Source organism: Hydrotalea sp. GW822-HT8A01 (assembly GCF_058798575.1).
Genome location: NZ_CM179506.1, coordinates 2002843 through 2060513 on the forward strand (window position 1 = coordinate 2002843; position 57671 = coordinate 2060513).

Below are 57671 nucleotides of genomic sequence, written 5' to 3' on the forward strand. Positions count from 1 at the left end.
TCGGTAGCAATTACTTTTCTCCATGCATCTTTCCTTTTGTCGTCATTTGCAATGCCAATTATTTCTAAACCTGCTTCATGGTATTGTTGATAAATATTTTTTAGAAATGGCGTTAATTCTCTGCATGGCGCACAATAACTTGCCCAAAAATCAAGTAATATAATTTTTTTATTTTTGTATTGATTTAAAGTGATTTTTTCCCCACTGATATCATATCCTTCAAAATTTGGCGCTATTGTACCGGGTTGTTGTAAAAGATAGGTGTATATAATTTTTCCATTTACTGAGTGCTGAACAATAGGATTTAATTTGACATAATATTTTTGAATGGTATCAACAGGTAAGCTGTTAATTTTATACATTAATAAATAAGCGCTAATGAATGATTGTGGGTGTTGTAAAACATACTTCAAATCACTTTGTGTTTGTTGTAGCCTTATTTTTTTTCTTTCGGCCAATAATTCATTTTCTAAAATTGTATTGTGTGTTTTTAAATTTTTTTCATTGGTATATAATTTGTTCAATGCCTTATAAATACTATCCGATTTTTGATTGAGCATATCTGTTTGAATTAAATATTGATCATATTCCATTTGTATAGGTGAACCTTTTACAATTGCTTTTTTTAATTCATTATATGTTGCCTTCACTTTCATTTTTCCCGGCTGAATAAAAAATTCTGTAACATTAATGTCGTCTACAGACTTGTAATTTTTATTTAAATACAGTGTTGCCATACATGGCGATGAAAGTGTTCCTTTAAAATAAAAATTACCATTTTTTAATGAACTGCTTTTATTAGTATATCCTTCAACAGCATCATAGTAGCTCAAATAAATATTTCCTGTATCTATGGCTGTTAATTTTCCTTCTAATTCAAAACTCCCTGAAGTGATATTCGCCTTTTGTGCGAAAAGCATTATTGGAAAATAAAATAGGCAATAGCTAATGATTGATTTCATTTTTTATATTTTAAAAGGTGCATTATTCATGATAATGCACCTATATTTAAAAAATTATAAGCCCTGACAAATTAGTCCACCGGCATTCCCACCATCCTTACAGTAAGGACAAGGTTGACCTGCCGGATCACAATCTTTATCTGATTTACAATAAACATTGCATCTATTGTAATAACCAGATCCCGCTTTAATTTGTTTCATTTCTGCCCTGCTCAATTGCTGTTGTAAGTCGGCAAGGCTCATTTTTTTTTGCATTTTTTTAGATTCAAAAGTGATTGAATGTTTGCCGTGAGCTTAAAGCATCACCCGGCGTTGGCTTATCCGGTATGCTGCTTGTACTTCGCAGCAGGCGTTCCACCGGATATTTTCTTTTAGGGAACGTTACTAAAAGAAGATTTCTGTTTATGCATTTTTTCTGCTAAAAAACTATTTAAAGCTTCCGGCGTCATATCTTTCTGAATAATAACATGATTATTATCTAAAAGAAAATTTCTGGGATAAGTATCTATGGCTAACTGGTTGGCCTGCACGCCGTTTTTATCCAATAATTGTTTCCAGGGTAGTTGATGTTCATCAATCACCTTTTGCCAGTTTACTATATTTTGGTTGTCATCAATGGATATACCAATCATATCAAAATTAACATTTTTGTATTGTTGATATATTTGTTTGAATTGTGGAAACTGCCCAATACAGGGGTTACAATGACTGAACCAAAAATCAATGAGGGTATAGTGGTTCGATTTTTCATGAGTAAAAAGTTTTGTAGGATAATTAGACCTGTCTAATAATGTGAAATTTGGGAAAACATGATGCAGGCTTAAAACACTGGCAGCTTTTAATTTTTCAAATAAACGGGCACCTGTATAACTCATTTTAACGGCATCAGACAAATAAGCGTATGCTGTATCTAAATTGGGATTGTAATTGAAAGAAAGCATTCTTGCCAGTTGCCACATAGCCATGTAAGAATCCGGATGCTTTTTAGTATATGCTTGAATAGTTTGGGGTGTATAATGATGTTGCTTAAATTGGTACAATTCCTGCATCGTTGCATTATTCATGTCAGGAATTTCACGCATGGAATCAACATGGCATCTGATGGTTTGTGCGCCGACATCAATATAAAACAGGTCTGAAACATACTCCTTATTTCCCAGAAATAAAAGGCGGAATGATAATGGGTATGATAAGACACCACTGAATGAAAATTGGCCATTTTTTACCTTGCCAATGGTTAAATAATGAATTGGAGGATAATTGGAACTATCGCCGGTCAATATTAACCGAACAGTCCCGGTATCACTATTTATGTAACCATTCAATGTGAAGGGCTGTTCAACGCTTTGTGCATGTAAAATGCCAACAGTTATAAATCCTAAAAAACAAATTAATTTTTTCATATTGCGCAGTTTAAGAATAAGCATTAAGTATTATTCAATACCTATTCTATGCATTTAAGAAATATTAATGATATCAATAGTTTTTATCACAAACATTACTGCCATTTGTGTCACATTTGCAATAGGGGGCATTGCAATTACTGTTGCAGGTAGCCGGACATTTGTCATTGAATCCGACTGTACTCCCCGCTTTAATTTTTTTCATTTCTGCCCTGCTCAATTGCTGTTGTAAATCTGCAAGGCTCATTTTTTTTGTTTGCATTTTTTTAGATTTAAAAGTGATTAATTATTCCTATTTATTCCGGTAAGGAGAAGATTACAACTATTCAATCGCCATTGAAAGCATCAATATTTATTTTCCGGATGATAACCGGCAAATGCAGCATAAAAATATATGTTTTATTTTGAAAACTATAGTAGGGGAATCCCTACAATTTTCTCAATTAGTGAAAATTAACATGGGATCCAATGTCTGTATTTACCTTTTCGATGGAATTGAAATTAGAATACCGGTTTTACCTAAATTTTTTACAACAATTCGTTTTTTAAAAAAGTAGCTAAACGTTCAGGTGTAATATCTATTGCTACAATTTTTCCCTGTTGGTTAATTAAAAAGTTACTGGGATAACTCTGAATATAAATGGATTGTGCCTGTTTGCCGGCTGTATCTATACATTGCTTCCAGGAATATTGTTGTTGTGCTAAAACTGCTTTATATTGTTGTAATGTAGAAGCTGCATCGGTTGTAATAGCTATTATTTCAAATCCTTGGGCATGGTATTGATTGTAAATAGGTTTCAATAATTTAAATTGCCCAATACACGGGCTGCAACTGCTATACCAAAAATCAACAAGTGTAAAGGCCGGTGCTGCTTGCTTCCATTCCGGCACTTTTGCCTGAATAAAATGCAATAAGGGAAATGGCTCTCCAATTGTTTTTGTGCGTAATTGAGCTAAGAAGGTGGTTAATACTTGATAAATTGGTTCAGAAAATATACTACTTTGTTCTTGCAATAGTTTGGCAAACGCAGAACGATAACCCATTTTTTTCATGTTCCAATACAAAATCCAGGGATTAATGGTTGCATTTTGATGGGCTTTTATATAATCTATTAAAATGCTATCCCGTTGGTTTCTGTAAATGTCTCTTTGCCATTCAAAATGCGTATTACATGCTTGTTTATCTGATATATTTTTTATGTCGTTGCAATTAGTAGTATCATAAAGTGTTAAAATCTTTTTATTTACAATATCAAACAAACTCAAATAATGTATGAAAGTATCTTGAATTGAATTATTACTTATCTCAACACCCCAACCTACATCAAAAGGATTGTGGTTGGCGGCTTGTTGAAAAGTAATATTTTGGTATCCTGTGTCAATAAAAAACGGTTCAGTAATAAAATCATTTTCAAGATTGATTAATCTGTACAAAGCCGGTTGCAGAATATACCCGCTAATGGTAAAAAGATGTTTGTTTACTTGTATGGTATCGGGAAACTGATTACCCTGATATAGTACAGATGTAGCCAACTCATTATTTTCTATATTTTTCACTAATTTTAAATATCCTTTTTCTATTTTATTGATGGTTCCACTAATGTGGCAATTGGTTTGAGCGGATGCTATGCTTAAAGAACAAATCAATAGGAGCTGAAAAATTAATCTTATCATAAATAGATCGTTTTAAAAGTCAGCATACAACTTCTTATTGTATGCTGACAAACTGTAAATTCAGCAAATGTTTATTTTAGGTAAGATTTGCTGCTTGTGATGTACAAAAAAGACCACCAGAATGATTTTCGCAGATACAAGACTTGGTGCCGCATGGATCACCTGACGCTTTTCCGGCACAAGAAATACCGGTTCCACAGCCAAAATCTTCTCCTGCTTTAATTTGTTTCATTTCAACCCTGCTCAATTGCTGTACTATGACTATAAGTCTTCAGTCTTTTTTCTTTTTAAAAAATCTAATAACATAACTGGCTCAATATTTTTAGCAATTATTTTCCCGCTTGAATTTATTAGTACATTAGATGGGAATGTATTTCCAATTATTTTTAAAATATTTAATCCATTTACATCGAAAAAAATTGGCCACTTTATTTTTTGATTTGAAACTATCTGTTTAGCTAAAGGAATATTTTTTTCATTATCAATTGAAATACTGTAAATGGTAAAATATTTTCTGCTAAATTGTTGATAAATGTCTTTTAAGAAAGGGAATTGCCTTATACATGCACCGCAATGTGCAAACCAAAAATCAATTAATATATATTTGCTACTATTTTTTGTGTAACTTATTTTAAGTGGTTGATGATTCATATCAATTAACTTTAACGTAGGTAGTGTTTCTCCGATGGCTGTTTTGCTTAAATCTTTACAATTTTCTTTAACGAGTTTCCCAATATTTGATTGTAGATATTTATCAGGAATGAGATTTAAGATGGTTTTATAAATTTCACTGTATCCATTTGCTTTAATATATTCATTTAACAACCAAAGACTGATAAATGGATCAGTTTCTTTTAAGGTAAAATGTAATAATGCGCTGTCTTTTAATGGTCGTATATTATTTATATATTCTGTTCTTAATATTCCTCTTTTCTTTTCAAGTGTTAAACCTTCATTCTGGTCATATAATTTTTGCATTTGTTTTTCCCAATTATAATGTAGGCTGTCATATTCTTTCAACAATGGCAAGAAATCATTTAAATAATGCTGATTAACAGCTGAACCATTAATAAAATATGAATTAAATTTTAAATTTTTTTTGTCAATTGAAATTTTTTGTTCACCTGTATCTAAAAACATATAATTCGTAATTACATCAAATTCACTATTTGAAAATTCTAATTGAAATAGTTGAGGTGTTTTAATTAATCCCGTAAAATGAAAAGTATTATTATGAATATTTAAAACATTTGTATCTAAAACGAAATCGTCTAAATTCGGATAAGTAAATATCACTTTAGTATCATTTGGAAATCCATTTAATGTACCTGTTAATTTAAAATTGTTTTCTTGTGCTGTAAGTTCTATAGAAAACAGTAAACAAAAAATTAGTATCGGTGAATGAATTATTTTTTTCAATTTCATATTTGTGATTTTATATTAGCAACATTGTCGTGATATAATTCATTATATCACGACAATGTTTAACAATTAGGAACAGTAGTTTTTACCACTGGGATTGTAAGTCATATCACAAGTGCCACAACAGCCATCATATTTTGCACCTGGGGCAGGACAGAGTTGTCCTGCAGTAGCGCAACCTAATCCCATTTCTCCTGAACCTGCTTTTATCAATTTCATTTCCTGTTTTGATAATTTTTCTAATTGTGTTATCATATTTAATAATTTAATTATTAGTAACATAATTTTATTCCCGTAGAATTTGGTTTACAGCTTCCGCAGCAACCATCTGGAGTTCCATCATGATTAGGGCATTTTTCTCCGGCTGGTGCACAGGTATTTAACCCTGCATAGCTACCTGCTTTAATTTGTTTCATTTCTGCCCTGCTCAATTGCTGTTGTAAGTCGGCAAGGCTCATTTTTTTGTTTGCATTTTTTTAAATTTTAAAGTAATTGAATGTTTGCCGTGAGCTTAAAGCATCACCCGGCGTTGGCTTATCCGGTATGCTGCTTGTATTGTGCAGCAGGCGTTCCACCGGATATTTTCTTTTAGGGAACGTAACCAAAAGAAAATAATATTATTAAGATAATTTGTATTGATACCATCTTAATTATTTATAACTTTTTTACATGCAACTTTTATTTTATTAATATTATCATTATATGCTACATTTTTTTTTGGCTTTTAAATTTTTTACTAGATCCCAAATAGTTATCTTATATCTTTTTTCACCATCGTTACCTTCAATTATTCAATATTATGACATACAATAATTAGTGTTATGCTAATAACCAAAACTGTACCTTAATTTATTTTTAAGCTCTAATAAAAAGTCTTGTTTTGACTGATAAAAATTACCATACCAACCAACAACCTTTAAATCATCATTAATTAAAATCAACGATGGAAACGTTTGTATTCCATACATTTTTGTGATGCTTTGGCCAATGGGAGATAGGATTGGATTTTCATCATTCTCCAATATGCAGGGCCAGCTTATCTTATCTTCTTGAATTGCTTTTATCCAATCTTTTTTATCTGTTTGATTTGATATGCTCAGTATTACCAGTTTGTCATTATATTTTTCATACAATTTTTTGAGTTTAGGTATTATTTGCCTGCAGGGGATACACCATGAGGCATTGAAGTCTAACAATATATATTTATATTTAAAATCTGATAAATGTATAGTATCTCCATTTCTCTGAATGGCCGTAAATAATTTAGCAGGGATAAGTTGGTCATTCAATGCCATTGTGATTTTTTTTTCAATTTTTTTACCAACTGATGTTAATTTAATTTTATTAGAAAGCTGGTTGAATAAATGCCTGATTTCTGTTAATGAAATCCATTCATTTTTAAAATTATATAATAAAATAGCTGATAGTATTGAATTTTTGTGAAAGGTTATAAATGTCTTATCTATATTAATGCCATTATTAAATTCAAGATTTCTCTTTGCTTCTAATTGATTTATTTTTTTATGCATACTATCAAAAATATTTTCACTGATCTTACTTTTTTCTGCTGAACGTATTTTTTCACGATAGGAAATAATGCTATCTGTTATTAAATTCAATAATTTAAAATTATCACTTTTTAATCTTATGTAATCTCTATAATCTTTATCTGTAAACGAACCCGAAACTAAAATTTTTTTAAAATGATTATATTCAACTTGAATCTGCATTTTGGAGGCTTCCAGATAGAACTGTGCAATATTTAATGGGTCAACTTTTTCCTGAAAGTTAAATGTGGTTAGGTTTGATAACATTGGTTCTTGTATTTTACCCTTGAATTGAAAGTGTCCATTTTTAATTTTGCAACTGTCTAAAATCCCTTTTTCATTGGGTATGGGTATGTAGTTTAAATACAACCATCCACTGTCTAATCCTTTTATATAACCCGATATAGAAAAATTATTGTGGATGTTTTGTTGCCCTTCAGCGTTATGTACACATACTATAAACCCTAATAGGAGTAGCCATTTCATCGGTAGTGTTATTAATGGGTTAGTATTTTAATCATCGTCATTTAAATAAATGGAATCTTAATTCGTGCATTGATAGTAAGAATACCCACACCCGGTACACGCAGCGTACACACATTTGCCAGGTGTGCCATATATTGTGCAACTATCGCTAGAACCTTTTCCCGGGCCACAGTCACTATTATCGCAATTGCAACCATCTCCATTCAATAATGTTTGTCCGTCACCCGCTTTAATTTGTTTCATTTCTGCCCTGCTCAATTGCTGTTGTAAGCCGGCAAGGCTTAATTTTTTTGTTTGCATTTTTTTTAAATTTTAAAGTGATTGAATGTTTGCGGGGAGCTTAGCGCATCACCCGGCGTTAGCTTATCCGGTATGCTGCTTGTATTGCGCAGCAGGTGTTCCACCGGATATTTTCTTTTAGAGAACGTAACCAAACGAAGATAGTATGTATGCCTACTCATAAAATTTCAATTTTATACATTTTAATAGCCTACAAATGTTTTAGTGCCGCTTTCATTTCATTTAAATTAGAATATACATTCATGATATGGCCTGTACTATCTACTATTAACTGCGTTGGAAAACCAATAATTTGTAAGGTATCCATTAAATATTTTTCTTTATTGGGGATGATGGTGTATTTAAACGTATGATTGGGTAAAAATGCTTTGATGCTATCTGTACTATCAAATGCCAGACCTAAAAAACCAATATCAGGTCTGTTCTTGTATGCATCTACCAATTCATTCAATTGAGAAAATTCAGCAACACAGGATTTACAATGAATAAACCAGCAATTTAATACATAGGTTTTCCGTGGTGTACTATTGTTACCAACGATGGCTCCGTTTATCGTTTTGAAATTAAAGTTAGGTAGTGGCATACCGCGCATAGAATCGTAATGTGATTCAACAATAGCTTTGTTGCGAATCAGATTCCCCACTTCCGCATTATGGGCTATGGATAATTGATATTGAATTATACTGTCTTTACTTTGTAATCTCACAGGTATATATTTTCCGGTTGTTAATTGTTTTAAAAAATCTTTTTTAGTAATTAGAATGTCTTGCTCATTGTAGGCTATACAATCTGCTGACCAATTCATGTAATCACGTTCATAATACAACCAACTCATGATATTTTTTTCAATTTCTGGGGCATTCACAATAGCAATAGCATTTTTATTGGGTGACGTACATCCATAAAAAAAATAAATAAGTAACCATACGAATGTATATTTCATAAACTTAAGTTTAGGTGTATAAACCAGAAGGAAATCTATATTTCCCTCTGGTAAAAAATAAAAGCTTCAACTGTTAGTATTATTTAACATTCAACTGCAGTTGCGCCAGAGACACAATCCGGACGTGCAGCAGGTTGGCAAATACTACAGTTGGAAGTGCCGGTCCAGCAACACATATATCCCTGTGTGCCAGATAAGCCCTGATCTAAGTTACCACCCGCTTTAATCTTTTTCATTTCTGCCCTGCTCAATTGCTGTTGTAAGTCGGCTAGGCTCATTTTTTTTGTTTGCATTTTTTTAAATTTTAAAGTGATTGAATGTTTGCCGTGAGCTTAAAGCATCACCCGGCATTGGCTTATCCGGTATGCTGCTTGTATTGCGCAGCAGGCGTTCCACCGGATATTTTCTTTTAGGGAACGTAACCAAAAGAAAAGCTTTCATAACTTTATTTAATTGATGATATTTTTTAAATCTTCAATGGAATAATCTTCCGGCAATCTGTAACCATTGATAAATAGTGTGGGTGTAAATGCAATGGCTGCCTCACGAACCCATTGATTCATCGCATTTACTTTTTCCTGCTGGTCTTTTAAAGACACTTTTACAGGAAATTTGGAGGCAAATTGTTCATAATCTTTTTCCGGTGATAAGTACCAGGCATCTAATGCATTTTTTGTCTTTAACTCATCACCTTCTGCATATATACCCATTAAATGGTTTACAACAATTTCTCCTTTAGAACTGGATAAAAAAACGATTTTAACCTGAATATCCTTATTTGAATGGATGAGTTCTTCCAAAACGGGATGTGCTTTTGAGCAGGGGTTACAATAAGGATTGCAAACTTTGATGATGATGATTTTACCTTCCGGATTGCCGATTGTTATGCCAATATTTTGCCAACCATCAGGTGCAGTTGGCTGAAGTACTAACAAACCATTGAATACGTCGGGATTAAAATGAGTTCTTCTATAAGCCTGATAATATAACTGATATTTTTTGGCATCTTGAAATACTGGTTTTAAAAAGAATAAGTAATTTGTTGGTAAAACGATTGCAATAAAAAATGAAGCCAGTATATTTAAGTTGAAAATTGTTAAATCAGATATTTTTGTAAATATGCCAACATAAATAACCGACCAAAGCAGTTCCAGTAAAAGTGCTGATTGAACTATTAAACACAAAGGGCACCATTGTTTCATCACTTTCCATTGATAATAAATACTAAAAATAATATAAGGACTTACACAGACACTCAATAAGGCTATAATAGAAAATTTATTATCTAAATTTAAGCCGGGTAGCAGTAAAAAAATACATGTGGCTGAAAAATAAATAAAGCCTAATTCACTCCAGGATATTCCGGCAATTTTTGAAGCTTTACTATGTAGAATAGCGCCACAATTTGTTTTCTTACCAATACCGCATAAATTTTTTATAAATGGATTATTTTGGTCAATTTCATATACCAACAGTAGGCTGGTTGCTAGAATTCCAATTAGCTTAATACATACAATGGCTATATATGGAATATAGCTATTGAAAGGTATTGATAGGTTAAGTACCATTAATCCTGCAATGGCTGCAATGCCTGCAACAATGGCTATCCACTGCTTTAACCTTGCGTACATTTCTTCTTTTTTATATTCCTTATATTGCTGATTATTTTTTTGAGTAGCATTTTCTGTTACCCAAACAATTTGTTGAAATGATTGTAAAAACTGTTCTTTCGATATGGTTTTTTGATTAACCCGGTTATGATAAAAAGTAACGTCATTTTTGTTGATGTCTTGTACTAAAATAAAATCTTTACCCACATTTTCTACCTGATGAAAGGCAATAAATGGTGTTTCTAAGCTTTCTACTTGTGTTGCTTTTAATTTAAAAGCCGCGTTGTTTAGGTTAAATTTTGAAAAGGTATCGCTTAGGCTTAATAAGCTGGGATAAAATGGATGTTCTAAAAGTGATTGTTTTATTTGCGATGCTGTTATTGGTATCCTTTTCAATTTAGCGTATTTTATAGCTACCGCATCTAAGGATGTGTTAAAACTATATACCATAAATATATTTTTTTTGTAAACTTAATAATTTTAGTAATATGCACTATGTAGGGGAATCCCTACAATTTACTAAAAATTGAATTTTGTAGGGAATTCCCTACTTAAAAAAATTAAGCTATATATATATATATATATGCTATATTTACAAAAACATTTTGAATGAAAGTTTTTATTTATCAAAGTCAATCTGATGTAGCAATTTTGGTAAGGCATCACATACAACGTTGCTTTCCATCCTTATCAATTGCTTTGTTTAACAACGCGGTACATTTTTTACAGCAACTTCATTTTGCCAAACCGTTGCCCCATTTCATTGTGTTGGGTTTGCCATCCAAAAAAATAGAATCATTAACATTAATAGAATTTATTTGTACACATTATTCGGGCTTAACCGTTTTGCTACTAGTACCTGAAGTGGGCATAAAACAGGTGAAAGATGCGGTAGCCCTCGGTGTTAGCAGTGTGGTAATGTTAAATAGTATACCACAAGAATTACCGAAAGCCATAGCAGCATTATTGAATCATCAACCTTATTTTTCTGAACAATTGGGCATTACTGCCGATGTACGTAAGTTGCTTAGAGAAGAACGTTGGGCTGAGCAATTGAATATGAAAAGCCTTCGTTTAACGGCCACCGAGCGTTCTATTATTAGTTTATTACCCGGCACGTTAAGCTATAAAGAAATAGGCCTTATTTTAAACAAAGAAGAAAAAACTATAGAAGTATATATACAACGCATATGTAAAAAGCTAAACATAGAAGGAGGTCGAATGGGATTGCTGATTTATTGTATCAGTAGAAAGTTCATTCGAATTGGGGATACATCTCTTTAAAACTGATATAGTTTTAACTTACTGCTAATTTAAAAATTGTAGGGCTTCCCCTACACATACTATTCAAAAATTGTTTATATTTTAGGTTACCTAAGCGCAAGGGTTGCCTGTGGAGGTGCATAGGTATATTTTTTAACTTTTAACTTTTTAAAAATGAAACCTTTGACTAAAGAAGAAATGAAACAAATTTTAGGAGGTTATGTTGCTATTAGTAATTCAGGTTGTGGTCAAGACTGTTCAGGAACTAGTTGTATTACTAATGATTCAAACCCAACGTCTGGTACTTGTTATGCTTCTAGTGCAGGTAAATGCTACTGTGTAGCAGTTTACTAAACTTTTATTGTTTAATTATTACCATAGTGTTTTTCAATTGAACACTATGGTTTTTTATTTTATTGAAAGAACTTATTATATTTTTTAAGTTTTTTTTGCTACATTATATTAATTATGTGTATTAACTAGAAACTGTGAATTATGTTTACTAAACACTTCATTCTTTTAATATCTGTTATTTTAATTGTTTTTTTAACAAGTATTCAAAGTAAAGGTCAAGTGGTTGATTCTTTTACCTTAAATATTGGTGACGCCGCACCCAAAATTGAAATAAGTAAATGGTTAAAATGTACTCCTTTACATAGTTTTGAACCCGGTAAGCTGTATGTAATTGAATTTTGGCCAACCTGGTGCAAACCTTGTATTGCTTCAATGCCACATCTTTCAGAATTTGCAAGAAACCACGCTAATGAAATTAGTGTCATATCAATAGCAGTTTATGAAAAAAATATGCCCTTAAATAAAATACAAAAATTTGTTGATAGTATGGGTAATCGCATGGATTTTTCAGTGGCCGTTGATAAAAATCAACAAATGGTAGAGAACTGGTTACAAGCAACCGGAAATACCGCCATTCCTAAAATTTTTATTATTAATGAACATGGACAGATTGCATGGTTTGGACATCCTTATTATTTAGATTCAGTGGTGGCCAAAATCATGAACCATCAATGGGATATACAAAAGGCTTCCGCTGAAGTAAAAATGCAGCGTCATTTGAACAAATTTATAGATTCAATTCAGACCGCTTTTTTTGATTATGCCCAAGCTTTTAATGATAGTGAAATTAATGTTTTACAAAATCAATACCATGTTACTAATTTATTTGCTAATTCAAAAAAGCCTGATAAAGTATTATTCTATATGAATAAATTTATTCAACAAGAACCTGGTATAAAATATGATGAATACATAGTTATGAAAAAATTACAAGCCTTAATAAAAATTAATATGCAGGAGGCATTAGAATATGCTAAAGAAATATTGAACTTGCCGCCTGATAAGGTTCCGGCTAGTGCTATTATATTAGTATTAAAAAATAACCAGTCAAAATATAAATTTTCACAAGAAATGAATGCAATTGGTGCTGAAGCCTATGAAATCTACATTAAGCATATAATTTACCCTGATTTAGTTCATACACTAAAATATTACCATGAAATGACTGAATTTTATTGGTTAGCAAAAAATAAAGACCAGGCCATTGATTCAGAAATAAATGCTATTCGTATTTTAAAAAATCATCCCGATTTTTCTCCTGACTTGTCCGCCTTTCCATAATCCAAACAAATAGTTTCTGATAATCAACTACTTATGATACTTTTTATCTATTTTGACCGTACTAACCAGGTCAAATGCTACACATTAGAATTGTAAAAACAAAGGGAAATTCTCGTTCTGTACAAGTTTATCATTATCAAAACAGTAAACGGGTTATCATCAAACATATTGGTTCAGGAACTACTAAAGAAGAAATATTTGCCCTGGAAGAAATGGCCAGGCTATTTATTGCTGATTATACCAAACAATTATATCTATTTGAAGATTCCAAACCTGGCGAGGAGGCAGTATTGGTTAGTCAATGTGAATTCATAGGGATTTACCTTACTTATTTGTACGATGTATTGAGAGCCGTGCAGCACCAAATTGGTTATACTTTAGAAGCGGATGCTTTGTTGAATGATTTTGTAGTGATTCGAATCGTTGAGCCTGGTTCCAAACTTCGTTCTATTGAGTTAATAGAATCTTATTTTGGCATTAAACACCGCAGGCAACAGTTTTATGAATCAGCACATAAATGGCTTGTTTTAAAGGAAAGAATAGAGAAAAAAACGCTTGATTTTGCCAGAAAACAATATGGATTTGATTTTTCTTTATTGTTCTATGATGTTACGACCCTGTATTTCGAAACATTTACGGAGGACGAACTTCGCAAGAATGGATTTTCTAAAGACAACAAGTCGCAACAACCACAAATTGTGGTGGCACTCATGGTTACACCCGAAGGCTTTCCTGTAAGTTATGAGGTGTTTTCAGGTAATACATTTGAGGGTCATACGTTGATTCCTGTCATTAAATCTTTTATCAAAAAACATAAAGTAGAAAACTTTACGGTCGTTGCTGATGCAGCCATGATAAGTACCGAAAATGTGGAGGCATTGAGAGTAGAAAAAATCAACTATATAGTAGGTGCAAGGCTAGGTAATGTGTCGGCCCACTTGTTGGAAACAATAGATGCGAAACTTCCAAAAATAGATGGGAGCGTGATTCGGCTTAAAACAGAAAATGGCTATCTAATTTGTAGCTTCTCTAAAAAGCGCTATAATAAAGATAAATTTGAGATGAACAGGCAAATAGAGAGAGCAAAATTGATGCTGACTCAACCCTCAAAAATGAAGAGGGTAAAATACCTCAAATCAGGCGATAGTAATATGATGCTGAACGAAAAGCTTATTGAAAAAACCACAAAGCTACTGGGGATTAAAGGATATTATACAGACATTAAAGAAGCTGTTGCCGATAATGCAACCATAATAAGTCGCTATCATGATTTATATAAAGTAGAACAAGCATTTAGGGTCTCAAAAAACGATTTACAAACTCGCCCAATTTTCCATTTTAAAGAAGAGCCCATACAATTACATATACTTATTTGCTTTATGGCATTAGCTATATCAAAACATATTGAAATAACAGCAACATTGTCCATAAGAGCATTTTTAACCCATTGTAAAAAGATCACAGATGCCCGATTAATAAATAAAATAACCAAAAAAGAAATAAGAATGAGAGCTCATGTGCCGAATCATCTACAAGAAATTATCACAAAAATTCTTAGACCGCACTAAATCGGACAAGTCAGGAAAAATAAAGACCAGGCCATTGATTCAGAAATAAATGCTATTCGTATTTTAAAAAATCATCCCGATTTTTCTGAATCTACTTTAGCTTTATATAATGATAAATTAATGTTTTATGAAAAAACTGATTGTCAATAAACCAATAATTTAATTTGTTTGAATTTAAATAATTGTTTCAATTAATAGATTTTTAATTGACAATTGTTGTTATTTGGTAGGATATTCCTTTTACAATAATTCATTCAAAATATTTTCAATTTCTTTTCTTTTTGAAGGACGTGGTAAATTAATTTGTATGGGTTTACCTTTCGGGCTGAATAATAAATAACGTGGTATTGAATTTATACCAAAGTGTAAGGCAAATGCAGACTTAAATTGTTGTTCAAGAAAAAAGTTATTGTCTTTCAAATTTAATTGTTTGCTTTTCTTTTGCCAAGTCGAAGTGGCTCTGTCAAATGAAAGATAAATCCAATTAATTTTATTTTTATATTTTTTGGCTAATTCAATACCATAAGGTAATTCTCTAAGGCATGGAGTACACCACGATGCCCAACAATCAATCAAAACATATTTATTCTTTGAAAATATATTATTGAGTTTTATTGCTTTTCCATTGAATGGTAGTATAAGTGTATTGAGGGCATCATAAAGTGAGTATATTTTTTCATTTTTTTCTTTTTCCTTTTCTTCAAGTATAGTGTTGGTTAAAAATGTTTTATAACTATTATTATTGCTGAATTGCGAAAAATCGTGAACCAAAGAATCGTAACAATCTAATTTAAATTTAAGGCTCCATACTAGAATTTCAACTAAAAAATGATTTTTTATGCTACTATCGATTTGCCTTTCTTTTATATCCTTATATATGTTTTTTAAACCAACATTAGTGGATAGTGCTTCATAATTTGTTTCAAGTTTAGTTTTGTCAACCCAGTAAGATGAAGCTGCTAATTGGGTAAGGTTAGTATTGAAATATAAATAAGGGTCATTAAAATTTGGATTATAGAATGCGCAAACATAAGGATTGGAGGTACTATTTATGTTTTTAGTTAAATATCCGATAGCACTATCGTTTTCAAATAATGTAAAATAAAAAGAAGCATATATTTCAGCCTTTGCTAATTTTTGAATGGTTAATGGGATTGAATTTTTTTCTGAATATAATTTCAAGAACCTATCTCGTTGCTCAAATAATTGCCGGGTCATAACATACAGCGTATCAATATTGTAATTTGCCTGTAATAAACTTATATTCGGCAATCGCATATCTCCACCAATACTTTCTAATGAATCAAAAATGGCATATGAGGCTGCATTTTTGCCTTCATATTGCAGTTGATAATTGTAAAAATGATGAGGTGTATCTACGGGGTTTATTCTTTTTTGGATATGAATAGTTATTGTGTCGCCAGGTATTATAAAAATATAATGCCCAACGCCATCTAATATATATGCGCTACAGGTATCATAACAATCATAGCTACAAGTTGTAGTGCCTATGTTATTATTGTTATTATATTCTAAAATTGTTTTTTTAAAAAAATATTTATCTGGTGATGTCATTAATCCCGAATATGCGGGTTTTAGTATATCAAATGCCATAGAGTCTTTTAATTCCGGTGACAAGTTGTATTGGTACTGAACAATCAATTTTTTTTGTGCATTTGTAATATTTACTCCTAATAATGTAGTCAATAAGAAATAATAAATGTATTTCATTGCCAAAAATTAAATTGTCACATAATATTTAAAATGGGAATATCATTTAATTATCCACTTACTGATATATCAGTAAGTGGATAATGCTTTTATCTACAATCCACGTTAACACAAGCATTATTGGCTAAACAAGCTGAATCTGCTGTACTTTGGCATGTTCCACCGCCGTCAATACAAAGTACCTGAGCTGTTCTTCCGCCAGTAAAAGTCCAAGTGCAAGTCATATAAGTACTCCCACCCAAAATTTTTTTCATTTCATCTTTAGTTAAAGGTTTCATTTTTTTAAGTTTTTAAAATAATTAATTACTTTCCATTTTCTATCGGTAGGAAAGTTTCACCGTTTGAATGGCCATTCATTGCATTATTCATTTATCTTCCGGAGAATTTTTGAATAAATGCAACACAATAATATATGATTTATTTTGAATTGGCAATAGGGGAATCCCTACAATTTACTAAAAATTGAATTTTGTAGGGAATTCCCTACACAAAAAAATTAAGCTATATATATACTATATATACTATATTTACAAAAACATTTTGAATGAAAGTTTTTATTTATCAAGGTCAATCTGATGTAGCAATTTTGGTAAGGCATCACATACAACGTTACTTTCCATCTTTATCTATTGCTTTGTTTAACAACGCGGTACATTTTTTACAGCAACTTCATTTTGCCAAACCGTTGCCCCATTTCATTGTGTTGGGTTTGCCATCCAAAAAAATAGAATCATTAACATTAATAGAATTTATTTGTACACATTATTCGGGCTTACCCGTTTTGCTACTAGTACCTGAAGTGTGCATAAAACAGGTGAAAGATGCGGTAGCCCTCGGTGTTAGCAGTGTGGTAATGTTAAATAGTATACCACAAGAATTACCGAAAGCCATATCAGCTTTATTGAATCATCAACCTTATTTTTCTGAACAATTTGTCATTACTGCCGATGTACGTAAGTTGCTTAGAGAAGAACGTTGGGCAGAGCAATTGAATATGAAAAGCCTGCGTTTAACGGCCACCGAGCGTTCTATTATTAGTTTATTACCCGGGGCACGTTAAGCTATAAAGAAATAGGCCTTATTTTAAACAAATAAGAGAAAACTATAGAAGTATATATACAACGCATATGTAAAAAGCTAAACATAGAAGGAGGTCGAATGGGATTGCTGATTTATTGTATCAGTAGAAAGTTCATTCGAATTGGCGATACTTCTTTTTAAAAAATTGACATACTTTTTTTAACCTGTCCTTTTTTTAAAATTGCAGGGATTTCCCTATACATAATAATCAATATTTTTTTTAAATTTATGCAACACTGTTGTTAAATTCATTGCATTGTAAATGATAATTTAAAAATTTCTTTTAGCATAGCTACCTGAAAGAAAACCGGTTGTAACTAATACTGTATGTGCACAGCAGTATTGCCGGCATCATTACTGTTGTAATGTTATACAGTAGTCAATTAAATTTATTCATTAAAAAATTAAAAATTATGCAAACAAAAAAATGCAGTTAGAAAATTTGACAGGTAAATTATCTAAGGCTGAAGTGAAATTAATTGTTGGTGGTGATTCAGGTACCACTCCATGTTATAGTAACGCCGATTGTACAAATGGTATTGTTATTAAATGCAATGGAAAATCACAGCAAAGTGGTGCCGGCAGATGTTATAATTCCGGAAATGGTATGGTTTGCCATTATAGTGTTGCCTGTTAGATTTTTTTAAAATTTTCAAAGCAATGGGGTCATTTTATAATGGCCTCATTATTTCAATTTTAACAACTTCAATTATGGCTAATAAAATTTTACCATTTTGTCTATTTATTTTTTTAAGTATAGTTGGATGTAAAACCCGGAGTAAACTGCCGGTTGTTCAAGTGCAGGTAAATGCTTCTTATCAACATCCTGTTCAAATATCTATGTGTGATTTCTTTTCTGATCGTTGTGCTTTCAATTTTATTGATACTGCTGGTGTTAAGAAGGTGTTTCATGTAATTCCTGGTCAGCTATTTTCTGTTAATAATGATACCAATTGGCTGTTATTTGATACCGATACCATTACCATTCATAACAAAAACGGATATGCTGATTTTAATACTCAAAATAAAGCAAATAAAAGATATAATGCATTTATAAATGAATGCTATGCAATGAAAGCGCCATTGTATGAAAAGTATACCACTTATTTTTTGCATCATCGAGATAGTATCATAGCTAATGAAAATTTTATTGAGCTATATTTGTCTAAAAATGACAGTTTTTACAGAAAAAAGGTCAATCAATTCATTAGAGCGTATCTCAAAAGTAGTTTCTTAATAATATAACTGTACAAGCTAATTGTACAAATCCGAGAGAATTGGCATCATAGTGATCAAATCTTGTTTGACAACGTCGAAACTGCTGAATCCAGGCAAAGACTCTTTCGATCTTCCACCTGTTTTTGTATCGTCGTAATTCACGTCCATCCTGTGTGGCCTTTTTCACCCGGTTGGTTTTATGTGGAGCGATCATTTTGATGCGGTTCCCTTTAAGTATTTTATCAAGAGGATCACTATCATAAGCCATATCCCCAATCAAGCGTTTAGGCTTTGTTCGCGTAAATCGTTTTGATATCGTTTTTTCAACGAGTTTAATCTCATGGGTACTTGCTTCATGTGTGGAAATGGCGATAGGAAGACCATTACGGTCTGCAATTGCCATGAGCTTCGTACCCTTGCCCCGCTTAGTTTTCCCAACTCCAAAGCCCCTTTTTTAGCCGCTGAAAAGCTGCCGTCAATATAACATTCTGCCAAATCAATCTTTCCCCTAGTTTTTAAATCCACCGCCAGGCGACTTAATATCTGCTCCCATAGCAAACACTTTACCCATTCCTGAAATCGCCGGTGACAGGTCTGATAAGGTGGATATCGATCTGGCAGGTCTTTCCATGGTGCCCCGGTTCTACATATCCATAATATCCCATTTAAAATTGCTCTATCATCTACTCGAGGACGTCCGGCTATCTTTTTGGCCGGAATATTTTTTTCAATCAACCCACAGATCAAGTCCCATTGTTCGTTTGTGATATCCATAAATGTCGTTTCTCTTATAAACGGCAAATTCATTCAATTTATTACAAAAAACATACTTTTGAGATACGCTCTAATAATTATGATTTTACTCAAAAAATTAATGATGATTTGCGGCATTACATATTAGAAATACAAAAATTAACAGATAACTATTATTATTTCACTGAATCTATGCCTATATTGGATAGTTTAGGATTGCTTAATAAGAGATTGAACTATTATATCAATCAAATTAATCGCCAAAAAATTTCCGTCTTCTCCCAAGGTGATATTACTTCATTAATTTCAAACATTGCCAAACAGCTTACCAAAACCTCAATTAGTCGATTAAAAACGGATCATGCAGTTGCTATGTATTATGATGATATTCGACATTATTTTAAGAAGCAGTCTATTTCTTACGATTATCTTGTTGTCTCTTTATTTGTATATGTAAAACGTAAAAAAATACAATTAGACAGGCCTTTGTATAAAAAGCTTAGGAAAGAAACAAAGCAATCAATATTTTTTAAATATATTGACAAAAGTACCCTAACACCAATAACTGAATTGAAAGATTCGAAAAAAAATAAAAATTTATATGATATTCAATTTCATTCAAAAGATTTGACAGATATTTTAGCTCAATATTCTGGTAAGCCTTTACTCATTTATTTTTGGGCTACCTGGTGCCTGCCTTGTTTAAAAAGTTTGCTGAGATAGTTGAGCTAAAAAAGAAGTACCCAGATTTGAATATTGTATATGTATCTGTTGATCAATCCCAGCCCGGTTGGAAATCTTTTTTGTTTGAGCGGAATATGTATGGCTCGAATCAATTTAGAAGAAATTTCGCAAATCAGGACACGATTTTTAAAAAAATTCCTGTCATTCCTAAATACGGGTTATTTAACGGATATGGTAATCTAGAATTATTGGATGAAATAAATGATGCTGTTATTAGCCAGTATTTGTAGAAATTTTCTTTTTAGTTTTAATGTGTTTATTTTCTTTGTTTAGTTGCCTATCCGGCATTGCAGATATGCTGCTTTGTATTTGTTTACTTGCCCCAAACACTCATCTTTATTTAATTTTTTCTTCAAAATTGTAGGGCTTCCCCTACACATACTATTCAAAAATTGTTTATATTTTTAGGTTACCTAAGCGCAAGGGTTGCCTGTGGAGGTGTACAGGTATATTTTTTAACTTTTAAATTTTTTAAAAAATGAAACAATTATCAAAAGAAGAAATGAAACAAATTAAGGGGGGTGTAATCGGTTCGCCTAACCAATCTTTAGGCGGCCAATGTACTTCTACTTGCTGGGATTCTTCTACGGGTGGATCTGAATTAGGTTCTGTTAATGTTGCAAGTTGCGACACTGATTACGATGCTTGTAAAAGCACTTTTCCATCCGCAGTAAAGGCTACCTGTTCTTGTAGTTTATAATTAATAAGGCTACCCAATTTTAATGGGTAGTGTTATTTTTTGAATTAATTCTTTTAAATATCTACCAATAAATATTCATTTTCAATGCGTTTAAAGATTTACAATTTTATCAGTAAACTATTGGTTTTTGTTCTATTTCTTTTTTTTTTAGCTGCAGCAGATGCTCAAATGCAAAATAACCGGTTATACAACCTATATATACAGACTGATTTTTCAAATGCAAATTTTCAGACTAAAACATTAAGTATATCTTATAATAGTTTTTATCCTTTTGTGACACTCAGCAATCAAACCTTTTCTATCGTAAATGATTCTACTAAAAAAATATTTAAGATACAACTACCTTATACCAACATTCAAGTAGCATATAACCCAACTATTAGTGTAAAAGATGGAGACACTGTTTTTTTAGAAATAGATAAAACTCAAAGATTTGTTTTGTCAGACAAAAACCCGGTACGTTATTTTTATTTAAAATATTATGCTGCCCATAATAATAGCGCTCAATCACAATTTATTTTAAGTACTTTAAAAGATACCACGCTTACTTTTAACGAATATCTAAATTTTTCCAATCAAAAATTTCTATTAGATTCTCGTTTTATAGATTCGTTTTTTAATAAAAAAGATGATAATAATTTAAAGCTTTTTAAAAATAATTCAAAATGTGCTTTCATTGATGTATTGTACCAATATTTTGTTAATCATAAATTACCCTTAACCGCTAAAGAAAAAGAAATTTTTAGCACATTTGTTCCTTTCTTAGATAGTATTGAATCTTTAAAATCAGTAGTTCCTTATTATCGAATGGCATTAGATGCAGTGGTGAAAGCCAATGCCAATATTACTGCAGATGGGCTATTCACCAAAAAGCAGTTTAAACAATGTTTTTTTATTGCCAATCAGTTATTTTCTAAAGCTACGTTTCGTGTATTTAGCTTAAACCAATTCAGTAAAATTACTTTTTGGTATAATACCGCCTATTTGCCATTAGTCACCAACATTAGAGACAGTTTATTATATGGTGTCTATCGTGTAGCTAAAGCAGATCAACAAGCCATTATTACTCGTTATAACAATTTTAAAAATGCATATGCTAATATATTGCCTTATAAAAACACTTCGTTAATTAACTATTCTGGGAAACAAATATCCCTTTCGCATTTACTCAAAACCAACAAACCAATTGTTCTTAATTATTGGGCTACCTGGTGTGGGCCATGTTTAGCAGAGATGCCTGCTTTGGATAGTGTGCAAAAAGTATTAAAAGATAAAATTGATCTCTATACAATATCAATTGATAAGGATAAGAAAGTCTGGCAGAATTTTCTTCAACAACGGTCATCTATGCAGGCCTATTCTTATTGTCTTGATAAAATTGACAAGAATCCTTTTTTACAACAATACCAAATAGCTCAAGTACCTCGCTTTATGGTGCTACTTGCCAATGGTGATATTCTTTCTACCAATTTTCCACTCCGAGCCAATCATCCTGAGTTTGTGAATAATTTGAATGAGTTGTTAGCGCGTATTCAGGTATATTATTCTTCAATAAATGAAAATTGATGGTACTAATTAAAAATAAATATAATGGTAAAACCGATCTGATATTTTCTAAAGAATTTATGATGGAAGTAATATTATCTGTGCTTGAAAACTAAAAAAAAATTCTTAATAATTCATTTTCAAAATTGTAGGGCTTCCCCTACACGTAGTATTCAAAAAATGTTTATATTTTTATACTACCTAAGCGCAAGGGTTGCCTGTGCAGGTGTACAGGTATATTTTTAAACATTTAAATTTTACAAAAATGAAACAATTAACAAAAGATGAAATGAAACAAATTAAAGGAGGTACTGATCCTTCTGTTTGTATTTCATGTTGGTATGGACCATTATGTGGCCCAACGAAACAATGTGAAAGAGGAAAATCGGATAAAGAACTGATTTGTAATGGGCGTAGTATAGGTTGTTAAAACTGCTACAGTAACAGAACAAATCATTTTTGTTGATATTCTTAATAGCAGAATAGTATTCTCTTAAGGAAGGACAAAGCTATGCAAATACATATTGTCCTTCCTTTCCAAAAAGTTTAAAGCATACTACCATTCAATAAATTTAATCAATGAAATTCTTTCACATTCTGATAGTTTTATTCCTGTTTACTTCTTGTGGTATAAAAATTCCAGTAGTTAAAAATGAAGCGGATTTTTATAAAAGCCATAATTTAATTATAATGGGAAATGACGGTCAGTTAAATAAACACGATTCTTTATATGCTAAATACAAAGGTTGTAAATCATTTACTGTTTGTAAATTTTATTTCAATCGGCCACAAAGGTATTACAATGAATGGCTATCTGGAAAGATTAGTACAATTGCCTACGATTCAATCAAAGAAAAATTGTCACATGATGAACTTTTGTGTATTTGTCAAGATACCAACACGACTACTACTATTAAAATATTTTTAGGAAAGCTTTCCAATGACCAGTATTTCATTGTACCCGATAGTAATAATGATGGTAGTTTTTTCAATGATTCTGCTATTGTATTAACAAATATGAATGTTCAACCAAATGAAAAACATCATAGAATTACATTCATTAATGTATCAGGTTGTTATAACAACCAGCTTTTGCATTTTAAATTTGAAGCATCGGTAAAAGTTAGTCCTACAACGCAAATTCAATATAGTACAATTGAGCTTTCCGATACAAAAAGTTACATCGGTAACAAGAAAATTAATGGGAATAGTTATTCATTCCAGTTAATTGAATTTGTCCCTTTTAGTTTTAGTCAATTAGTGTTGCAAAAATATTTGTATAGCATAAGACTTGTAGATATCAGCCAAAAAATGGTTAGTAATGTACGGTTATTTTCAGATACTATATGTTTAAATAAAAAAAACTATGTTTTCAAGCAAAAGAAACCTGAGGATGGATATGTTAAGTTAAAGCGTGTAAATTCTGCTACCTCAATAGATATGAAATGGAAAATAACCAATCCAACAAAAAAAATATTGAATAACCAGCAAATAGATTTGCTTAGAAGCATCACCGGTTTGTCTTTGAATCATAAAATTATTTTTGCCAATTTTTGGTTTGCCAACTGTCCACCATGCATTGCTGAGTTTCCAGCGTTAAATAATTTGTATGATAGTTTAAAGCAACATTCTGATATTATTTTTTTATCTTTTGCTATGGAGAATCAGGACACGATTAATATTTTTAAAAAACGTTATCAAATTCGTTTCCCAGTTTATTCAATCTCTTCTGAGCAAAATGATTTTTTACAAGGTGCGCCAATTTTTCCTGCAAATATAATATGGACAGAAAAATGGGAACAGGCATATATTCGACGTGGTGGTTCTCAAGATATCTTGGAGGCAAAAGAATTTTTTCAAAATTCTGTATTACCATTATTAATTCAACTAGAGACAAAAAAATATATTCATATAAAATAAAATACTACATATACTGTATATGCTATTTAAAAATGAGTTACTTTCTATTACCTAAGCGCAAGGGTTGCCTGTGCAGGTGTACAGGTATATTTTTAAACTTTTAAATTTTACAAAAATGAAACAATTAACTAAAGAAGAAATGAAACAAATTAAAGGTGGTAGTGATGATTGTAATCAAGAATGCCCTGCAGGAAGTGGGCCGGGTACAACTTGCACAACTATTGCGGGCACTTCAGGTACATGCACAAGAACTTTATGTAATACGCAATCGCTACCTTATTATTATTATGCATGTTCCTAAAATTTTAAGCACCTATTTAATAGGTGCTTAATTTATTTTTTGTTTTCTATATTTTTATTTTATTTATAAAAAAATATGCGAAAGTCAATTTTCTTCTTTTCCCCCTTTCTTCTTTTATTCTCTTTTCCTTGCCTATTCGCCCAACAGGGTGCCTGTAAATCTTTTACCTTACAAGGTACTACACAATGGCCAAATGGTACAACGATTTACCTGCAATATGCGGCAACTCTTACAAAATTTGTAACAGACAGTTGTAAAGTGGTTAACCAAAGTTTTTATTTTAAAGGCTGCATTGCAGAACCGGTAATGGCTTCCTGTTCTATTGGGCCGGTAATGAATGCTATAGCCAGTAATGAGTATTGTGATATTTTCTTATCGCCTGCAACCATGCACCTAACACTTCCTAAGAATAATGTATATTACAATGCACACTTAACAGGTTCTGAAGAAGACAGTATTTTTAATGCGTACAGACGTATTGAAGCACGCTATAAGGCCTTGCTAAAACCATTGCGTGATAGTATACTTTTTTATCAGCAAATTATTCAAAAAGCTGCGCATGAAAATAATACTTCGCTAATTGCTGTATATCGGTCATTGCTACAACAGCTTCAGGAAAGGGTACATCTGTTTAATCGCAGTGAAAAAACGGATGATTCATTGTTTATTTTACAACATCCATTTTCTTATTTTATATTAAGTTGGTTAGCGTCTGCCAAAAATGATTGGATGCCCCTTGCTACTATAGAAAAAATGTATGCCTCTTTTCCTGATGATTTAAAGAAGAGTAAGAATGGTAAGATGATTGCGCAATATATTGCCAATGAAAAAAAATTTGCAGTAGGAAATACTGTGCCCGATTTTACCATAACAGATGTAAAAGGTAATACCATACATTTGGCAGCATACAAACAGCAGCAATATGTTTTATTGGAGTTCGGTGCCTCTTATTGCCTGCCATGCCGGCAAATAGAACCGTATCTCAAAAATATAGATTCACTATATCGGAATCATTTAGCTATTATAAGTATTTCTACTGAAGAAAGTGCTGCAGACTGGCACCGTTGGGTAGAACATGCCAACCTGCCTTGGATTCAAATATTTGATCAGCCGGTGATTAAAAAAGATGGAGGGCAATTACAAAAAATTGGGGATGCCTATCAAATAGTAACAATTCCATCTATGCTGCTATTAGATAAACAAGGTTGTATTGTAGCGAAATATGGTGGCTACTATACTTCTCCCATTGCTTATATTCCTGCATTAAAACAGCAGCTACATGCTATTTTTGAGTATTAAATATTTCTATTACTACGATTCAGTTTTATAATCCATATTCCCTAATTAAAAAACCCCCATACCAAACGGTATGGGGTTGCTGTAAATAATGGAATATTGCGCATTATCGGGCATTGGGCATATTCAATGGTTTATCGCGTACCAACATATTATCGCGGTTGGCCATTTCCCAGGCTGTGTAAAATATCATCTGGGCTCTTTTACTCATCAGTTCAAAATTAATTTTATCAACTGTATCGGTTGGCTTGTGGTAATCGGCTAACAACATGCCATCATAAAAAAATAGAATGGGTACACCTTTCTTGGCAAAATTATAATGATCGCTGCGGTAGTAAATACGATTAGGATCCTGTGGATAGTCGTACTTGTAATCTAAATTCAAGCCTACATATTTTTTATTGACGGCTTCATTAATAATGGGTAATTCGCTGCTTAATTTATCGTGCCCAATTACATATACATAGTTTAATGAATCGGCTGTTTTACGTTCGGTATCTAATCGGCCTATCATATCTGTATTCAAATCAACAGAGGTTTTATCTAATGGGAAGATGGGATGTTCTGAATAGTATTCACTACCCCATAAACCTTTTTCTTCACCACTAACCGTCATAAATACAATGGTGCGGTGTGGTTTATAGCCTTCTTTAGCTGCGGCGCTAAAAGCTTCTGCCATTTGTAGTACAGCGGTTGTTCCAGAACCATCATCATCGGCACCATAATATATTTTGCCATCATGTTTTCCTAAGTGGTCATAATGAGCGGTTAAAAATACATATTCCTCTTTTTTATCGGTGCCGGGTAAAATGGCAATTACATTGCTGCTTTGTAATTCATTAGTTTTTTTGCGTAGGGTAATTTGCACATCTGCATAATAGGTGCCCGGATTTATATCTGCCAATTGTTGCCAGCTTAATGTGGCGGTTCTGCCCAATAACGCAGAAGTCATTGCCGTAGAAATGGTGGCATTGATAAAGGGTTTTCCTTCATTGGGTTTCAGGTACATATTGCCCATTTTAGAAACAGGCTTTTCTCTTGGGTATTCATTAGAAACCAATAAAATGCCGGCTGCACCTAAACGGCGGACTGCCATTACTTTTGCATACATACCAAATGGACTGAAACGATTGTTGGGAACTTTGATTTTTTCCATTAAGTCTTTAGGTCCGCCTTCTAATACAATCACTAATTTACCGGCAACATCTAAACCTTTGTATTCGTTAATGTTGGCATTTTCATCTACAATGCCATATCCGGCAAAAACAGTGTTCTGATAATTAAACTGACCATCTTGCAACGCATTGATAGAAAAATTATAATCTTTATCCCATGCATAGTTTACGCCATTAATACGAAACTGTTCATCGGTTAATTCATCCTGATAAACGGGGAAGTATTGCTGATAGCTGTTGCCATTGCCTGGCTTTAATCCAAATTTTTTAAATTCTGATTCAATGTAAGCAGCAGCTTTCTTTTGGCCGGGAGTAGCGGTTTCGCGGCCCTCCATTTCATCGCTGGCTAAAATGGTTAATTTTTCTTTTAAAGCTGTAGGATTAATGAGTTGTGCAAATTTTTGTGCAGCATCCTCACCGGTTTGTGCCTGTAACTGCCAGGTGGCAAACAGCGCAACAAAGAGTAACATTTTCTTCATCATGTGCATTGGTTTAAGTAAAAAATAATTCATGGTTAATATGCAAAATAGTGTCTATTCCGGCATATTGACCATTTTAAAAAATACGTATCGAAAATAAGAAGGAGCGGCAAGTAAATTGAAAAGAATTACACTAATGGTAGGGTTCTCCCATTATCCCCATTCTTCTTTTTCTTTCTTTTGCTCATCTTTATACACTTTAGCGGCCACCAGAATACTCAATTCGTACAGCGACATTAAGGGTACAAACACAATCATCATACTCATCCAGTCGGGACTGGGCGTAATGAATGCAGCAATGGTGAGCAAAATAACAATGGCATAACGCCTGCTGCGGCGCATGAACATGGGGGTTAATAAACCAATACGGGTGAGTACAAAGGTTACCACAGGCAACTCAAAGGCCAGTCCACAACCCAGAATAATATTAGTTAAGTTCTCTAAATAATCGGTAAGGGTAGGCCGGGTTTCTAACATAGAAAGCGTGCCTAATTTAAAATTGGCTAAGAAGTTAAAGGTATAGGGGCCTAATAAAAAGAAGCCGAATGCAGCACCCAGAAAAAAGAAAAACGAAACCCAAAAAATAGCAAAGCGGGTATTCTTCAATTCTTTGGGGGTTAATGCCGGTTTAATAAAACGCCATAATTCCCAAAATACATAAGGAGCCGATACGATAGCGCCCATAGTAAAAGCTAATGTAATACTGCCCAGAAACTGACCGCCGAAACTGGTAGTTTGCATGTTTACCTGAACGGGTGGTAGGGTTAATCCATCGCCCATACCCAACCAATGGCTTATTTTGTATAAAGCACGATAGGTAATAAAATTGGGATTGATGGGACCGGTAATAATATTATCGAATACCCAGTTACGGTAAATAAAAATAACAATACTGGTTATAAATATCACCAAAACACTGCGGATGATATGCATCCGTAAAGCATCCAGATGATCAATAAAGGTCATCTCAACGGTTTCGGCGGTTCCATTTTTTTTACGAAAATTTGCCATTGATCCTGCAACATTCAATTAGGGCACAAAGTTAATGGGATGAAGTTAGCAAAAAACGAAAAATATGTATTTAACAAAATAAACCTTGTAACCTTCTACCAACAGGGGTATTGCTTATTCTAATATTTTTAATTTTACCATATCAATGCGGGTTTCACTCACATTCAATATATCAAACTGGTAAGGACCGATGATGATTTTTTCTTTGGGCTTGGGAATGGTGGTATGCTGGTTAATAATAAATCCACTCAGTGTTTCTGATTCTTCATCATTAAATTCCAAATGGTATTTTTCGTTCAGATAGTCCAATTCCAGCCGGCCGCTGAACAAAAATTCTTTTTCGGCTATTTGTTTTTCCACCAAATCTTCGGTGTCGTATTCATCTTTAATTTCTCCAAAAATTTCTTCCAATAAATCTTCTAATGTAACAATACCTGCCGTGCCGCCAAATTCATCTACCACCCAGGCAATGGTTTTGCGTTCTTTGGTGAATTTGTTGATTAAATCGGTGGCGCTCATGGTTTCAGGAACGGCTGGTATTGGCAACAAAATATCTTTAATGGCAGCGGGTTTTTTAAACAAGTCTAACTGATGAATATAGCCCAAAATATTATCGATGGTATCTTCATATACAATCAGCTTGCTGAGTTTGGTTTGTATGTAGCGTTCGCGTACTTCCTCTAAGGTTGCGGTGATTTCAACTGCTTCAATTTCGGTTCGGGGTACTAAGCACTGGCGTATTTTAACCATGGGTAAGCTCAATGCGTTTTCAAACAACTCATTGTTTACCTCTGCATTTTCTTCATCGGTATCTTTATTTTGTTGGTATAAATGCTCCAAATCTATTTTACTGAATACCTCACTTTTATCTTTCACCGGCACATTAAAAATGTATTTTAAAATCCATTGTGAAATGCCTACAAAAAATACGGCCAATGGTTGAAAAATATTGTGGAAGAATTTTGCCAAAGGTGCAAAAACAATCAATAAACTGTCGTTCCTGGCACGAAAAATGGCTTTAGGTATAAATTCACCAAAAATTAATACAATCAGAGTAGAGAGCAGGGTATTGAAAATCAATTTCAAATAGCTATTTTCAATATCGAAAAAGCGTTTAAAGAAATTCCAGATACTGGAGTTGAGTAATTCATCAAACAACAAGCCATAGGCCACCAAAAAAACATTCACACCAATCAGGCAGGTGCCTATAAATTGTGTGGGCTTATCTAAAAATTTACCTACAATAATGCCACCGCTGCGGCCCTGCTTTTTCTTTAATTCAATGCTTAAACGATTGGCACTTAAAAAAGCAATTTCATAACCGGCAAAAAAACCGATGAACAGTAGTGTAACAATTAGCCAAATAAAGGTGTACAATTGATCCATACCATACGAAAGTAATAAATCTTAATGATATGTACCACATGCCATCAACTGCAACCTACGCTAATAGCTTTTAAGATTGCTTTTATGTAATTTTTAGGGGGTGATGTCCATTATTTTTGAACACCCAACAGTTCTACCGTAAAAACCAAGGTAGCGCCGGGGCCAATTTTTTCGCCTGCTCCTTTGTTGCCATAAGCCAAATCGGAGGGAAGGTAAATTTTCCACTTGCTGCCTATGGTCATTAATTGCAGGGCTTCCTGCCAGCCTTTTATCACGCCATTCAATGGAAAGGTTACTGGCTCGCCTCTATCAACCGAACTATCAAATACTGTTCCGTCAATAAGTGTACCGTGGTAATGGCAGGTTACTTTATCGGCTAAGGTGGGTTTTATGGTATCGGTACCGGCTTTCAGTACTTCATATTCCAATCCATCGGGCAGGGTAACTACACCAGGACGTTTGCCATTGGCTTCCAGAAATTTTTTGCCGGCTGCTATATTGGCCTGAGTTCTCAGCTCATGCATTTTGGCTGCATAAGCAGTAATGATATTCATTACCTGCGCATCGGTTAGTTGCACTTTTTTCTTTTCGGTAATTTCTTTTAAGCCTTTCAAAAATAATTCGGTATTGATATTGGATAGGTTTTGTGCTTCTAACGATTGCCCCACACTAATACCCAATGCATAACTGGCTGAGTCTTTTTCTGTTTTGAGTAGAAGGGTATTAGGATGTGTCGTGCTGTGCGTTGGCATGGGCTTTTTGATTTGTGCATGCAATGCTGGGCTGCCTAATAAAATAGCGATAGGAAGGAATAATTTAGTCATATACTTAGCTTAATAGGATGTGTTGATAATGTACAATCTGTATAACTTTCATCGGTTGTTTTTTGAACAACAATTTTTATTTCGTAAGCAATGATAAGCAACAAATTTGAATGGAAATACAGGATGCCGGTTTTTTATAGGTTGGCAATGCTGTTTTTAACAGATTTCTGTCATCATCCTTTGGCATCGGCCAGCAATTGAGCAATAGCCTGTGCTGCTTTTTCAAAACCAAATCCGGCTATTACGGTATCCATTTGGTGTTGTATTTGCGGGTTACACAAATTACCTATACTGCCTTCATGGGTATGGTGCAATTGGGTGCTGTAGGTAAATTGCCCGGCTTCAATTTGCCGGCCAATTTGTTGATAGGCTTCGCGAAAAGGTACGCCCTGTAATACTAATTTGTTTACTTCTTCCACACTAAATAGATAGCGGTATTTTTCATCGGCAATAATATGCTCCTTAATGTGTATATTTTCTAGCATCAGCGTAGCCATTTGCAGGCATTGACGTACAATGCTAAAGGCAGGAAACAAATGTTCTTTTAATAATTGCAAATCGCGATGATAGCCTGATGGCAAATTGGTGGTTTGCAAGGTAATTTCATTCGGCAATGCTTTGATACGATTACAATGCGAACGAATGAGTTCAAATACATCCGGATTTTTTTTATGCGGCATAATGCTGCTGCCGGTTGTTAACTCAGCCGGGAAAGATACAAAATCGAAATTCTGGTTCAGGTACAGGCACATGTCCATACTTAAACGAGCTAAGGTGTCAGCTACATTGGCCAAAGCTTGTGCGGTGATGCGTTCTGCCTTACCCCTACCCATTTGTGCATAAACTACATTGTAATTCAAATCATCAAAGCCTAATAAATTGGTGGTCAATGTACGGTTAATGGGGAAAGATGAACCATAACCCGCTGCACTGCCTAAGGGATTTTTATTGACCACTTTATACGCCGATTGCAGTGTAATACAATCATCCACCAAACTTTCGGCATAAGCGCCAAACCATAACCCAAAAGAAGAGGGCATGGCCAATTGCAAATGCGTGTAGCCGGGCAGTAAATGGTTTTTGAACCGCTCGCTTTGTTGTTGCAGTAGGGAAAAAAATAGCTGTATGGCCCTAACGGTATCGGTAATTTCGTGGCGTAAAAACAATTTAATGTCTACCAACACCTGATCGTTTCTGCTGCGGGCACTGTGTATTTTTTTGCCTACTTCGCCTAATTTTTCGGTAAGCAAAATTTCAATTTGTGAATGTATGTCTTCCACATCATCTGCTAACTGAAATTGGCCGGCTTCAATGGTAGTATAAATATGAAGCAGTTCTTTTTTCAATAATCGGGCTTCTGATGTTTCCAATAATCCCACGGATGCCAGCATGGTAATATGTGCCATTGAACCCAATACATCAAAGGATGCCAGGTACATGTCCATAGCCCTATCGTTGCCTACAGTAAACTGTTCTACTGCCTGTAATGCACCGCTATCTTTTTGCCAGAGTTTCATGATGTTGTATATACGTGGTTAAAAAATAAATCAGTTTTTATTGTTTTACCGGCTGCTTTTTTTCGGAAACAGGTAGTAATACTTTGTTCAATAGTTCAATGTATAATGCAATACCGTTGGTAATCTCATCCGTAAAAATAAACTCATCCGCACTATGGCTTCTGGCGCTGTCGCCCGGCCCCATTTTCAACGTAGGGAAGGGCATCAATGCTTTATCGCTGGTAGTGGGCGATCCGTAACAGGTTCTGCCTAAACTAAGTCCTGCTTGTATCAGCGGATGTTCCATTGCAATGGAGGTAGAACGTAAACGGCAGCTTCTTGGCTGAAACTGACTTTGTATGTTTTGTTGAATTACCGCCAGTATTTCTTCAAAAGTATACAATTCATTTACCCGAATATCTACTACAAACTGGCATTGTGCCGGCACTACATTGTGCTGTTTATTATCGGTTTGAATAACGGTAACACTCATTTTAACAGGCCCTAATAAATCGCTCACTTTCTCAAACCGGTATTGTGTAAACCATTCAATATCTTTCATGGCTTTTAATATGGCATTATCGCCTTCTTCTCTGGCTGCATGGCCGGGTTTGCCTTGTGCCGTGCAATCAATAACCAGTAAACCTTTTTCAGCCAGGGCCATATTCATTAAAGTAGGTTCGCCTACAATGCCGCAATCTATTTTAGGTAGGCGGGGTAACAATATTTCTACGCCATTGCTGCCTGAAATTTCTTCTTCTGCCGTTGCGGCCATAATGAGGTTATAAGCCAGATTTTCCTGCTGGTAAAAATGTAAAAAAACAGCCATTAAAGAAACTAAGCATCCGCCGGCATCATTACTGCCTAAGCCGTATAATTTACCATCTTTTTCAATAGGTTCAAATGGAGGCAGGGTATAGGCTTTATTGGGTTTTACCGTATCGTGGTGTGAGTTTAAGAGGATAGTGGGTTTATCGGGATTAAAGTATTTGTTTTTTGCCCAGATATTATTTAAGAACTGATGGGTAGTTACCCCTTTGCTTTCTAAGAATGTTTGAATTAATTCTGCTGTTTCCTCCTCTTCTTTGCTGAAGGAAGGGGTAGCAATTAATTTTTTTAAAAGCCGGGTTGCATCTTTTGCTAAATATGCTACCGTTGTAACCGATTCGTTTGACTGCATAAAGAATTTTTTTATGTTCCCGAAGTAAGGGTGGTACCGGAAGTACCCTTCAATAGTTCGGATAATACGTTTGCTTTGCCAATTATAACACGCTGCACCCCCTTTTGCAATGCGGTAAACGCATTCTCTAATTTGGGCAGCATGCCATCTGCAATAATTCCCTGTGCTTTCAGTTGTGCATATATTTGGGGCGTGATCAATGGAACCACCGATGTATCATCGTTTACATCCATTAATACGCCAGCTTTTTCAAACAGATAAATTAACGATACTGCATAGTGTGGTGCCAGCGCTGTTGCTATTTCCTGCGCAATGGTATCGGCATTGGTATTCAGTAAATGCCCATTGCCGTTATGGGTAATAGGCGCTACTACCACACTGCTATTGTTGTTGAGCAATTGTTGTAATAATGCGGTGTTAATACCATCTACATCGCCCACAAAACCATAATCAATAGTTGGGTGTATGCGTTGGTGGGCTTGTATTAAATTGCCATCGGCGCCGGTTAAACCTATTGCATTACATTGAAAAGATTGCAATTGGGCTACTATATTTTTGTTTATGTAGCCGGCATACACCATGGTAACAGTTTTAAGCGTTTCTGCATCCGTAATTCTGCGTCCGCCCACCATTTGTTGTGGTATTTGTAATTGTGCTGCCATGCGGGTAGCCAGTTTACCGCCGCCATGAATCAATATTTTTTTTCCTGGTATTTCGGCAAAGGCCTGCAGGAAAGCAGCGAGTTGCTGTTCGTCATCAATAATATTGCCGCCTACTTTTAAAATAAATACCTGTTCCATTAGCCTTGTTTCAGGGTTTGTAAAATATTGGTCAATACTGCCTGCGCGGCCCATACGCGGTTACCTGCCTCTGTCGTTACCAGGCTGTTGGGGCCATCTAATATTTCATCACTCAATTCCACATTTCTTCTAACCGGCAGGCAATGCATTACTTTGGCATTATTGGTAAGTGCCAGCCTTTCATTGGTCAACATCCAGGCCGGGTCGTTTTCATATATTTTGCCATAGTCGTGGTAGGTGCTCCAGTTTTTTACATATACATAATCGGCATCTTGTAATGCTTCTGTTTGGTTATGCGTAATGGTGGCACCGTTGGTAAATTGGGTATCTAAGGCATAATCTTCCGGATGCGTAATTACAAAATCGGCCTCACCCCAGGCATTAACCCATTGTGCAAAGCTATTGGCTACACATTGCGGTAAGGGTTTTACATGCGGTGCCCAGGTAAGTACTACTTTTGGTTTTTTTTGTGCGGTACCGGATTTACGCAGTAAATCTTCCTGTATGGTAATAATATCGGTGAGCGATTGTAAGGGGTGTAGGGTAGCGCTTTCTAAACTAATAACCGGTACATTGGCGTAGCGAATAAACTGGTTGATGTATAATTCGCTGTAATCATCTTCCCGGTTTTTTAATGAGGGAAAGGTACGTATGGCCAACACATCAAAATAGCTGCCCAAAATGGGGGCAGCATCTTTAATATGTTCAACCGTATTGCCACTCATAATGGCACCTTCTTCAAACTCTAATGCCCATCCTTCTTTGTCTACATTAAACACAATGCTTTCCATACCCAAATTAGCGGCGGCTACCTGTGTGCTTAAACGGGTACGTAAGCTGGGGTTAAGAAACAACATACCTATACGTAAGTTTTTACCTAAATGTTGATCTTTTAACGGATGGGCTTTATAAGCCAATGCCGCTGCTACCATGTTGTTGATGGCAGTGCCGGTATGTTGCATCTCCGGCGTTAATACATCATATACATTGATAAACTGTTTCATGTAATATAGTTGAAAGGGTATGATGGGTAATTTATTGTTCGGTTTTTTCCAATAAGCCTTGATCTTCTTTTACTGCATCAATGGCTTCCCGTAAGGTTTCTAAAAATTCGTCGGCTTGCTTACGGGTTAAGGCCAATGAGGGCAATAAGCGAATGGTATTGGGTTTGGCTTCGCCGGTAAAAATATTGTAATCGAATATCAGCTTTTTTCTTAATTCTTTTAAATAATCCGGCACATCAAATCCTATCATCAATCCACGTCCACGAACATTTTCCAATTCAGGAAATTCTTTTAATTTATTCATGATATACATGCCGCGTTGTTTGGCCATTTCAATCAGGTTCTCCTGTTCCATTACTTCCAAAACACCTAAGGCTGCTGCACAGGCTAAAGGATTACCGCCAAAGGTAGTACCCAGCATGCCATATTTGGCAGGTATATGCGGAGCTATTAAAATACCGGCAACGGGAAATCCGTTACCCATGCCTTTGGCCATGGTATAAATATCGGCGGCTACATTAGCATAATCATGTGCAAAAAAGCGGCCGCTGCGGCCATAGCCACATTGTACACTATCGGCAATAAAAACGGCATTGTGTGCAGTGCATTGTGTGCGAATAGTTTGTAAAAATGCTTCTGAAGCCATATTAATGCCACCCACGCCTTGTATGCCTTCAACAATTACGGCGGCTACCTGTTGCCCATTTTCTGCAAAATAGTTTTCCAATGCGCTTACATCATTAAAGGGAAGAAATACCACATTGTCGGTTTCATTCACCGGTGCTACAATAGCCGGATTATCGGTTACGGCTACGGCAAGGGAGGTACGCCCGTGAAACGATTTTGAAAAGGCTACCATCTTTTTCCTGCCGGTATAAAAAGAGGCTAATTTCAAAGCATTTTCATTGGCTTCGGCGCCACTATTACACAGAAATAATTGGTAGTCGGGTTTGCCGCTGATTTTACCCAGTTTATCGGCCAGCTCTTGTTGTATGGGTAAATGTACTGAGTTGGAATAAAAGGCAATTTTTTCCAATTGGTCTTCTATTCTTTTTACCCAATGCGGATGGGTATGCCCAATGCTGATAACGGCATGGCCGCCATACATGTCTAAATATTGTACACCCTGGTCGTCCCAAACATAAGCGCCTGCTGCCCGTGTTATGGCAATATCATACAATGGGTACACTTCAAAAAGTTTCATGGTTTAGTTGTTTAATTCTTTAAATCAATTGTTATATTCTGTTTCAGTTGTTTATTGATGCGTTGTTATTATTTATTATATGGCGCCCTATATATCTATCCTGCTTTGCCGTTGTTTAAAATGCTGTGGCTTTTAATTGTAAGCCTGCTGTTTCCGGAAATCCGAACATCAGATTCATATTTTGTACAGCTTGTCCCGAAGCGCCTTTCAATAAATTATCTAATGCACTGTGCACCACTAATTTATTGCCCTGTTTTTCTAAATGGATGAGGCATTTATTGGTGTTCACTACCTGTTTTAAATCGATCATGGTATCTGATACATGGGTAAAGACTGCTTCACGATAGTATAGTTGATACATTTCTTTTAATTCGTTTAAAGGAAAGGCGCAATCTATCATTGAGCTTACGTAAATACCCCTTGTAAAATCGCCCCGCCAGGGTATAAAATGAACGGTAATTCCATCATTGCCCTGCAATTGTTCTAAAGTTTGTCCTATTTCATGAATGTGCTGGTGCTGTAGGGTTTTGTAGGCGGAAATATTATTGGAGCGCCAACTGAAATGCGTGGTAGCCGAGGGACTTTGCCCCGCACCGGTAGAGCCGGTAATTCCGGTTGTGAACACATCGCCCAAAATACCCGCATTGGCCAAGGGCAGTAAACCCAACTCAATGGTACTGGCAAAACAACCCGGATTGGCAATATTACGGGCCGATTGGATGGCTTTTTTATTCATTTCGGGTAAGCCGTACACGAAGTGACGTTCGTCTATTGTTGCATGTTGGTGTAACCGAAAATCCTGCGATAAATCGATGATGCGAATGGAAGTATCAATGGCGTGTTCTTCCAAAAATTTTCTGGCAGCGCCATGGCCTACGCATAAAAAATATACATCGGCATCCTGCTTTAATGCATTGGTAAATTGAAGGTTGGTATCGCTTTCCAGATCGGTATGCACCGCACTAATTTTTTGATGGGCGTGGCTGTTACTGTGCACAAAATGGATGGTTGCAAAAGGGTGGTACAACAGCAATCTAATTAATTCGCCACCGGTATACCCTGCACCGCCAATAATGCCCACTTTTATTTTATTCTGCATGGTGCTGTTCCTTTACTTTATGATAGATAGATACCTGGTTGCCAAAAATTTTGCTGAAGCCTCTTACATCTTCGCCAGTAAAACCTGTATTCATTTCACCGTATTTTCCAAATTTACTGTTCATTAAATCAAATGGCGATTCAATGCCGATGACCTGAAAGCGATAAGGCATTAATTGTACAAACACTTTTCCGGTAACCTGTTGCTGGCTATTGGTTAAAAAAGCTTCTATATCCCGCATCACGGGGTCTAATATCTGGCCCTCATGCAACCAGTTGCCATAAAAAGCGGCCAACTGATCTTTCCAGTTTAACTGCCATTTGGTGAGTACATGTTTTTCTAAAGCATGGTGTGCTTTTAAAATAATCATAGGTGCGGCTGCTTCAAAACCAACGCGGCCTTTAATGCCAATAATGGTATCACCCACATGAATATCGCGGCCAATGCCAAAAGGCGCAGCTATACTATGTAAATGTTTAATGGCATCGGTGGGGTGCGCAAAATGGGTATCGTTTACTGATAATAATTCTCCTTGTACAAAACCCAACTCTACTTCTTCCTCCTGTGTTTTGGTTACCTGTGTGGGCCATGCCGATTCAGGCAACATGCCTTTGCTGCTCAGGGTTTCTTTACCGCCTACACTGGTACCCCATAATCCTTTGTTAATGGAATACATACTTTTCTCAAAATTCATATTTACCTGTTTTTGCTTCAGGTAATCAATTTCGGCTTCACGGCTTAGTTGTAAATCGCGGATGGGGGTAATAATTTCTACACCGGGTATTAAGATGTGAAAAATCATGTCAAAACGTACCTGGTCATTACCGGCGCCAGTACTGCCATGGGCAACGGCATCGGCTTGCAGTTGTTGGGCATGTTCGGCAATATGCAGTGCCTGGCTAAGCCTTTCGGCACTTACACTTAACGGATAGGTATTGTTTTTTAATACATTACCGAATATTAGGTATTTAATAATTTTTTCGTAATACGATTGCACGGCATTTACCGTGGTATGTGTTTTAACACCCAGGCTATAGGCATGTGCTTCAATGCGTTTTAATTCAGCCTCGGTAAAACCGCCGGTATCTACTAAAATGCTGTGTACTTCATAACCTTTGTCTTCACTCAGGTACTTTACACAAAAGGTAGTATCTAGACCACCGCTAAATCCAAGTACAACTTTTTTGGTTTTCATGCTTGCAATATTTTAATGTATCGGTTGTTTAAAATGATAAAAAGGTGTGGAACAGGCTTTTATTTTTGGTAGGGTTGCCATTGGTTTCTTTACGTTTAAATATTTTGCCAAAACTGATTTGTTTTAAATGCAACAAACGTTCATACACTTTGCGTTTTTTTTCAAAATTAGCAGTGGTTTCTTTGGGTTCGTGCTTATCTTTCGGATCAAACAGCATAGCGGTACACATGCAGTTTTTTCTATCCTTGCTCATTAAAATATCATAGTTCACGCAGCTTTTACAACCTGCCCAAAATTCTTCATCATCGGTTAATTCGCTGTAGGTAACGGGTTCATAACCCAACTCGCTGTTAATTTTCATTACGGCCAGTCCGGTAGTCAGTCCAAATATTTTCGCTTCCGGATATTTTTCGCGAGATAGTTGGAAGATGCGTTGTTTAATTTTTTTGGCTACGCCCGTTTTTCTGAATTCGGGCGAAACAATTAAACCACTATTGGCAACAAATTTGCCGTGGTTCCATTCTTCAATGTAGCAGAAGCCCACCCATTGCCCCGTGGTGGTAACGGCTATAACGGCTTTGCCTTCCAGCATTTTAGCAGCCACATATTCCGGCGAGCGTTTAGCAATACCGGTACCACGAGCTTTTGCCGATGCCTCCATTTCGGTTGTAATGCGCAAAGCATAGTGCGTATCTAAATGATGCGCAACACGTACAATAATTTCTTGTTGATTCTCCACTGCTGGTTCAATATTTTAAATGCGATGTTTGAAAATAGAAAACAGGCCATTGCAAGGCCATTCCAATAAGGAAAGAGTCGGGTGTCAAAATATTAGATACGAGGTCGTCGCAGTAAAAAGCGGAAGTTGCTGTTACCCAATGCAGAGGCCTGATCCAATTGTTTGGAGCAATTTGCGAATTGATAAGTATGGGTTGCCTTCTGTTTCAATGTTGTTCGGTATAATTCGGTATAAATTTGGTCAACTTTAATTTCAGGCCGTAAAAGTAGTACAGTTTCTAAATAAAAAACGTTTTTCTTTAAAAAATTATCGTTAATTCAAAAATTTAAGGTGCTTTATAAAAAAATACCGCTCACAAAAGTGGGTGGTATAGCTACAATGCAATCTGGCAAGGTATTACAGCTTTGATTGTTATCATCACATAAAACTAACTACGGTTCGTTTCTAAAGTTCCGCATGCCACCGCCAAAGCCATCGGGCCCCATGCCTCTGAACATACCGGGCATTCTTTGCTGTTGACTGGCAAAATTGCGCAGGTTATAGGTAAAGGTTAACATTAAATATCGTGTTAATACATTGCTGCGTACATCCTGAATGGTATTGGCCGTAATGTTGCGGGCAACATTGGTGTTTTGATTCAATAAATCGAATATGGATAACCTGAACTCACCGGATTTGTTTTTAAATACCTGTTTGCCAACGCTGGGTGACCACAAAGGCACACTTGTATTGTAACCTGCAGCACGATTGCCATTGTAAGTATAATCAAAACTAGAAGCCACAATCCAGCCCGATTTGCTGTACCAGGTGATTTCGGCAGAAAGGGTTTCTGTATAAAAATTGGCATTCTGGTTGGCTTGTAAGGTATAGCGGGCAATATTGTATGTAGTGGTAGAACTGAAATTCATGTCAAATATTTTCTTCAGGTTGGAGGTCCATTTAATGGTTTGCCCCAATGTGGTATTGTACGTAAAGTTACTCACGTTGTTCACCAGCGTCTGGCTTTGGTTATAATTAATGTTGGTGACAAAATTTAAATTGGATTTGGGTTTGCTGAGTGGGAAACCATAGTTAAAGTAACCCGAGAAATTATAGGTACCGCCTAAGTTGGCATAGGTGGTGGTTTTACCGCCATTGGTATTTTGAATGATGGAGCTTTGAATATCGTTTGTAACGGTCGATGCATTGACGGTGGCAAAGATGATCCGCTGGGTAGTCGGGTCGAAGGAAGTGTACAATGCCCGGATGCTGTGTGTAAACTGTGGTTTTAAATCGGGGTTGCCGATTTGAAAATTAATAGAATCGGAAGTGGTTTTTAAGGGTTGTAACTGGTTAACCGAAGGTTGCCCGGTACGCCCCATGTAAAAAATACGTAAGTTTCTGGTGCGTGAAAAACTGTACATGAAATTAGCTGTAGGGGTTAAATTCACGAAGTGGGTATTCACCATAATATTTTTGGTAGTGTTTAAGCTATTTTGGTCTAACCACTGTATGCCCGATCCCACACTGAAACGCATTTTTTCTTTTTGCATGCGATAATTTACTGTAAAGCGATTGGAATGTGAAGTGAATTTGTACGAATTACTGAATAAACTGTCAAACTGCAGAAAATCATGTGCATTGGCATCGTAGTTAAACGTTTTATTCACACTGTTGTTGCTGCTGTAACTGTAATTGTAATTCAGTTCAATGATTTGGTTTTTACCAATGGGTTCTGTGTATGAGAGGGTGGGGCTAATGGTAAAATTATTGCTGGAATCAATATACCGTTGGTTAATGGTATCTGTTTTAATATAGGGTACATAAAAATTATTTACCGAATACATAAACCCAACACCGTTATTTGATCCTGCACTCATATTTACATTGGCAGAAAAGGTACGTGATTTTTTGGCAAATTTATGCCGGAACATCAGGTTAGCATTGTTGATGTTAAAGCCTGTATTGGTGCTGGAGGCGGTACTAACCGACTGGTTAATTTGTTTGCCGCCCAGTCCCCCTGTTGTAAGGGTAGTGGAGGAACTATTGGGTGTACTGGTTTGGAACACTACATTGGGTCTGAAAATAATAGAGTTATTGGTATCTAAAGTACTTTCCATATTCATATTAATCTGATGGTCCTGATTCCTTGAAATACTATACTGGTTTTGGTTATTGAAAATAGAAGAATCGCCGGGCAACAGGTTTTGGGTAAGGCTTTGCTGATCGTTGGTAGTATGCAGGTTATTGTAAAAATAACTGGCCGTAACATCGGTGCTTTTGCCCCAGGTATCTTTATAATTGCCACCGCCAGCCCAGGTAGTGGTAATGCCGGTAGCATTAACACCTGCCGTTCCGCCACGTGGTGGTCCGCCGCCTCTTCTGCCACCGGTGTTGCCGCCTAAAATATCCTGTGGTGTAAAATTCTGTTTATTGATGTCGTTGGCCTGCCCTAACAATGAAATTTGCTGGTCGCCATCAAAGCGGTGCAGGTTAAAACTTTCATCATAGTTTTCATCTGAACCCACTCCGGCAACTGCTTTGCCGAAATAACCTTTCCGTGTATTTTTTTTGGTAGTAATATTAATGGTCTTTACCCGGTTGCCATCATCAAAGCCGGTAAACTTACTCTGATCGCTTAAATCATCAAATACCTGAATTTTATCAATCACATCCGGCGGTAGGTTTTTGGTAGCCATTTTGGGGTCATCACCAAAAAAGCGTTTACCGTCAATCAGTACCCGTTGTACGGTTTCGCCCTGGGCTTTAATAACGCCGGTATTATCAACATCAACACCTGGTAATTTTTTCAATAAATCTTCTGCTGTAGCATTTGGTTTAACATTAAAGCTGCCTGCATTAAACTCAACAGTATCTTTTTTAACCGCAATAGGTGCTTGTTTTACAGTAACATTACCCAAATCTTTGGCTTGTATGGCCATGTAAATGGTATCTAAGTTTACAGTTGTTTTATTGTTACTAAGGGTAATGATTTTAAAAAAAGGGGCATATCCCTGAAAGCTGATTTGAAGCAAAATGCTATTGAGGGGAACATTTCTTAAAATAAATACACCACCGGCTCCGGAAAGTGTAGATGCTTCAACAGAAGAATCTTTTACATTCAATGCCAGTACCGAAGCATCCCGCAATACCTGCTTCCCTATAGAATCTTTGAGGATACCCCGAATGGTGCCGGTGCTTTGTGCAACGGATATGGATTGCTGTAACAGAAATGAAATAAAGATATAAAGTATAGTTTTCTTCATACAATGGTGCTAAGGTTAATACTTGCAAAGTAAAAAGCAGTTTTAGGTTTCAGGCCATTAAATCGGTAGAGTAGCACAAAAAAGGGGCAAATCTATTGTATGGGAGCAGTTTAAATATTGTTTAAACATTATTAATGGCTGCAAAGCCTCATTAACTCTGCCATTGACTTTTTCTTTTTTAACAAATGGCTTATTGCTGCTATAGTTTTGCTTCATAATTCAGTGGTAGATTTGCGGTATCAAATTCATGTATCATTAAAAAATTACCTGTATGAAAAGGTTAATGGGATTGTTAGCCAGCGTTATATTGATGGCCCGAACAGTAACCGCACAAAAATTCAAGTGGGCACAAGTGCCTGCTGCCGTGAAAGCTGCATTTGCCAAACATTTTCCCGGTGTTACTGCCAAATGGGAAAAAGAGGATGCCAATTATGAAGCCGTTTTTCACCAAAATGGTAAAGAAATGAGTGCTTTGTTCGATGCCAATAGCAAGTTATCTGAAACAGAGGTAGCCATTCCAATCGCTGCGTTACCTGCTGCCATACACCAGTATATTCAAAAAAATCATCTGGGTAAAAAATTAAAGAAGTATCATATATTATATTACTTTAGCTGATGGTACCGTACATTATGAAGCCGAAGTAAATAGCTGGGACTTGATTTTTGATGTAGTGGTAATTTTATGAATGCTTTAAAAGTGTAACCTCATTATCTGTGGAGGCAAAAAAAATTATTTCCGCAAGGAATTGCTTTTTTTTTAACCAATCAACCAACCTTTTTGAGAATAATAGCATCTATGCAAGAAATCAATGTTGGCGTTTTGACAAAAGTATATCAGGATGAAGATGAAAAGGAACTGATACATGACTGTATTTCAGGAAAACCTGATGCACAGAAACATTTTTATTTGAAATATGCACCTAAAATGATGATTGTTTGTTTACGGTACAGCACTACAAAGCCAGATGCCGAGGATTTACTTCAGGAGGGCTTTTTAAAGATATTTAAAAATCTAGCGCAGTTTAATGGTACAGGTTCACTGGAAGGATGGGTTAGAAGAATATTTGTGAATACCGCACTTGCAAAATTCAGAGATAAAAATAAATTAATGCCCATTGTTACGATGGAAAATATAGAGCAAAGTTCAGATGAGTATTTACAAATGGCAGAGCGTATAGATGGCAAAGTTTTATTAAAATTGGTACAATCACTTCCGGCTGCTTATAAAATAGTATTCAATTTATATGTTTTTGAGGGGTACAAACATAAAGAAATTGCAGAAATGTTGCATATCAGTGAAGGTACCTCTAAGTCTAATTTGCATGATGCCAGAAAAATATTACAGCATTTAATTCAGGTTCATACTAAAATAGCCAATTAACATGGGTAACCCTTTAGAAGATATAGACGATATTTTTAAACAGCATATTGATAATATGCGTGAAATGCCCGATACCGACATTTGGGAAAATATTGCACTCCATTTAAATAACGAAGCAAATAAAAAATATAAACGAAAATTTATTTACTGGAGAGGTGCTGCTGCCATTATTGCTATATGTTTATTTGTAGCACTGCTTTTATTAACCATACGCCCTTCTATTCATCAGGTGAAAAATGATTATGTACAGAGAGCATTAACCGGCCCATCTTCCGGAAAGCAAATGCCATCTGATAAAAATGCGCCGCTATCTCAAATAAACAATTCAAAAAAATCCGAGACAGCTATTATGGCGCCATCTGTAAACCCTTATTGGGCTCAGCCTGAAAGCAAAATTCTCAATAAAAATAAAATCCGTTCTTATGCAAATCAACAAAAAAATCCTCTGGTTCAAAAATCTGCTGTTATTCCCTTTTCGGCTCATTTATTACGTTCTGTTGGTATTCATAGAACTATAAATAACACACCATTACCTGCTGAAGATAGTTTTTACACCCAAAATTATCACACCGCATATTCTGTTGCACCTGTATTGTTTGCAAATGTTTATCAATTGAATGATGAAAAAAATAAATACATATTCAATGCAAGTACGATTGCACCTTCCATACCGGTTTCCTCCATGCTCATTTCAAAATTAACACGGCAACATTTTTCAATTGCATTGGTGGCTGCTCCCTATTTTATGAACTATTTACACAATACATCGGGTGGTGTTAGCCAACCGGGACAGGGCAATCAGCAAGGCAATCAGGGAGAGAATAATGAGCTGTCTTATTCAATCGGTGTTTTGGCACAATATCGGGTAAAGCATTGGCAGATTTCAACTGGGTTACAGTACGCACAATCATTCGTAACCATTCAGCCAAAAACCATTTATGCTTCACAAAACAGCAATGGTTTGGTGCAGTATAAATATACTACTTCAACCGGCTATGCATATGTATCACCTTCTTTTAGTGTGCAACCTCAAATTGGTGACAGTCTGTATACCACTACGGCGAAACATACTTTGCAATATATCAGCGTACCGCTTAGATTGGGCTATCAGTTGAATAAAAATAAATGGTCGATAACACCCACTGTTGGTATTGCACTGAATGTATTAAAGAATGCCACCATAGAAACAAGCTTTGAAAATGGTAGCCAGTCTGAACAGGAAATAATTACTTCCTTACAGGGTTTGAAGAAAATGTATTTCAGTGTTTTTGCAGGTACCTCTTTTCAATACGCTTTTAGTACCGGTACTTCTTTATTCATTACTCCTAATTTTCAGATGGGTATGCAATCTATTACCAATAGTAAACTGCCTTCAACCATACCGTATCAGTTGGGTATTGAAGCAGGGATAAATATTTCTTTCTAAAAATTAAAAAGTAACCCAACTATTTTCATATTATCAGCATCTTACCTGAAAACACTTTTATGAGGCTTACCATTTGCAAAATATTAATACCCGCTTTTGTTCTGGCTGCATTTTTTTTATTTGCCTGTAAAAAAGAGGGACATAAAAAAAATGAAATAAGTAATTTTTGCAGGGTAGTTCCGGCCGATTCCATACCTGTGATAGTGAGAGATTCATTTATCGCAAAATATGCAAAAGTTATTCCAGTAAAATGGTATGTAAAAGACAGTATAGGCTATTGTGCATACTTTATAATCAACGGTATGCAACAACTTGCATTGTTTTCTACTAACGGTGCATTGCTGAATACAGAAACAAAAGTGGAGCAAACCGGGCAATATGAAGATTCAACCGGGCAACCGGGTAAATTATTTAAAGAAGGTTGTTCTTGTGAAACAGATACAGAGTATGATTAGATTTGTTCATCATCCCCCCAACATAAAATATATTTTCCGGGCATAGTATAGTACAGTTTCGATGCATCACATAACCGGAAATATATCCAAAGCCCTTTTTCTAAAGGGCTTTCATTTACTTTTTTTAAATATGCAAAAATACCGTACCATATTATACGCAACTTTCTTGTGGATATGCCTATTTTTTATCCATAGTGCTGTTGTAGCTCAAGGCTTTTTTGTTGAAGGAAAGGTTATGGATAGCTTAACTCAGCAACCCATTCGTAATGCAACCATTCGATGGTTGCATCAAAAAAGAGGGGCAGTTACCGATTCATTGGGTTTGTTTCATTTGTATCATGCACCTGTTCCTGATACTTTACGCATTAGCTGCATGGGTTATGCGCCTGTTTTATATCCGGTACCAGTTAATTTACTTGCAAAAATTAGGGTAGCATTAATGGAAACCAACAATACATTACAGGATGTAATTGTTTACCCAAAAGGATATGATCCTGCCATCAGCCTGTTTAAAAAAATCATGAAACATAAACCTGCCAATAACCCTGTTTTTTTTCATACCCTGCAGTATGATGTGTATCATGCCATTGAAATTGATGTGAATCATTTATCAAATAAAATGATACAAAGCAAATTGCTGAGGCCTTTTAAACAATTTTTTTTTGATAGTGCAGTACAGGGTACTGCAACAGTGAATATACCCGTTTTTATACACGAACAAATAGGGGCTTATCAATTTAATCTGACTACTCATCAGCAAAACTATCAACTGTATCAACAAAAAACATCCGGCATTAAAAATGAAAGTATTATTCAAAATATGAACGATTTTAAAATGCCCATCAATATTTATGACAATTACATCACACTTTTAAAAGCTCAATTCATCAGTCCACTATCTGCCAATGGACTCAATCATTATCATTATACCATTACCGATACAAGTGTGAAAGAATCACAAACATTGTATAAACTTAATTTTGCACCATTAAGTGCAGGTGGTAATACATTTGAAGGGTATGTTTGGGTAGATGCTAAACGGTATGCCATTGCTGAAATGAGTATGGTAACTGCAAAAGGCTCCAATTTGAACTGGGTAGATGAAATACGTTTACAGCAGCAATTTAGTTTAATACGTGATTCAGTGTATGCTTTAACTGCAAGTAATACTAGTATTTCATTTAAATTGTTATCTAACAAACAACCCGGTTTTACAGCCATTCAAACAGAAGCTTATAAAAATGTACGGGTGAATGAGCCCATTATACCCTTGGTTCGGGAACCTTCTACACATCCTGAAGTTGGTTTACGCAGCAAACAGCACAATATGCTGCCTGCCGATAATGACCTGTTTACTTTTGATGGTTCCAAAAAATATTTATATCAAAAAGTAGATGCTCTGAAACAAATTCCGGAATTTAAAACCTATAGTAATGTGTTAAAAACACTGGCAACCGGATATTACCCAATGGGTAAAATAGATATTGGAAATCTGTATAAATCATTTACATCCAACTATATAGAAGGCAAGCGATTTAACCTGGGTTTACGCACCAATACCCTGTTCAGTAAAACAGTGCAATTAGGCGGATATGTAGGAATGGGTATGAAAGACAAGAAACCCCGATATGCATTCCATACACTGTTTGTATTCAATCATTATGCATGGGAAACCCTCAGGTTTTCCTGGCAAAAAGATTTTTCTCCTTTAAAAGATAATGCAGATGAACTTAACGAGAATAGCCTTTTCGGCTCATTGTTGTTGCGAATACCCCGTTCAGCCATTTATTTGGTAGACAATCAATCTTTCCAGATTCAATACCAAAAATTTTATGCAAGCGGGCTCTCTTTTCATATTCAGATTGCTACCCAACAGTTGAGTCCGCTGTTTAATTCCTATTTCTCTTATCAGAACTACAAACCCATTCTTGTGAATGATCCCAATCCGCAGATGGATGGATACCGGGATAACAATGTATCCTTCGGTGTACGTTACGCATTTAAAGAAAAATATGTGATTACTTCTTTTCAACGCAGTAGCATCAGCAGTAAATTTCCGATTGTTGCATTTACCTTCACCAATGGAATTGCCAGTAATATTTATGCCCTGCAATCAGATTTAGCCTATCAAAAATATCATTTTTCAATTTCCCAACACTTGATGATACATGGTGTTGGAGATTTAAAATATGTTTTCAATGCTGGAATTACGAATGGTGTGTTGCCCCTTGTTTTGTTAGATGTAGCAAAAGGTAATGATACGTATTATTACAACCAATATGCCTTTAATAATATGTACCGGTATGAGTTTGCCAGCGACAGGTATCTTAGCTTTTTTGCGGAACAGCAATTGGGTGGTTTCCCATTTAATCATTTGCCACTGATTTACCGTTTAAAATGGCGAAGTGTGTTTTCAATAAGGGCATTGGAAGGCAGTATGACAGAAGCCAATAAAATTGCAAATGCTTATTATGACCAGACTATCAATTATCATTTTAAAGTGCCGGATGGTGTGCCTTACACAGAAGTGGGTTATGGTATCGATAATATATTTCATGTGTTGAGGTTAGATGCCATTTGGCGTTTAACTTACTTGCATCAGCCCAATACTCCGTCATTTGGGTTAAGGGCAAGCCTGCATTTTACTTTTTAACATCATTGAATTCTTATGTGTTACAACAAAATAAATGTCATGAAAAAAATAATACTGTTTTTTGTATGCTTAGTTTTATATAACGGAAAGTTATTTGCGCAACAATTGTATAAAATGGATGTTCCTAAATTGGTAAAAACAGCTTTTTTTTAACATTATCCCGGTGTTATCCCATTTTGGGAAAAAGAGTATGCTAATTATGAAGCAGCTTTTCAGCAAAATGGAAAAGCAACCATTATATGCTTTGATGCCAATGGAAATATGTTGCAAACAGAGGTGGTTATAGCAATAGCTGAATTACCGCCTGCAGTAATGCTGTATCTTGAAAATAAAATTACCAATTATAAAATAAGAGCTGCCTCTCGCATCACCAAGACCAATGGTACCGTGCATTACGAAGCCGAAGTAAATGGTCAGGATTTAATTTTTGATACTGCCGGCAATTTTATTAAAGCAGTGAAAGCATAAACAGATGATCTGTCTGAAATTTCAATATAAAGGATGGTGCCATGAATTGGGTGCCATCCTTTTGTTTAGGTACGCATATTGGCATGCACTTTCCAAAAAAGCCATGGCCTTTTTACAATAGCGGGTTGCTGCAAAGCATTGGTAGCATTGCCCTGTACCATATCAATCGGTTTCGTATATACAACGGCATGTCGTTTCTGTACTGGTTCTTGCACAGGAAAATAAGCAGCTATTAAACGTTGCACAGTCGCCGCCAATTGTACACCCTGTTTTAGCCATTGAATGAGTTTACCTGTCATGCGTTGTTGTAATCCTTTTTAAGGGAGTAATTGCCGGTATAGTTTACTGGCAATGGGTGATGCCAGCTTCAGCTATTCGCTGTATTGGCGCAGGCGGGCAAAAGCCGGATAGCTCAAAAACCGTTGTTTGTTGATAGAAGTTTTGGTGCGCACCAATTGCCTACCGTTCACCACATAAAACGTTAATCCGTTGAACGTACCCGATACAAAGCAGTTAGAAATGGTAGCCATAGTATATTCAATTTGTTGCATACAATATACAATAAGGTAATCTCCTTTTCCAAATTTTTTTGGTGTTATTTTCTGCAAAAATTCACCGTACAATCCGCAGGTAAACAACCGCAACACAGCCCATTCAAACTCCACCCACCTCCGGGTTTACAGCGTTGTACAACGCTGTTGAATTGAACTTGTATGGGAGGAGGGAGGAGGGTGGGGGGATGGGCATTTTCGTAGAGGTTATTGGCACTTTTCTTTGTGCACTCTGTGTAACCCTTTGTGTATTCTCTGTGGTTAATTTTTCACGCAAGCTCAACTCAGCGTAGTTTATTTAAATAAAAACGAAAAGACACTGGGCATATGGCTGTGCTACGCCCTTTTTCTAAGTAGCATGTGCTATACAAAATAATGATGATATACGATTTGTAAAATTTGTACATTCGTTTTATGAGGGTAGAATAAGTGTAAAGTAGCCAATGCACAAAAAAGTACGGCGTAGTTGAAAACATACGCCGAGTGTACGTTTAAATTGGAAGAAAAGAAGCATTATGCACAAGTTAAGTTCTAAAGGAATTATTAATACTTAAAAATTATAAAACAGCTATCGGGCTTACTTCAATAGGAAGCAATATTTTACTTTATTTACCTTATAAGGATATTGACAATTATGCTTATAATTTGTTATATACTACGCAAAACCAAAATAAAATTATAGGTTAATAAAGATTAGCCGCAGATTTAAACCAAGACTTTCAAAGAACTGAAATACGATGCGGCCTAAATTAATTATTTGCATAAGAAGTATAATTATACAGGGATTTGAAAGATTTAATAAAAAGCCTTTCTTTCTTATTGACAAAATTTTGTTTGAGTAAATATAACAGTGCCTGCCTGCAAAATTGCATTGACATATATAGCGTGGCGACGTAAGAAAAATCGGCTGCATATCGCTAATCAGCTTCAGTTTCGGCAGACGAAGAATGCCGATCTTTAGCATAAATAATGAACTTTTGTATTTTTTATCATTGTTTCCGGACTGTATACTAAAAGAAAAAAGTAGCAAAAAAAGAAAATTTATAATAGTATATTTATTTGTAATTAATTGACAAAAGCAAAACTGAAGTACGGAATTCTAATGTCGCCATATCGCCAATGCGAAACCGTTGTAGGCAATATATTCAATCACTCTAAAAATTTGAAGTATTCCAATAATATGGCATTTCATAATTCCTTAAACCAAGGTTTATGAAATCTTTCATAACTTTATTTTTAAAACATACCATGATGCGCTATCGTATTTTAATGTTTGTTGCTATGTTGTATGGCTCGTCCTTGTTTTCACAACAGGTTAGTTTGCCCGGTACTAAAACTATGCTACCCAATGGATGGAGCTTAACCCCCGCCGGTAAACAATTATCTTTGGACGATTTGCCTTTGAATATGGCTGTTAGTACTTCAAAAAAATATTTGGCAGTAACCAATAATGGACAAAGCACACAATCCATTGAATTATTTGATGCTCAACAGCAATTAAGATTAGATAGTGTAACCATTCCCAAAAGTTGGTATGGCCTTGTATTTGGTAAAAATGATCAGTATCTATACGTATCCGGCGGAAATGATAATCGTATTTTGGTTTACAAAATCAATAATAGTAAACTGCACTTACATGACTCTATTATTTTAGATAAAAAATGGCCGGTAAAAGTTTCACCGGCAGGCATAGCTGTTGATCATCAACAGCATCAATTGTGTGTTGTTACCAAAGAAAACAATAGCCTCTATATCATTGATTTACAAAAAAATACCATTCTTTCAAAACTTCCATTAGGTGCTGAAGCTTATACCTGTTTATTTTCTCCTAAAAAAAATAAATTGTATATCAGTGTATGGGGTGGAGAAAAAATTCTCTGTTACAATACTTTGAAACAAAAAATTACAGACAGTATTCATGTAGGCAGTCATCCTAATGAAATGGTTTTATCGCACAGCGGAAAATATCTTTTTGTAGCAAATGCGGATGATAATACCGTATCCGTTATTAATACAAACTTACATCAAGTAATTGAAACGCTCAACACTGCATTGTATCCGAATGCACCAACGGGGTCAACTACCAACGGTGTTGCTTTGTCGGAAGATGGTCATACTTTATATGTTGCAAATGCAGATAACAATTGTCTTGCAGTGTTTGATGTTGCTATTCCCGGAAAAAGTTTTTCTAAAGGTTTTATTCCTGTTGGGTGGTATCCTACCAATGTAAAAGTAATTGGCAAAAATATTTTTGTTACGAACGGGAAAGGTTTACAATCTTTTGCGAATCCTTTAGGCCCCAATCCTGCTTCTAAAAGTGAAAGTGTATGGTATCATAAAGCCGATAATACAGTAAAAGGACCTGTTGAATATATTGCAGGAATGTTTAAAGGTAGCCTGAGTATTATTCCTGAACCTGATAAAGCATTATTGGCACTGTATTCACAACAGGTATATCAAAATACACCCTATAATAAGTATAAAGAATTACATGCCGAGGGTGAGGCCGGTAACCCTATTCCTGCAAAGGTTGGTGATACTTCCCCTATTAAGTATGTTTTTTATATTATTAAAGAAAATCGTACTTATGATCAGGTACTGGGTGATATGCCAGAAGGCAATGGAGATACGTCATTGGTTTTATTCGGTGAAAAAATTACGCCTAACCAGCATGCATTGGCCAGACAATTTGTTTTATTAGATAATTTTTATTGTGATGCAGAAGTAAGTGCCGATGGACATAACTGGAGTTTAGGTGCTTATGCCAACGATTATCTGGAAAAAACATGGCCAACCAGCTATGGCGGTAGAGGTGGTTCCTATGATGCGGAAGGTAAAAGACCTATTGCTAATAATAAAAATGGATTTATATGGAGCTGGTGTAAAAAACAAGGCATCAGTTACCGAACTTATGGTGAATTTGCAGATGATTATAAACCTAACATCCCGGTGCTAAAAAACCATATTTGCCCATATTTTACAGGTTGGGATATGTATGTTAGAGATACCAGCCGGGTGACTCAGTGGAAAAGAGATTTTGATTCGTTAGTAGCTATTCATCAATTACCACAATTCAATACTTTAAGGCTTATTACCGATCATACTGAAGGTATGAAATTAGGCAGGCCTTCCCCATTTGCTCATGTGGCTGATAACGATTTAGCAGTGGGTTTATTTATTGAGCATTTATCGCATAGTGCTGTCTGGAATCAATCTGTAGTATTTATTGTAGAAGATGATGCACAAAATGGACCCGATCATGTAGATGCGCATCGGGCGCCTGTTTATGTAATCAGCCCCTTTATTAAAAGAGGATTTGTTGATCATACCATGTATTCAACCAGTTCTGTATTAAGAACCATTGAATTAATATTAGGTTTACCACCTATGTCGCAGTATGATGCGGCTGCTACACCATTGTGGCGCTCGTTTACCAATCAGACTAATTATACGCCTTATCAGCACATTCCTTCAAACGTAGATTTGGATGAAATAAATGTTCATAAGAACAGGTTATCAATGATGAGCCAGCATTTTGATTTTACCAAAGAAGACAGAGTGCCTGAAGAAGCATTTAATGAAGTGCTTTGGAAAGGAATAAAAGGGTTACATACCACTGTTCCAAAACCAATGCGTGCTGCATTTGTCTTGATACCAGATTCCGGGAAAAAAGATGCTGATTAAATCAGGCAATTTCCTCACCCCTTGCTGCTACCCATAACCGGAACCAATCTTCATTGGTGAGTTGAATGGAGGCGGCATTTTTTGCCTGAATTAATCTTTCCATTTTAGTAGTACCTACTACCGGTAAAATACCTGAGGGATGTTTGTGCAACCAGGCAATTAAAATTTCATTCGCTCCTGTATTGAATCTTGTTGCAATGGTGGTTGCCACCTGAATAATACTTCTATATCGGGGATGATTGTCATCATTAATTAATCCACCCCCTAAAGGCGACCAGGCCATTGGTGTAATATTGTGTTCAATACACGCATCTAAAGTGCCATCCACAAAAGGATGAAGATGTAAAATAGATGCTTCAATTTGGTTGTATTCAATTTTCAAGTATTTTGAAAGCATTTTTAATTGATGGGGTAGAAAATTTGAAACGCCAAATGACAATATTTTCCCCTGTTGTTGTAATGTGTGTACTGCTTCTGCTATTTCCAAAGGATGCATTAAAGGATCGGGTCGGTGAATGAGCAACACATCAATGTAATCTGTTCCAAAATGAAGGAGTGATTGCTCTGCAGATTGTATAATATGCCTGGCAGTTGTATTATAGGTTTTAATGGCATCAATGCCACTCTGCGGATTAGGCAAAATAATGCCACATTTTGTTATAATTTGAATCTTGGTTCTTATTGAAGACTGCGATTGTAACACCTTGCCAAATGCAGCCTCAGTTGTATAATCTCCATATATATCTGCATGATCAAAACTGGTAATACCTGCTTCAATACAGGCTTCAATAACATTACTATAATCGGTAAATGAAAAATCAGCGCCCCATTTCCCCCAGCGCATACAACCGGCTATTGGTGCTTTTATTGTAGGCATAGCTATTGTTATTAAGTATAAAATTAATTAGTAGGTTCTTGCTGACTTAAACAATGCCAGCTACCCAGGCCCCATATAACATCTGCTGAATCGATTCCGATAACAGCCCGATCAGGGAATAACTGTGATAAAATATCCAATGCTTTTTCATCATTTTTATTTCGATATGTAGGCACAATAACCGCTTTGTTTGCAATATAAAAATTGGCATAGGAAGCAGGCAATCTTTGCGATTCATAAATAACAGGTAATGGCATGGGTAATTCAACAATATTTAGTTGTTTGCCATTCAATAATCGCATTTGTTGCAATTGTTTAAGGTTATGTTGCAGCAATGCATAATTTTCATCATTTTTATTTTCTTCCACAACAGTAACAACGGTATCGGTATTTATAAATCGAACAGTATCATCAATATGCCCGTCGGTATCATCTCCAACAATTCCTTCATCAACCCATAAAATTTGCTCCACCCCATAATATTCATGCAAATATTTTTCTATGTCAGTTTTTGATAATTGTGGGTTTCTATTTTTATTGAGTAAGCAGGCAGCTGAGGTAATTAGCGTACCTGCATCATTAAAATCTACTGAACCGCCTTCCATAACAATACCCGGATAAAAAACTGGTAATCCTAATTTTTCCGCAATGCGAGTTGGAATAATATCATCCAAATCATAGGGTGGGTATTTGTTGCCCCAGGCATTATAATTCCAGTCAACAATGGCTTTTTTTTGTTCAGTACGGTGTAACAGAAATGCGGGGCCGTGATCGCGGCACCAGGCATCGTTGGTAGGATGATGAAAAAAGTCGATCATCGAAAGATCAACTGAAGCCTGTTGTAAAATTTCTGCGGCAAATTGTTCCATCTTTCCATCAGCCACATTAATACACACTCTTTCTCCTGCCGATGCTGCTTTTATAAATTGTGCATAGGGCGAATAGATAGCATCTATTTTTCCGGGCCAACTGGCTTCTTTATGTGGCCAGCTAAGCCATGTAGCCCTGTGTGGGTGCCATTCGGCGGGGAAAAAATAGCCTTGTTGTTGCGGGGTTGTCTGTTCCATTATGGTTCGTCTATAAATCTTTTTGTAATGGGTTGATAAGAATCGATTCGTCTATCTCTCATAAAAGGCCAGTGTACTCGATAGCTATCTGTTTTTTCAAGATGAATAGGCACTACCATTACTTCTTCATGATCATGCGATGCCTGCTGAAGTATGGTGCCGAATGGGTTACAAACAAATGAACCACCCCAAAATTTCATTAATCCATTTTGTTCTGTACCTACTCTGTTCACACATACTACATGCACTCCATTGGCAATTGCATGGCTTCTTTGCATGGTTTGCCAGGCATTAAATTGCTCAATATTTGTAGCTTCATCTTGTGCCGAAGCCCAACCAATAGCAGTAGGATAGAAGAGTATTTCTGCCCCCATTAAACTGGTAATACGGGCTGCTTCCGGATACCATTGATCCCAGCAAATCAGTACCCCAATGGTAGCATATTTTGTTTTGAAGGTTTTATAACCCAAATCGCCTGGCGTGAAATAGAATTTTTCATAATAAGCAGGGTCGTCTGGTATATGCATTTTACGGTACTTACCTAAATAAGTGCCATCAGCATCAATAATAGCAGTGGTATTATGATATATTCCCTGTGTTCTTTTTTCAAATAAGGAGGCTATTATTACCACATTCAATTTTTTTGCTACAGTTGATAATGCATCGGTGGATGGCCCCGGAATATTTTCTGCCAAAAGAAAGTTATCATAATCTTCTACATCACAGAAATATAGTGAAGTGAATAATTCCTGTAAACAAACTATTTGAGCGCCTTTGGCAGCTGCAACTTTTATTTGTTCAATAGCTTTTAATAAATTGGATTGTTTTTCTTTGGTGCAGCTCATTTGTGCCAGTCCTACATTTACAATTGACATGCTCAAAAATTTTTCAATGCAAAAATAACGGTTGAAACGCGTAAATACGAAGGAATGCTGATATTTTAACCATAAGGTTATGCTACATAAAAATCCCATTCCGTTCATATTTGGAATGGGATTGAATTGTTTTGAGGTAAGAAGAACTGTGGGTATTAATATCTGTTATATCCACCACCGTTACCACCGCGATCGCGATTGTAGCCACCGCCGCTTCCGCCACGGTTACCACCAAATCCACCACCGCGGCTTCCGCCGCCACCGCCGTAGCTTTTCTTAAAGCCACCGCTTTTTCTTTCGCCTTCAGGGCGAGGGGTAGATTCGTTTACAACGATTTTGCGATCCTGCACATCTGTGTCATGTAATGCACTGATAGCAGTTCTTGCAGCTTCGTCATCAGGCATTTCAACAAAACCGAAACCTTTGCTGCGGTTGTTATTGAATTTGTCTGTTACGATTTTTGCTGAGGTAACTTCGCCATAAGGCGCAAAAAGTTCTTGCAGGTCTTCACTGGTCATGTTCCAGTTCAAATTTCCAACGTAAATGTTCATTTTAAAAAATTAAGTTAAGTGATACCAATGATGAAAACAGTAACCAAAAGCCCTGAAGCATTTACGTGAAAACCTTCTAGAGAAATGGAAGAACTGGTCATTGGACAAACGAAGATAATTTTTTTATTTGGTTCCCCAATTTTTTTTTAAATAAGTGGGTTTGTGGTGGATGGGCACAAAAAAACCGCAGCACTTGCTACGGTTTAAAATATGGTGAAAAGGCTGTTTTACTCAGCTACCACATCAAATTCAATTTCTGCAAGGTTGCCATTGCCAAAATCGATCGATGCTTTGTGCAGGCCAATTTCTTTCACTTCTGATACAATATGAATTCTTCTGCGATCAATTTCATATCCTTTTTGGTTGCGAATGGCGCGGGTAATTTGTAAAGCAGTAACCGTTCCAAAAATTTTGCCACTGGTACCGGTTTTTACGCCAATTTTTACTGGAGATGATTTCAGTACTTCAGTAACCTTATGAATTTCAGCCAGCATAGCTGTTTCTTTTTTGGTCTGTACTTTTAAGCGTTCTTCTAATTGTTTTAAATTGGAAGGACTAGCCTCTACTGCTAATTTTTGAGGAATAAGGTAATTGCGGGCATAACCGTTTTTAACAGCTACTAACTCGTTTTTGCCTCCTAAATTATCTACATCCTGAATTAAAATAACTTGCATATTATTGAATTTAGTTCCCTTTACCCAGTTGATGAAACTGTCCCTCATTCAATTTTACAGAGGTTAGGGAG

59 protein-coding genes (1 of these 59 running past the window's edge) are annotated in these 57671 nt (G+C 35.5%); 21 read left to right on the top strand and 38 right to left on the bottom strand.

Going from position 1 to position 57671, the window contains the following annotated elements; genetic code table 11:
• From AC3QLY_RS08755 to AC3QLY_RS08825, 15 genes are all read right to left on the bottom strand, one after another.
• Positions 1-962: the 5' portion of a TlpA disulfide reductase family protein gene (locus AC3QLY_RS08755; RefSeq protein WP_081298697.1), read on the bottom strand. The gene continues 190 nt to the left of window position 1, outside the view; the window shows 962 of its 1152 coding nt (coding positions 1-962); the start codon lies at positions 960-962; its stop codon lies off the left edge, out of view.
• Between the two features lie 54 nt (positions 963-1016).
• Positions 1017-1217: a hypothetical protein gene (locus tag AC3QLY_RS08760; RefSeq protein ID WP_074421244.1), complete on the bottom strand. Its 201-nt coding sequence runs from the start codon at positions 1215-1217 to the stop codon at positions 1017-1019.
• Between the two features lie 116 nt (positions 1218-1333).
• On the bottom strand, positions 1334-2365 hold the full coding sequence (locus tag AC3QLY_RS08765) for a TlpA disulfide reductase family protein (protein WP_288073271.1): 1032 nt from the start codon (positions 2363-2365) through the stop codon (positions 1334-1336).
• Between the two features lie 528 nt (positions 2366-2893).
• Positions 2894-4039 (bottom strand): TlpA family protein disulfide reductase, encoded by a 1146-nt coding sequence (locus AC3QLY_RS08770; protein ID WP_492989674.1) that lies wholly within the window; start codon positions 4037-4039, stop codon positions 2894-2896.
• Positions 4040-4115: 76 nt separating this feature from the next.
• Positions 4116-4271: a hypothetical protein gene (locus AC3QLY_RS08775; RefSeq protein ID WP_170120472.1), complete on the bottom strand. Its 156-nt coding sequence runs from the start codon at positions 4269-4271 to the stop codon at positions 4116-4118.
• Between the two features lie 29 nt (positions 4272-4300).
• Positions 4301-5464, bottom strand: coding sequence for a TlpA disulfide reductase family protein (locus AC3QLY_RS08780; RefSeq protein ID WP_111297221.1), 1164 nt, complete (start codon positions 5462-5464; stop codon positions 4301-4303).
• A gap of 66 nt (positions 5465-5530) precedes the next feature.
• Positions 5531-5716: a hypothetical protein gene (locus AC3QLY_RS08785; RefSeq protein ID WP_143439173.1), complete on the bottom strand. Its 186-nt coding sequence runs from the start codon at positions 5714-5716 to the stop codon at positions 5531-5533.
• A 17-nt stretch (positions 5717-5733) separates the two neighbouring features.
• Positions 5734-5919 (bottom strand): hypothetical protein, encoded by a 186-nt coding sequence (locus AC3QLY_RS08790; RefSeq protein WP_111297220.1) that lies wholly within the window; start codon positions 5917-5919, stop codon positions 5734-5736.
• A 366-nt stretch (positions 5920-6285) separates the two neighbouring features.
• Positions 6286-7494 (bottom strand): TlpA disulfide reductase family protein, encoded by a 1209-nt coding sequence (locus AC3QLY_RS08795; RefSeq protein WP_111297219.1) that lies wholly within the window; start codon positions 7492-7494, stop codon positions 6286-6288.
• A gap of 57 nt (positions 7495-7551) precedes the next feature.
• A complete protein-coding gene (locus tag AC3QLY_RS08800; RefSeq protein WP_111297218.1) occupies positions 7552-7794 on the bottom strand; it encodes a hypothetical protein in 243 nt (80 codons plus the stop codon).
• Positions 7795-7799: 5 nt separating this feature from the next.
• Positions 7800-7955: a hypothetical protein gene (locus tag AC3QLY_RS08805; RefSeq protein WP_287101618.1), complete on the bottom strand. Its 156-nt coding sequence runs from the start codon at positions 7953-7955 to the stop codon at positions 7800-7802.
• A gap of 29 nt (positions 7956-7984) precedes the next feature.
• The gene (locus AC3QLY_RS08810; protein WP_111297217.1) at positions 7985-8737 is read right to left on the bottom strand and encodes a TlpA family protein disulfide reductase; all 753 of its coding nucleotides are present in this window, start codon (positions 8735-8737) and stop codon (positions 7985-7987) included.
• An 83-nt stretch (positions 8738-8820) separates the two neighbouring features.
• Complete coding sequence (locus AC3QLY_RS08815; RefSeq protein ID WP_111297216.1) at positions 8821-9030, bottom strand: hypothetical protein; 210 nt, start codon at positions 9028-9030, stop codon at positions 8821-8823.
• A 4-nt stretch (positions 9031-9034) separates the two neighbouring features.
• Positions 9035-9178, bottom strand: coding sequence for a hypothetical protein (locus AC3QLY_RS08820; protein ID WP_170120470.1), 144 nt, complete (start codon positions 9176-9178; stop codon positions 9035-9037).
• A gap of 8 nt (positions 9179-9186) precedes the next feature.
• Entirely contained in the window at positions 9187-10797 is a 1611-nt protein-coding gene (locus tag AC3QLY_RS08825; protein WP_111297215.1) for a vitamin K epoxide reductase family protein, read from the bottom strand.
• 159 nt (positions 10798-10956) lie between these two features.
• Here AC3QLY_RS08825 and AC3QLY_RS08830 point away from each other — a divergent pair, with 159 nt between their 5' ends.
• The 4 genes from AC3QLY_RS08830 to AC3QLY_RS08845 all read left to right on the top strand — a co-directional run bounded on the left by AC3QLY_RS08830 (position 10957) and on the right by AC3QLY_RS08845 (position 14813).
• Entirely contained in the window at positions 10957-11631 is a 675-nt protein-coding gene (locus AC3QLY_RS08830; protein ID WP_492989675.1) for a helix-turn-helix transcriptional regulator, read from the top strand.
• A 153-nt stretch (positions 11632-11784) separates the two neighbouring features.
• Positions 11785-11964 (top strand): bacteriocin, encoded by a 180-nt coding sequence (locus AC3QLY_RS08835; protein ID WP_218332164.1) that lies wholly within the window; start codon positions 11785-11787, stop codon positions 11962-11964.
• 141 nt (positions 11965-12105) lie between these two features.
• Positions 12106-13245 (top strand): TlpA disulfide reductase family protein, encoded by a 1140-nt coding sequence (locus AC3QLY_RS08840; protein ID WP_492989676.1) that lies wholly within the window; start codon positions 12106-12108, stop codon positions 13243-13245.
• Between the two features lie 74 nt (positions 13246-13319).
• Complete coding sequence (locus AC3QLY_RS08845) at positions 13320-14813, top strand: IS1634 family transposase (protein ID WP_492989677.1); 1494 nt, start codon at positions 13320-13322, stop codon at positions 14811-14813.
• Between the two features lie 240 nt (positions 14814-15053).
• Here AC3QLY_RS08845 and AC3QLY_RS08850 read toward each other — a convergent pair whose 3' ends face one another.
• Positions 15054-16544 carry a TlpA family protein disulfide reductase gene (locus tag AC3QLY_RS08850; RefSeq protein ID WP_218332160.1) on the bottom strand — a complete coding sequence of 497 codons (1491 nt, stop codon included), beginning with the start codon at positions 16542-16544 and terminating at the stop codon, positions 15054-15056.
• An 89-nt stretch (positions 16545-16633) separates the two neighbouring features.
• Positions 16634-16822, bottom strand: coding sequence for a hypothetical protein (locus AC3QLY_RS08855; RefSeq protein WP_074421313.1), 189 nt, complete (start codon positions 16820-16822; stop codon positions 16634-16636).
• Between the two features lie 266 nt (positions 16823-17088).
• Between AC3QLY_RS08855 and AC3QLY_RS08860 the strand changes: the two genes are divergently transcribed.
• The 3 genes from AC3QLY_RS08860 (at position 17089) to AC3QLY_RS08870 (ending at position 18869) form a co-directional block, all read left to right on the top strand.
• Complete coding sequence (locus AC3QLY_RS08860; RefSeq protein ID WP_492989678.1) at positions 17089-17604, top strand: hypothetical protein; 516 nt, start codon at positions 17089-17091, stop codon at positions 17602-17604.
• 447 nt (positions 17605-18051) lie between these two features.
• Positions 18052-18261 (top strand): hypothetical protein, encoded by a 210-nt coding sequence (locus tag AC3QLY_RS08865; protein ID WP_492989679.1) that lies wholly within the window; start codon positions 18052-18054, stop codon positions 18259-18261.
• A 74-nt stretch (positions 18262-18335) separates the two neighbouring features.
• A complete protein-coding gene (locus AC3QLY_RS08870; RefSeq protein ID WP_492989680.1) occupies positions 18336-18869 on the top strand; it encodes a hypothetical protein in 534 nt (177 codons plus the stop codon).
• On the opposite strand, the gene AC3QLY_RS08875 is transcribed toward AC3QLY_RS08870, so the two are convergent.
• Positions 18844-19616 (bottom strand): IS5 family transposase gene (locus AC3QLY_RS08875; RefSeq protein WP_492989681.1). Its coding sequence is split into 2 segments (ribosomal slippage): positions 18844-19280 and positions 19280-19616, totalling 774 coding nucleotides; the frame shifts between segments, so codons are not numbered across the junction. The two genes, AC3QLY_RS08870 and AC3QLY_RS08875, sit on opposite strands and share 26 nt — an antisense overlap.
• Positions 19617-19787: 171 nt before the next feature.
• Between AC3QLY_RS08875 and AC3QLY_RS08880 the strand changes: the two genes are divergently transcribed.
• The 7 genes from AC3QLY_RS08880 to AC3QLY_RS08910 all read left to right on the top strand — a co-directional run bounded on the left by AC3QLY_RS08880 (position 19788) and on the right by AC3QLY_RS08910 (position 26104).
• Positions 19788-20318 (top strand): TlpA family protein disulfide reductase, encoded by a 531-nt coding sequence (locus AC3QLY_RS08880; protein WP_492989682.1) that lies wholly within the window; start codon positions 19788-19790, stop codon positions 20316-20318.
• A 499-nt stretch (positions 20319-20817) separates the two neighbouring features.
• On the top strand, positions 20818-21039 hold the full coding sequence (locus AC3QLY_RS08885) for a bacteriocin (RefSeq protein WP_074421322.1): 222 nt from the start codon (positions 20818-20820) through the stop codon (positions 21037-21039).
• 84 nt (positions 21040-21123) lie between these two features.
• A complete protein-coding gene (locus AC3QLY_RS08890; RefSeq protein WP_492989683.1) occupies positions 21124-22605 on the top strand; it encodes a TlpA family protein disulfide reductase in 1482 nt (493 codons plus the stop codon).
• A 244-nt stretch (positions 22606-22849) separates the two neighbouring features.
• Positions 22850-23014: a bacteriocin gene (locus AC3QLY_RS08895; RefSeq protein WP_143439263.1), complete on the top strand. Its 165-nt coding sequence runs from the start codon at positions 22850-22852 to the stop codon at positions 23012-23014.
• Between the two features lie 149 nt (positions 23015-23163).
• Entirely contained in the window at positions 23164-24504 is a 1341-nt protein-coding gene (locus AC3QLY_RS08900; RefSeq protein ID WP_218330627.1) for a TlpA family protein disulfide reductase, read from the top strand.
• A gap of 164 nt (positions 24505-24668) precedes the next feature.
• Positions 24669-24836 (top strand): hypothetical protein, encoded by a 168-nt coding sequence (locus tag AC3QLY_RS08905; protein ID WP_287100648.1) that lies wholly within the window; start codon positions 24669-24671, stop codon positions 24834-24836.
• A 44-nt stretch (positions 24837-24880) separates the two neighbouring features.
• Positions 24881-26104, top strand: a complete 1224-nt coding sequence (locus AC3QLY_RS08910) for a TlpA disulfide reductase family protein (RefSeq protein ID WP_074421018.1) — start codon at positions 24881-24883, stop codon at positions 26102-26104.
• 103 nt (positions 26105-26207) lie between these two features.
• Here the strand turns inward: AC3QLY_RS08910 and AC3QLY_RS08915 are convergent, their stop codons facing one another.
• The 13 genes from AC3QLY_RS08915 to AC3QLY_RS08975 form a co-directional block, all read right to left on the bottom strand.
• Complete coding sequence (locus AC3QLY_RS08915; protein WP_492989684.1) at positions 26208-27758, bottom strand: M28 family peptidase; 1551 nt, start codon at positions 27756-27758, stop codon at positions 26208-26210.
• A 150-nt stretch (positions 27759-27908) separates the two neighbouring features.
• On the bottom strand, positions 27909-28766 hold the full coding sequence (tatC, locus tag AC3QLY_RS08920) for a twin-arginine translocase subunit TatC (RefSeq protein WP_074421020.1): 858 nt from the start codon (positions 28764-28766) through the stop codon (positions 27909-27911).
• Between the two features lie 114 nt (positions 28767-28880).
• A complete protein-coding gene (locus AC3QLY_RS08925) occupies positions 28881-30152 on the bottom strand; it encodes a hemolysin family protein (protein ID WP_074421021.1) in 1272 nt (423 codons plus the stop codon).
• Between the two features lie 110 nt (positions 30153-30262).
• On the bottom strand, positions 30263-30976 hold the full coding sequence (gene bamJ / locus AC3QLY_RS08930) for a BamJ family beta-barrel-assembly machinery protein (protein WP_228733109.1): 714 nt from the start codon (positions 30974-30976) through the stop codon (positions 30263-30265).
• Between the two features lie 173 nt (positions 30977-31149).
• The gene (gene argH / locus AC3QLY_RS08935) at positions 31150-32493 is read right to left on the bottom strand and encodes an argininosuccinate lyase (protein ID WP_218330625.1); all 1344 of its coding nucleotides are present in this window, start codon (positions 32491-32493) and stop codon (positions 31150-31152) included.
• 37 nt (positions 32494-32530) lie between these two features.
• Complete coding sequence (locus AC3QLY_RS08940; protein WP_074420483.1) at positions 32531-33652, bottom strand: M20 family metallo-hydrolase; 1122 nt, start codon at positions 33650-33652, stop codon at positions 32531-32533.
• An 11-nt stretch (positions 33653-33663) separates the two neighbouring features.
• The gene (gene argB / locus AC3QLY_RS08945; protein ID WP_074420484.1) at positions 33664-34452 is read right to left on the bottom strand and encodes an acetylglutamate kinase; all 789 of its coding nucleotides are present in this window, start codon (positions 34450-34452) and stop codon (positions 33664-33666) included.
• Entirely contained in the window at positions 34452-35456 is a 1005-nt protein-coding gene (locus AC3QLY_RS08950) for a Rossmann-fold NAD(P)-binding domain-containing protein (RefSeq protein WP_218330624.1), read from the bottom strand. The genes argB and AC3QLY_RS08950 overlap by 1 nt, the downstream gene beginning before the upstream one ends.
• 31 nt (positions 35457-35487) lie before the next feature.
• On the bottom strand, positions 35488-36660 hold the full coding sequence (locus AC3QLY_RS08955) for an aspartate aminotransferase family protein (RefSeq protein WP_074420486.1): 1173 nt from the start codon (positions 36658-36660) through the stop codon (positions 35488-35490).
• 115 nt (positions 36661-36775) lie between these two features.
• Entirely contained in the window at positions 36776-37759 is a 984-nt protein-coding gene (gene argC / locus AC3QLY_RS08960) for an N-acetyl-gamma-glutamyl-phosphate reductase (RefSeq protein WP_492989685.1), read from the bottom strand.
• The gene (locus AC3QLY_RS08965) at positions 37749-38954 is read right to left on the bottom strand and encodes an argininosuccinate synthase (RefSeq protein ID WP_074420488.1); all 1206 of its coding nucleotides are present in this window, start codon (positions 38952-38954) and stop codon (positions 37749-37751) included. The genes argC and AC3QLY_RS08965 overlap by 11 nt, the downstream gene beginning before the upstream one ends.
• A gap of 28 nt (positions 38955-38982) precedes the next feature.
• A complete protein-coding gene (locus AC3QLY_RS08970) occupies positions 38983-39693 on the bottom strand; it encodes a GNAT family N-acetyltransferase (protein ID WP_492989686.1) in 711 nt (236 codons plus the stop codon).
• Between the two features lie 431 nt (positions 39694-40124).
• Positions 40125-42938 carry a TonB-dependent receptor gene (locus tag AC3QLY_RS08975; protein ID WP_075051676.1) on the bottom strand — a complete coding sequence of 938 codons (2814 nt, stop codon included), beginning with the start codon at positions 42936-42938 and terminating at the stop codon, positions 40125-40127.
• A 271-nt stretch (positions 42939-43209) separates the two neighbouring features.
• Between AC3QLY_RS08975 and AC3QLY_RS08980 the strand changes: the two genes are divergently transcribed.
• The 6 genes from AC3QLY_RS08980 (at position 43210) to AC3QLY_RS09005 (ending at position 49321) form a co-directional block, all read left to right on the top strand.
• Positions 43210-43554, top strand: a complete 345-nt coding sequence (locus AC3QLY_RS08980) for a PepSY-like domain-containing protein (RefSeq protein ID WP_081299054.1) — start codon at positions 43210-43212, stop codon at positions 43552-43554.
• 180 nt (positions 43555-43734) lie between these two features.
• Positions 43735-44319 carry an RNA polymerase sigma factor gene (locus AC3QLY_RS08985; RefSeq protein WP_074420408.1) on the top strand — a complete coding sequence of 195 codons (585 nt, stop codon included), beginning with the start codon at positions 43735-43737 and terminating at the stop codon, positions 44317-44319.
• 1 nt (position 44320) lies between these two features.
• Positions 44321-45745 (top strand): hypothetical protein, encoded by a 1425-nt coding sequence (locus AC3QLY_RS08990; RefSeq protein ID WP_074420403.1) that lies wholly within the window; start codon positions 44321-44323, stop codon positions 45743-45745.
• A gap of 59 nt (positions 45746-45804) precedes the next feature.
• The gene (locus tag AC3QLY_RS08995) at positions 45805-46200 is read left to right on the top strand and encodes a hypothetical protein (protein ID WP_074421025.1); all 396 of its coding nucleotides are present in this window, start codon (positions 45805-45807) and stop codon (positions 46198-46200) included.
• Between the two features lie 130 nt (positions 46201-46330).
• Positions 46331-48853 carry a DUF5686 and carboxypeptidase-like regulatory domain-containing protein gene (locus AC3QLY_RS09000; RefSeq protein ID WP_287100650.1) on the top strand — a complete coding sequence of 841 codons (2523 nt, stop codon included), beginning with the start codon at positions 46331-46333 and terminating at the stop codon, positions 48851-48853.
• Between the two features lie 168 nt (positions 48854-49021).
• Positions 49022-49321: a PepSY-like domain-containing protein gene (locus tag AC3QLY_RS09005; RefSeq protein WP_492991264.1), complete on the top strand. Its 300-nt coding sequence runs from the start codon at positions 49022-49024 to the stop codon at positions 49319-49321.
• A 65-nt stretch (positions 49322-49386) separates the two neighbouring features.
• Here the strand turns inward: AC3QLY_RS09005 and AC3QLY_RS09010 are convergent, their stop codons facing one another.
• Both AC3QLY_RS09010 and AC3QLY_RS09015 read right to left on the bottom strand, forming a co-directional pair.
• Positions 49387-49620 (bottom strand): hypothetical protein, encoded by a 234-nt coding sequence (locus tag AC3QLY_RS09010; protein WP_492989687.1) that lies wholly within the window; start codon positions 49618-49620, stop codon positions 49387-49389.
• A 72-nt stretch (positions 49621-49692) separates the two neighbouring features.
• Positions 49693-49872, bottom strand: a complete 180-nt coding sequence (locus AC3QLY_RS09015) for a hypothetical protein (RefSeq protein ID WP_492989688.1) — start codon at positions 49870-49872, stop codon at positions 49693-49695.
• A 1212-nt stretch (positions 49873-51084) separates the two neighbouring features.
• Here AC3QLY_RS09015 and AC3QLY_RS09020 point away from each other — a divergent pair.
• Positions 51085-53556, top strand: coding sequence for a bifunctional YncE family protein/alkaline phosphatase family protein (locus tag AC3QLY_RS09020; protein WP_492989689.1), 2472 nt, complete (start codon positions 51085-51087; stop codon positions 53554-53556).
• Between the two features lies 1 nt (position 53557).
• Here the strand turns inward: AC3QLY_RS09020 and AC3QLY_RS09025 are convergent, their stop codons facing one another.
• From AC3QLY_RS09025 to rplI, 5 genes are all read right to left on the bottom strand, one after another.
• Positions 53558-54433, bottom strand: coding sequence for an aldo/keto reductase (locus AC3QLY_RS09025; RefSeq protein WP_288071524.1), 876 nt, complete (start codon positions 54431-54433; stop codon positions 53558-53560).
• A gap of 23 nt (positions 54434-54456) precedes the next feature.
• Positions 54457-55500 (bottom strand): agmatine deiminase family protein, encoded by a 1044-nt coding sequence (locus tag AC3QLY_RS09030; RefSeq protein ID WP_492989690.1) that lies wholly within the window; start codon positions 55498-55500, stop codon positions 54457-54459.
• Positions 55500-56375 carry a carbon-nitrogen hydrolase gene (locus tag AC3QLY_RS09035; protein WP_288071527.1) on the bottom strand — a complete coding sequence of 292 codons (876 nt, stop codon included), beginning with the start codon at positions 56373-56375 and terminating at the stop codon, positions 55500-55502. The genes AC3QLY_RS09030 and AC3QLY_RS09035 overlap by 1 nt, the downstream gene beginning before the upstream one ends.
• A 155-nt stretch (positions 56376-56530) precedes the next feature.
• A complete protein-coding gene (rbp, locus tag AC3QLY_RS09040; protein ID WP_074420477.1) occupies positions 56531-56926 on the bottom strand; it encodes an RNA-binding regulator in 396 nt (131 codons plus the stop codon).
• Positions 56927-57153: 227 nt separating this feature from the next.
• Positions 57154-57600: a 50S ribosomal protein L9 gene (gene rplI, locus AC3QLY_RS09045; protein ID WP_074421188.1), complete on the bottom strand. Its 447-nt coding sequence runs from the start codon at positions 57598-57600 to the stop codon at positions 57154-57156.
• Positions 57601-57671: the final 71 nt, after the last annotated feature.

Bases quoted from the DNA above. Each gene is read 5' to 3' on its own strand.
- tatC (WP_074421020.1), bottom strand. From the start codon at position 28,766: ATGGCAAATTTTCGTAAAAAAAATGGAACCGCCGAAACCGTTGAGATG.
- AC3QLY_RS08980 (WP_081299054.1), top strand. From the start codon at position 43,210: ATGAAAAGGTTAATGGGATTGTTAGCCAGCGTTATATTGATGGCCCGA.
- AC3QLY_RS09010 (WP_492989687.1), bottom strand. From the start codon at position 49,620: ATGACAGGTAAACTCATTCAATGGCTAAAACAGGGTGTACAATTGGCG.
- argH (WP_218330625.1), bottom strand. From the start codon at position 32,493: ATGAAACTCTGGCAAAAAGATAGCGGTGCATTACAGGCAGTAGAACAG.
- AC3QLY_RS08895 (WP_143439263.1), top strand. From the start codon at position 22,850: ATGAAACAATTAACAAAAGATGAAATGAAACAAATTAAAGGAGGTACT.
- AC3QLY_RS08925 (WP_074421021.1), bottom strand. From the start codon at position 30,152: ATGGATCAATTGTACACCTTTATTTGGCTAATTGTTACACTACTGTTC.
- AC3QLY_RS08775 (WP_170120472.1), bottom strand. From the start codon at position 4,271: ATGAAACAAATTAAAGCAGGAGAAGATTTTGGCTGTGGAACCGGTATT.
- AC3QLY_RS09025 (WP_288071524.1), bottom strand. From the start codon at position 54,433: ATGCCTACAATAAAAGCACCAATAGCCGGTTGTATGCGCTGGGGGAAA.
- AC3QLY_RS08830 (WP_492989675.1), top strand. From the start codon at position 10,957: ATGAAAGTTTTTATTTATCAAAGTCAATCTGATGTAGCAATTTTGGTA.
- AC3QLY_RS08800 (WP_111297218.1), bottom strand. From the start codon at position 7,794: ATGCAAACAAAAAAATTAAGCCTTGCCGGCTTACAACAGCAATTGAGC.
- AC3QLY_RS08890 (WP_492989683.1), top strand. From the start codon at position 21,124: ATGCGTTTAAAGATTTACAATTTTATCAGTAAACTATTGGTTTTTGTT.
- AC3QLY_RS08770 (WP_492989674.1), bottom strand. From the start codon at position 4,039: ATGATAAGATTAATTTTTCAGCTCCTATTGATTTGTTCTTTAAGCATA.
- AC3QLY_RS08845 (WP_492989677.1), top strand. From the start codon at position 13,320: ATGCTACACATTAGAATTGTAAAAACAAAGGGAAATTCTCGTTCTGTA.
- AC3QLY_RS08795 (WP_111297219.1), bottom strand. From the start codon at position 7,494: ATGAAATGGCTACTCCTATTAGGGTTTATAGTATGTGTACATAACGCT.
- AC3QLY_RS08850 (WP_218332160.1), bottom strand. From the start codon at position 16,544: ATGAAATACATTTATTATTTCTTATTGACTACATTATTAGGAGTAAAT.
- AC3QLY_RS08880 (WP_492989682.1), top strand. From the start codon at position 19,788: ATGCCTATATTGGATAGTTTAGGATTGCTTAATAAGAGATTGAACTAT.
- AC3QLY_RS08820 (WP_170120470.1), bottom strand. From the start codon at position 9,178: ATGAAAGCTTTTCTTTTGGTTACGTTCCCTAAAAGAAAATATCCGGTG.
- AC3QLY_RS08955 (WP_074420486.1), bottom strand. From the start codon at position 36,660: ATGAAACTTTTTGAAGTGTACCCATTGTATGATATTGCCATAACACGG.
- AC3QLY_RS09035 (WP_288071527.1), bottom strand. From the start codon at position 56,375: ATGTCAATTGTAAATGTAGGACTGGCACAAATGAGCTGCACCAAAGAA.
- AC3QLY_RS08905 (WP_287100648.1), top strand. From the start codon at position 24,669: ATGATTGTAATCAAGAATGCCCTGCAGGAAGTGGGCCGGGTACAACTT.
- AC3QLY_RS08885 (WP_074421322.1), top strand. From the start codon at position 20,818: ATGAAACAATTATCAAAAGAAGAAATGAAACAAATTAAGGGGGGTGTA.
- AC3QLY_RS08995 (WP_074421025.1), top strand. From the start codon at position 45,805: ATGAGGCTTACCATTTGCAAAATATTAATACCCGCTTTTGTTCTGGCT.
- bamJ (WP_228733109.1), bottom strand. From the start codon at position 30,976: ATGACTAAATTATTCCTTCCTATCGCTATTTTATTAGGCAGCCCAGCA.
- AC3QLY_RS08910 (WP_074421018.1), top strand. From the start codon at position 24,881: ATGCGAAAGTCAATTTTCTTCTTTTCCCCCTTTCTTCTTTTATTCTCT.
- AC3QLY_RS08835 (WP_218332164.1), top strand. From the start codon at position 11,785: ATGAAACCTTTGACTAAAGAAGAAATGAAACAAATTTTAGGAGGTTAT.
- AC3QLY_RS08965 (WP_074420488.1), bottom strand. From the start codon at position 38,954: ATGAAAACCAAAAAAGTTGTACTTGGATTTAGCGGTGGTCTAGATACT.
- AC3QLY_RS08805 (WP_287101618.1), bottom strand. From the start codon at position 7,955: ATGAGTAGGCATACATACTATCTTCGTTTGGTTACGTTCTCTAAAAGA.
- AC3QLY_RS08840 (WP_492989676.1), top strand. From the start codon at position 12,106: ATGTTTACTAAACACTTCATTCTTTTAATATCTGTTATTTTAATTGTT.
- AC3QLY_RS08870 (WP_492989680.1), top strand. From the start codon at position 18,336: ATGGCTAATAAAATTTTACCATTTTGTCTATTTATTTTTTTAAGTATA.
- AC3QLY_RS09020 (WP_492989689.1), top strand. From the start codon at position 51,085: ATGAAATCTTTCATAACTTTATTTTTAAAACATACCATGATGCGCTAT.
- AC3QLY_RS08790 (WP_111297220.1), bottom strand. From the start codon at position 5,919: ATGAGCCTTGCCGACTTACAACAGCAATTGAGCAGGGCAGAAATGAAA.
- AC3QLY_RS09030 (WP_492989690.1), bottom strand. From the start codon at position 55,500: ATGGAACAGACAACCCCGCAACAACAAGGCTATTTTTTCCCCGCCGAA.
- AC3QLY_RS09000 (WP_287100650.1), top strand. From the start codon at position 46,331: ATGCAAAAATACCGTACCATATTATACGCAACTTTCTTGTGGATATGC.
- AC3QLY_RS08855 (WP_074421313.1), bottom strand. From the start codon at position 16,822: ATGAAACCTTTAACTAAAGATGAAATGAAAAAAATTTTGGGTGGGAGT.
- AC3QLY_RS08860 (WP_492989678.1), top strand. From the start codon at position 17,089: ATGAAAGTTTTTATTTATCAAGGTCAATCTGATGTAGCAATTTTGGTA.
- AC3QLY_RS08900 (WP_218330627.1), top strand. From the start codon at position 23,164: ATGAAATTCTTTCACATTCTGATAGTTTTATTCCTGTTTACTTCTTGT.
- argC (WP_492989685.1), bottom strand. From the start codon at position 37,759: ATGCAGAATAAAATAAAAGTGGGCATTATTGGCGGTGCAGGGTATACC.
- AC3QLY_RS08975 (WP_075051676.1), bottom strand. From the start codon at position 42,938: ATGAAGAAAACTATACTTTATATCTTTATTTCATTTCTGTTACAGCAA.
- AC3QLY_RS08765 (WP_288073271.1), bottom strand. From the start codon at position 2,365: ATGAAAAAATTAATTTGTTTTTTAGGATTTATAACTGTTGGCATTTTA.
- AC3QLY_RS08785 (WP_143439173.1), bottom strand. From the start codon at position 5,716: ATGATAACACAATTAGAAAAATTATCAAAACAGGAAATGAAATTGATA.
- AC3QLY_RS08815 (WP_111297216.1), bottom strand. From the start codon at position 9,030: ATGCAAACAAAAAAAATGAGCCTAGCCGACTTACAACAGCAATTGAGC.
- AC3QLY_RS08810 (WP_111297217.1), bottom strand. From the start codon at position 8,737: ATGAAATATACATTCGTATGGTTACTTATTTATTTTTTTTATGGATGT.
- rplI (WP_074421188.1), bottom strand. From the start codon at position 57,600: ATGCAAGTTATTTTAATTCAGGATGTAGATAATTTAGGAGGCAAAAAC.
- AC3QLY_RS08760 (WP_074421244.1), bottom strand. From the start codon at position 1,217: ATGCAAAAAAAAATGAGCCTTGCCGACTTACAACAGCAATTGAGCAGG.
- argB (WP_074420484.1), bottom strand. From the start codon at position 34,452: ATGGAACAGGTATTTATTTTAAAAGTAGGCGGCAATATTATTGATGAC.
- AC3QLY_RS08950 (WP_218330624.1), bottom strand. From the start codon at position 35,456: ATGAAACAGTTTATCAATGTATATGATGTATTAACGCCGGAGATGCAA.
- AC3QLY_RS09015 (WP_492989688.1), bottom strand. From the start codon at position 49,872: ATGCAACAAATTGAATATACTATGGCTACCATTTCTAACTGCTTTGTA.
- AC3QLY_RS08990 (WP_074420403.1), top strand. From the start codon at position 44,321: ATGGGTAACCCTTTAGAAGATATAGACGATATTTTTAAACAGCATATT.
- AC3QLY_RS08940 (WP_074420483.1), bottom strand. From the start codon at position 33,652: ATGCAGTCAAACGAATCGGTTACAACGGTAGCATATTTAGCAAAAGAT.
- rbp (WP_074420477.1), bottom strand. From the start codon at position 56,926: ATGAACATTTACGTTGGAAATTTGAACTGGAACATGACCAGTGAAGAC.
- AC3QLY_RS08985 (WP_074420408.1), top strand. From the start codon at position 43,735: ATGCAAGAAATCAATGTTGGCGTTTTGACAAAAGTATATCAGGATGAA.
- AC3QLY_RS08825 (WP_111297215.1), bottom strand. From the start codon at position 10,797: ATGGTATATAGTTTTAACACATCCTTAGATGCGGTAGCTATAAAATAC.
- AC3QLY_RS08865 (WP_492989679.1), top strand. From the start codon at position 18,052: ATGCAGTTAGAAAATTTGACAGGTAAATTATCTAAGGCTGAAGTGAAA.
- AC3QLY_RS08780 (WP_111297221.1), bottom strand. From the start codon at position 5,464: ATGAAATTGAAAAAAATAATTCATTCACCGATACTAATTTTTTGTTTA.
- AC3QLY_RS08915 (WP_492989684.1), bottom strand. From the start codon at position 27,758: ATGATGAAGAAAATGTTACTCTTTGTTGCGCTGTTTGCCACCTGGCAG.